55 protein-coding genes (2 of these 55 running past the window's edge) are annotated in these 57,671 nt (G+C 45.9%); 26 read left to right on the top strand and 29 right to left on the bottom strand.

Annotated elements, in window-relative coordinates; genetic code table 11:
* Together GO755_RS31430 and GO755_RS31425 are read left to right on the top strand one after the other, a co-directional pair.
* Positions 1 to 164, top strand: partial view of an NAD(P)H-binding protein gene (locus GO755_RS31430; protein WP_157589398.1) — the end only. It extends 763 nt beyond the left edge of the window; the window shows 164 of its 927 coding nt (coding positions 764-927); its start codon lies beyond the left edge, outside the window; the stop codon is at positions 162 to 164.
* 17 nt (positions 165 to 181) lie between these two features.
* Positions 182 to 1,108: a helix-turn-helix domain-containing protein gene (locus tag GO755_RS31425; protein WP_157589397.1), complete on the top strand. Its 927-nt coding sequence runs from the start codon at positions 182 to 184 to the stop codon at positions 1,106 to 1,108.
* Positions 1,109 to 1,291: 183 nt separating this feature from the next.
* On the opposite strand, the gene GO755_RS31420 is transcribed toward GO755_RS31425, so the two are convergent.
* Positions 1,292 to 1,444, bottom strand: a complete 153-nt coding sequence (locus GO755_RS31420; RefSeq protein WP_157589396.1) for a hypothetical protein — start codon at positions 1,442 to 1,444, stop codon at positions 1,292 to 1,294.
* Between the two features lie 201 nt (positions 1,445 to 1,645).
* On the opposite strand from GO755_RS31420, the gene GO755_RS31415 reads away from it, so the two are divergent.
* The gene (locus GO755_RS31415) at positions 1,646 to 2,344 is read left to right on the top strand and encodes a hypothetical protein (protein ID WP_157589395.1); all 699 of its coding nucleotides are present in this window, start codon (positions 1,646 to 1,648) and stop codon (positions 2,342 to 2,344) included.
* An 86-nt stretch (positions 2,345 to 2,430) separates the two neighbouring features.
* On the opposite strand, the gene GO755_RS31410 is transcribed toward GO755_RS31415, so the two are convergent.
* Positions 2,431 to 2,826 carry a hypothetical protein gene (locus tag GO755_RS31410; protein ID WP_157589394.1) on the bottom strand — a complete coding sequence of 132 codons (396 nt, stop codon included), beginning with the start codon at positions 2,824 to 2,826 and terminating at the stop codon, positions 2,431 to 2,433.
* A 144-nt stretch (positions 2,827 to 2,970) separates the two neighbouring features.
* Positions 2,971 to 3,168, bottom strand: a complete 198-nt coding sequence (locus GO755_RS31405; protein ID WP_157589393.1) for a hypothetical protein — start codon at positions 3,166 to 3,168, stop codon at positions 2,971 to 2,973.
* Between the two features lie 325 nt (positions 3,169 to 3,493).
* Here GO755_RS31405 and GO755_RS31400 point away from each other — a divergent pair, with 325 nt between their 5' ends.
* The 5 genes from GO755_RS31400 to GO755_RS31380 all read left to right on the top strand — a co-directional run bounded on the left by GO755_RS31400 (position 3,494) and on the right by GO755_RS31380 (position 9,202).
* Positions 3,494 to 3,640: a hypothetical protein gene (locus tag GO755_RS31400; RefSeq protein WP_157589392.1), complete on the top strand. Its 147-nt coding sequence runs from the start codon at positions 3,494 to 3,496 to the stop codon at positions 3,638 to 3,640.
* Between the two features lie 444 nt (positions 3,641 to 4,084).
* Positions 4,085 to 5,377 (top strand): sodium:proton antiporter NhaD, encoded by a 1,293-nt coding sequence (nhaD, locus tag GO755_RS31395; protein WP_157589391.1) that lies wholly within the window; start codon positions 4,085 to 4,087, stop codon positions 5,375 to 5,377.
* A 132-nt stretch (positions 5,378 to 5,509) separates the two neighbouring features.
* Positions 5,510 to 6,709, top strand: a complete 1,200-nt coding sequence (locus tag GO755_RS31390; RefSeq protein WP_157589390.1) for a DUF4249 domain-containing protein — start codon at positions 5,510 to 5,512, stop codon at positions 6,707 to 6,709.
* 79 nt (positions 6,710 to 6,788) lie between these two features.
* Entirely contained in the window at positions 6,789 to 7,505 is a 717-nt protein-coding gene (locus GO755_RS31385) for a hypothetical protein (protein WP_157589389.1), read from the top strand.
* Positions 7,506 to 8,047: 542 nt separating this feature from the next.
* Positions 8,048 to 9,202: a glycosyltransferase family 4 protein gene (locus GO755_RS31380; protein WP_157589388.1), complete on the top strand. Its 1,155-nt coding sequence runs from the start codon at positions 8,048 to 8,050 to the stop codon at positions 9,200 to 9,202.
* A gap of 67 nt (positions 9,203 to 9,269) precedes the next feature.
* Here GO755_RS31380 and GO755_RS31375 read toward each other — a convergent pair whose 3' ends face one another.
* A complete protein-coding gene (locus GO755_RS31375) occupies positions 9,270 to 9,920 on the bottom strand; it encodes a hypothetical protein (RefSeq protein WP_157589387.1) in 651 nt (216 codons plus the stop codon).
* 244 nt (positions 9,921 to 10,164) lie between these two features.
* On the opposite strand from GO755_RS31375, the gene GO755_RS31370 reads away from it, so the two are divergent.
* Entirely contained in the window at positions 10,165 to 11,367 is a 1,203-nt protein-coding gene (locus GO755_RS31370) for a glucuronyl esterase domain-containing protein (RefSeq protein WP_157589386.1), read from the top strand.
* 86 nt (positions 11,368 to 11,453) lie between these two features.
* Here the strand turns inward: GO755_RS31370 and GO755_RS31365 are convergent, their stop codons facing one another.
* On the bottom strand, positions 11,454 to 11,798 hold the full coding sequence (locus tag GO755_RS31365; RefSeq protein WP_157589385.1) for a LytTR family DNA-binding domain-containing protein: 345 nt from the start codon (positions 11,796 to 11,798) through the stop codon (positions 11,454 to 11,456).
* A 384-nt stretch (positions 11,799 to 12,182) separates the two neighbouring features.
* Between GO755_RS31365 and GO755_RS31360 the strand changes: the two genes are divergently transcribed.
* Positions 12,183 to 12,422 (top strand): hypothetical protein, encoded by a 240-nt coding sequence (locus GO755_RS31360; RefSeq protein ID WP_157589384.1) that lies wholly within the window; start codon positions 12,183 to 12,185, stop codon positions 12,420 to 12,422.
* A gap of 138 nt (positions 12,423 to 12,560) precedes the next feature.
* On the opposite strand, the gene GO755_RS31355 is transcribed toward GO755_RS31360, so the two are convergent.
* Positions 12,561 to 13,397, bottom strand: coding sequence for a glycosyltransferase family 2 protein (locus GO755_RS31355; protein WP_198174995.1), 837 nt, complete (start codon positions 13,395 to 13,397; stop codon positions 12,561 to 12,563).
* A gap of 1,271 nt (positions 13,398 to 14,668) precedes the next feature.
* On the opposite strand from GO755_RS31355, the gene GO755_RS31350 reads away from it, so the two are divergent.
* The gene (locus tag GO755_RS31350; protein WP_157589382.1) at positions 14,669 to 15,223 is read left to right on the top strand and encodes an RNA polymerase sigma factor; all 555 of its coding nucleotides are present in this window, start codon (positions 14,669 to 14,671) and stop codon (positions 15,221 to 15,223) included.
* 68 nt (positions 15,224 to 15,291) lie between these two features.
* Positions 15,292 to 15,705, top strand: a complete 414-nt coding sequence (locus GO755_RS31345) for a DUF3859 domain-containing protein (RefSeq protein WP_157589381.1) — start codon at positions 15,292 to 15,294, stop codon at positions 15,703 to 15,705.
* Between the two features lie 118 nt (positions 15,706 to 15,823).
* Here the strand turns inward: GO755_RS31345 and GO755_RS31340 are convergent, their stop codons facing one another.
* The 3 genes from GO755_RS31340 to GO755_RS31330 all read right to left on the bottom strand — a co-directional run bounded on the left by GO755_RS31340 (position 15,824) and on the right by GO755_RS31330 (position 17,561).
* On the bottom strand, positions 15,824 to 16,255 hold the full coding sequence (locus GO755_RS31340) for a hypothetical protein (RefSeq protein WP_157589380.1): 432 nt from the start codon (positions 16,253 to 16,255) through the stop codon (positions 15,824 to 15,826).
* Between the two features lie 14 nt (positions 16,256 to 16,269).
* Positions 16,270 to 16,674, bottom strand: coding sequence for a VOC family protein (locus tag GO755_RS31335; protein WP_157589379.1), 405 nt, complete (start codon positions 16,672 to 16,674; stop codon positions 16,270 to 16,272).
* A 146-nt stretch (positions 16,675 to 16,820) separates the two neighbouring features.
* On the bottom strand, positions 16,821 to 17,561 hold the full coding sequence (locus GO755_RS31330; RefSeq protein ID WP_157589378.1) for a metallophosphoesterase family protein: 741 nt from the start codon (positions 17,559 to 17,561) through the stop codon (positions 16,821 to 16,823).
* Between the two features lie 312 nt (positions 17,562 to 17,873).
* On the opposite strand from GO755_RS31330, the gene GO755_RS31325 reads away from it, so the two are divergent.
* Entirely contained in the window at positions 17,874 to 18,659 is a 786-nt protein-coding gene (locus GO755_RS31325; RefSeq protein ID WP_157589377.1) for a glycosyltransferase family 2 protein, read from the top strand.
* A gap of 88 nt (positions 18,660 to 18,747) precedes the next feature.
* Here the strand turns inward: GO755_RS31325 and GO755_RS31320 are convergent, their stop codons facing one another.
* The 9 genes from GO755_RS31320 to GO755_RS31280 form a co-directional block, all read right to left on the bottom strand.
* Positions 18,748 to 19,152: a VOC family protein gene (locus GO755_RS31320; RefSeq protein ID WP_157589376.1), complete on the bottom strand. Its 405-nt coding sequence runs from the start codon at positions 19,150 to 19,152 to the stop codon at positions 18,748 to 18,750.
* A 96-nt stretch (positions 19,153 to 19,248) separates the two neighbouring features.
* Positions 19,249 to 20,100, bottom strand: coding sequence for a sugar phosphate isomerase/epimerase family protein (locus GO755_RS31315; RefSeq protein WP_157589375.1), 852 nt, complete (start codon positions 20,098 to 20,100; stop codon positions 19,249 to 19,251).
* Between the two features lie 144 nt (positions 20,101 to 20,244).
* A complete protein-coding gene (locus GO755_RS31310) occupies positions 20,245 to 22,194 on the bottom strand; it encodes a response regulator (RefSeq protein WP_157589374.1) in 1,950 nt (649 codons plus the stop codon).
* A 189-nt stretch (positions 22,195 to 22,383) separates the two neighbouring features.
* Positions 22,384 to 22,776 carry a T9SS type A sorting domain-containing protein gene (locus GO755_RS31305; RefSeq protein WP_157589373.1) on the bottom strand — a complete coding sequence of 131 codons (393 nt, stop codon included), beginning with the start codon at positions 22,774 to 22,776 and terminating at the stop codon, positions 22,384 to 22,386.
* A gap of 127 nt (positions 22,777 to 22,903) precedes the next feature.
* Entirely contained in the window at positions 22,904 to 23,770 is an 867-nt protein-coding gene (locus tag GO755_RS31300) for an alpha/beta fold hydrolase (protein ID WP_157589372.1), read from the bottom strand.
* Positions 23,771 to 24,077: 307 nt separating this feature from the next.
* Positions 24,078 to 27,503 carry an ATP-binding response regulator gene (locus GO755_RS31295; RefSeq protein WP_157589371.1) on the bottom strand — a complete coding sequence of 1,142 codons (3,426 nt, stop codon included), beginning with the start codon at positions 27,501 to 27,503 and terminating at the stop codon, positions 24,078 to 24,080.
* Positions 27,504 to 28,638: 1,135 nt separating this feature from the next.
* Positions 28,639 to 29,424 carry a hypothetical protein gene (locus GO755_RS31290; protein ID WP_157589370.1) on the bottom strand — a complete coding sequence of 262 codons (786 nt, stop codon included), beginning with the start codon at positions 29,422 to 29,424 and terminating at the stop codon, positions 28,639 to 28,641.
* A 9-nt stretch (positions 29,425 to 29,433) separates the two neighbouring features.
* On the bottom strand, positions 29,434 to 30,060 hold the full coding sequence (locus tag GO755_RS31285) for a recombinase family protein (RefSeq protein WP_157589369.1): 627 nt from the start codon (positions 30,058 to 30,060) through the stop codon (positions 29,434 to 29,436).
* Positions 30,061 to 30,135: 75 nt separating this feature from the next.
* Positions 30,136 to 31,398, bottom strand: coding sequence for an aspartyl protease family protein (locus tag GO755_RS31280; RefSeq protein ID WP_157589368.1), 1,263 nt, complete (start codon positions 31,396 to 31,398; stop codon positions 30,136 to 30,138).
* Between the two features lie 194 nt (positions 31,399 to 31,592).
* Here GO755_RS31280 and GO755_RS31275 point away from each other — a divergent pair, with 194 nt between their 5' ends.
* Positions 31,593 to 32,771 carry a sensor histidine kinase gene (locus GO755_RS31275; protein ID WP_157589367.1) on the top strand — a complete coding sequence of 393 codons (1,179 nt, stop codon included), beginning with the start codon at positions 31,593 to 31,595 and terminating at the stop codon, positions 32,769 to 32,771.
* Positions 32,743 to 33,468: a LytR/AlgR family response regulator transcription factor gene (locus GO755_RS31270; protein ID WP_157589366.1), complete on the top strand. Its 726-nt coding sequence runs from the start codon at positions 32,743 to 32,745 to the stop codon at positions 33,466 to 33,468. Before GO755_RS31275 ends, GO755_RS31270 begins: the two co-directional genes overlap by 29 nt.
* 13 nt (positions 33,469 to 33,481) lie before the next feature.
* On the opposite strand, the gene GO755_RS31265 is transcribed toward GO755_RS31270, so the two are convergent.
* From GO755_RS31265 to GO755_RS31255, 3 genes are all read right to left on the bottom strand, one after another.
* The gene (locus tag GO755_RS31265; RefSeq protein ID WP_157589365.1) at positions 33,482 to 33,883 is read right to left on the bottom strand and encodes a LytR/AlgR family response regulator transcription factor; all 402 of its coding nucleotides are present in this window, start codon (positions 33,881 to 33,883) and stop codon (positions 33,482 to 33,484) included.
* Positions 33,884 to 34,883: 1,000 nt separating this feature from the next.
* On the bottom strand, positions 34,884 to 35,678 hold the full coding sequence (locus GO755_RS31260; protein WP_157589364.1) for a helix-turn-helix domain-containing protein: 795 nt from the start codon (positions 35,676 to 35,678) through the stop codon (positions 34,884 to 34,886).
* Between the two features lie 19 nt (positions 35,679 to 35,697).
* Entirely contained in the window at positions 35,698 to 36,510 is an 813-nt protein-coding gene (locus tag GO755_RS31255; protein ID WP_157589363.1) for an oxidoreductase, read from the bottom strand.
* A 254-nt stretch (positions 36,511 to 36,764) separates the two neighbouring features.
* Here GO755_RS31255 and GO755_RS31250 point away from each other — a divergent pair, with 254 nt between their 5' ends.
* Positions 36,765 to 37,427: a VOC family protein gene (locus GO755_RS31250; RefSeq protein ID WP_198174994.1), complete on the top strand. Its 663-nt coding sequence runs from the start codon at positions 36,765 to 36,767 to the stop codon at positions 37,425 to 37,427.
* Between the two features lie 110 nt (positions 37,428 to 37,537).
* Here GO755_RS31250 and GO755_RS31245 read toward each other — a convergent pair whose 3' ends face one another.
* Positions 37,538 to 38,116: a DUF4142 domain-containing protein gene (locus GO755_RS31245; RefSeq protein ID WP_157589362.1), complete on the bottom strand. Its 579-nt coding sequence runs from the start codon at positions 38,114 to 38,116 to the stop codon at positions 37,538 to 37,540.
* Positions 38,117 to 38,246: 130 nt separating this feature from the next.
* Between GO755_RS31245 and parS the strand changes: the two genes are divergently transcribed.
* From parS to GO755_RS31225, 4 genes are all read left to right on the top strand, one after another.
* On the top strand, positions 38,247 to 38,630 hold the full coding sequence (parS, locus tag GO755_RS31240) for a type II RES/Xre toxin-antitoxin system antitoxin (protein WP_157589361.1): 384 nt from the start codon (positions 38,247 to 38,249) through the stop codon (positions 38,628 to 38,630).
* Between the two features lie 41 nt (positions 38,631 to 38,671).
* Positions 38,672 to 39,121 carry an RES family NAD+ phosphorylase gene (locus tag GO755_RS31235; RefSeq protein ID WP_157589360.1) on the top strand — a complete coding sequence of 150 codons (450 nt, stop codon included), beginning with the start codon at positions 38,672 to 38,674 and terminating at the stop codon, positions 39,119 to 39,121.
* A 297-nt stretch (positions 39,122 to 39,418) separates the two neighbouring features.
* Entirely contained in the window at positions 39,419 to 41,932 is a 2,514-nt protein-coding gene (gene gyrA / locus GO755_RS31230; RefSeq protein ID WP_157589359.1) for a DNA gyrase subunit A, read from the top strand.
* A 143-nt stretch (positions 41,933 to 42,075) separates the two neighbouring features.
* On the top strand, positions 42,076 to 43,521 hold the full coding sequence (locus GO755_RS31225; protein ID WP_157589358.1) for a tetratricopeptide repeat protein: 1,446 nt from the start codon (positions 42,076 to 42,078) through the stop codon (positions 43,519 to 43,521).
* 868 nt (positions 43,522 to 44,389) lie between these two features.
* On the opposite strand, the gene GO755_RS31220 is transcribed toward GO755_RS31225, so the two are convergent.
* The 3 genes from GO755_RS31220 to GO755_RS31210 all read right to left on the bottom strand — a co-directional run bounded on the left by GO755_RS31220 (position 44,390) and on the right by GO755_RS31210 (position 46,624).
* A complete protein-coding gene (locus tag GO755_RS31220) occupies positions 44,390 to 44,992 on the bottom strand; it encodes a TetR/AcrR family transcriptional regulator (RefSeq protein ID WP_157589357.1) in 603 nt (200 codons plus the stop codon).
* A gap of 79 nt (positions 44,993 to 45,071) precedes the next feature.
* A complete protein-coding gene (locus GO755_RS31215; RefSeq protein WP_157589356.1) occupies positions 45,072 to 45,578 on the bottom strand; it encodes a helix-turn-helix transcriptional regulator in 507 nt (168 codons plus the stop codon).
* Between the two features lie 230 nt (positions 45,579 to 45,808).
* Positions 45,809 to 46,624, bottom strand: a complete 816-nt coding sequence (locus GO755_RS31210; RefSeq protein ID WP_157589355.1) for a 2,3,4,5-tetrahydropyridine-2,6-dicarboxylate N-succinyltransferase — start codon at positions 46,622 to 46,624, stop codon at positions 45,809 to 45,811.
* A 1,131-nt stretch (positions 46,625 to 47,755) separates the two neighbouring features.
* On the opposite strand from GO755_RS31210, the gene gap reads away from it, so the two are divergent.
* Positions 47,756 to 48,748, top strand: a complete 993-nt coding sequence (gap, locus tag GO755_RS31205) for a type I glyceraldehyde-3-phosphate dehydrogenase (protein ID WP_157589354.1) — start codon at positions 47,756 to 47,758, stop codon at positions 48,746 to 48,748.
* A gap of 96 nt (positions 48,749 to 48,844) precedes the next feature.
* Here gap and trmB read toward each other — a convergent pair whose 3' ends face one another.
* From trmB to GO755_RS31190, 3 genes are read right to left on the bottom strand one after another with little or no spacing between them, the layout of a single operon-like run.
* Entirely contained in the window at positions 48,845 to 49,507 is a 663-nt protein-coding gene (trmB, locus tag GO755_RS31200) for a tRNA (guanosine(46)-N7)-methyltransferase TrmB (RefSeq protein ID WP_317165994.1), read from the bottom strand.
* Between the two features lie 2 nt (positions 49,508 to 49,509).
* Positions 49,510 to 50,796 (bottom strand): bifunctional folylpolyglutamate synthase/dihydrofolate synthase, encoded by a 1,287-nt coding sequence (locus tag GO755_RS31195; protein WP_157589353.1) that lies wholly within the window; start codon positions 50,794 to 50,796, stop codon positions 49,510 to 49,512.
* Entirely contained in the window at positions 50,796 to 51,740 is a 945-nt protein-coding gene (locus GO755_RS31190) for an energy transducer TonB (RefSeq protein WP_157589352.1), read from the bottom strand. Before GO755_RS31190 ends, GO755_RS31195 begins: the two co-directional genes overlap by 1 nt.
* Positions 51,741 to 51,968: 228 nt before the next feature.
* Between GO755_RS31190 and menD the strand changes: the two genes are divergently transcribed.
* The 3 genes from menD (at position 51,969) to GO755_RS31175 (ending at position 55,971) form a co-directional block, all read left to right on the top strand.
* Positions 51,969 to 53,723, top strand: a complete 1,755-nt coding sequence (menD, locus tag GO755_RS31185) for a 2-succinyl-5-enolpyruvyl-6-hydroxy-3-cyclohexene-1-carboxylic-acid synthase (RefSeq protein ID WP_157589351.1) — start codon at positions 51,969 to 51,971, stop codon at positions 53,721 to 53,723.
* Positions 53,724 to 53,835: 112 nt separating this feature from the next.
* A complete protein-coding gene (locus tag GO755_RS31180; protein WP_157589350.1) occupies positions 53,836 to 55,440 on the top strand; it encodes a serine hydrolase in 1,605 nt (534 codons plus the stop codon).
* Between the two features lie 117 nt (positions 55,441 to 55,557).
* Complete coding sequence (locus GO755_RS31175; RefSeq protein ID WP_157589349.1) at positions 55,558 to 55,971, top strand: hypothetical protein; 414 nt, start codon at positions 55,558 to 55,560, stop codon at positions 55,969 to 55,971.
* Positions 55,972 to 56,056: 85 nt separating this feature from the next.
* Here GO755_RS31175 and GO755_RS31170 read toward each other — a convergent pair whose 3' ends face one another.
* Positions 56,057 to 57,142 carry a tetratricopeptide repeat protein gene (locus GO755_RS31170; RefSeq protein ID WP_394351056.1) on the bottom strand — a complete coding sequence of 362 codons (1,086 nt, stop codon included), beginning with the start codon at positions 57,140 to 57,142 and terminating at the stop codon, positions 56,057 to 56,059.
* A 21-nt stretch (positions 57,143 to 57,163) separates the two neighbouring features.
* Between GO755_RS31170 and GO755_RS31165 the strand changes: the two genes are divergently transcribed.
* Together GO755_RS31165 and GO755_RS31160 are read left to right on the top strand one after the other, a co-directional pair.
* Complete coding sequence (locus tag GO755_RS31165; RefSeq protein WP_317165993.1) at positions 57,164 to 57,412, top strand: hypothetical protein; 249 nt, start codon at positions 57,164 to 57,166, stop codon at positions 57,410 to 57,412.
* Positions 57,413 to 57,505: 93 nt separating this feature from the next.
* On the top strand, positions 57,506 to 57,671 hold the 5' end (the start) of the coding sequence (locus GO755_RS31160) for a TetR/AcrR family transcriptional regulator (protein ID WP_157589348.1). 446 nt of this gene lie beyond the right edge of the window; 166 of the gene's 612 nt are visible here — the first part of the coding sequence; the start codon lies at positions 57,506 to 57,508; the stop codon falls past the right edge of the window.

The following is a 57,671-nucleotide window of genomic DNA, read 5'->3' as shown; positions in this document are numbered from 1 at the left end:
TGGCCAAAGTTCCGGAAAAACTGGCCGAGACTCTGGTAGAAATGCAGGCGGTCATGCATAGTGGTAAAGCCCTGGCGAATTTTCACCGGAACCGGCCCAAAATGGGCAAAGTAAAACTGGCCGATTTCGCCAAAGAATTTGCCAAAGCATACGATGGAAACTAGTTATATTTATCGGGCCTATGAACAACCACCAGCTATTTCGTTTCAGCACGATCACCGAATATCACCGGGCCGCGGGCCTGCCCAAGCCGGCGCACCCGCTGATCAGCGTTGTCCATATGGACGATATTACACTGCCTATCGCCGAAATTCCTTTCAGCCTGATCTATGACTTTTATTCGATTTCTCTGAAAAAGGTGCAGCACGCCAAATTCAAATACGGACAGCAATCTGGTGACTTTGACGAAGGTGTATTATTCTTCATGTCCCCCGGACAACTGTTTGGTATCGATACCCCAATCGATACCAGTGCGGTGCATAGGCCAGAAGGCTGGATGATTCTGATCCACCCCGATTTTCTATGGAACACACCGCTGGCGAAAACCATTAAACACTATGAGTTCTTTAGCTATTCCGTATATGAAGCCTTGTATCTTTCCGATAAGGAAGAGACCATGCTCACCGCAATTGCGAATCAGATAGAACAGGAATACAATTCTACTATTGACCGATTCAGTCAAAGCGTGATCATCGCGCAACTGGAGCTATTTCTGACCTATTCAGAACGATTTTATCAACGCCAGTTCATTACCCGAAAAAGTGCCAGCCATGAGCTGCTAACGAGGCTGGAGGATTTCCTGTCGGGTTATTTCAACAGCGGCATACTGGCCCAACAAGGCCTGCCAAGCGTTACGCATATCGCCGAGGTTTTAAACATCTCACCGGGTTATCTCAGCAGCCTGCTCAAATCCTTAACCGGGCAGAGCACACAGCAGCACCTACACAATAAATTGATTGAACTGGCCAAGGAAAAGCTGTCAACCACTACTCTTTCGGTCAGCGAGATTGCCTATGAGCTGGGGTTTGAACATTTGCAGTCGTTCAGCAAACTCTTTAAGACCAAGACCAACGTTTCGCCACTTGAGTTTCGCCATTCGTTTAATTAGTTACCGGATGATGCCTTTCATCAATAACCAAACCTCTAAAAACATAGCCCTTTCCACCCGGTTGGGGCTTTAAATGTCGTCTTAAGTGACCTTTTAGCACCAAGTTTAGTCATAGTAGCAAGTAAAAAAAATATACGTGAATTTGATCAGCCGTCGTCTACTTAGGTGTCGGCTGATTTCATATCAAAAAATACCGACTCGATCCGGGTCGGTATTTTCTTTTAGCCACTCCCGGCCCCGCGTAGCCAGACTGATGAAGGTTGGCACTCGCGACCGAACGCTTTTGACGCCCCAATAGATGGATGTCTGGTAATCTGAACGTTTTGTACTCGTCAATAGAAATTGAAAATAGTTTGATTGAAACGAATCAATTAGACTTACTTATTCGTGGCATATCAGATATAGAGCGTTATCAAACCTTAACGATTAATGAACTGTCGATTTTTTATCGCTCTTCTAGTAGTAGTAACTAGCGCTTGCAGGAACGATTTACCGGCTCCCAACACAAATCAAAACCAGATAAGTAAGATTATCGAAATGAGATATCTGCCTGATCAGCAGTTCGCTGCCAAATCATCAAAACCACCTATCCTCTATCAGGGCACGTCTTATTATTATGTCGGGAGCCTTGAACGAATCTACCGCTATGACGACCAGGGAAGACTGATTTTGGACAAGAAAACTGCTTCTGATGATCCGTCTGGATATGGTACCGAAAATTATTCCTATATCTATGCAGGCGACAAGGTTTTTAAGGCAGGTACTCAGGGCAACGATACGCTCATCCTTAATCAGTTGGGATACGCTATCCCCAGCTTTTACCTGAACAAAAAGACGATCTATGGCTATGATCAGGCGGGTTATTTACTTCGAAGACAGAATCTTTATACGACACTCGTCCAGGTCATAAAAAACCACAATGTAGAGAAGCAGGTGAATGTTTATGAATCTGGCAGCGACACGACCCAATTTGACTATAATTTAAACTACCCAGCCTTATTCGACCCTCGCGCTTTATTTAATGAAGGAAGAGGATCAACTAACTTGTTGACCAAATCGACGACTCGTTATGTGTATACCTTTTCTCAATCAAACCCTCCAGCCATAGTTTCTACCAGCTATACCTATCTGTTTGACGAACAAAAACGAGTCACTCGTCAGATTTTATTTCAAACTAACACGGTTGAGGGTTATCTACCTGTCTTGACGATTAAAAGCTTCACTTATAATGACTGAGTTGGAGTAAATCAAAAAGTCCAGCTTAGTAAATGAATACTCCCGAAAGATGGCAGACTGGAAACTCCATAAATTGAAGACAAAAGTCAATTAGACTCCTTACTTAGTATATACTCTTCGGGGCCTTTGGCGGACTCAGCCGCTGCGCTTAAAATAAACTCCTGCTCTGACTTTTCGGTAATAACAGGACGCGAAAAATGACCTGCCTGAATAACAAAGTAATAGTGTTTATTGGGCGAAAAATGAAGAAAATAGGGCTTGTTGTCAATGATAAAGCCTAGACTATCACCCGCTGGCTGAATGATGGCCCAAGTCCGTGGCTTGATTCGGATCGGGTTCTTAGGGTCGATGGTCGTTTTTAGTTCGGCATTCAGGCCAATCATTGAGTTCAAGAAGTGAACTTTAGTGGAGGTCGGGACTTGAGCCTGCCCATTAATGCCTAGTAAACAAATACTGATAATAATCCCGATTAATGCCTTCATCTTACTTATGTTGAAAAGTGACCTTATAGTAGGTTGAGAACTTTACCTACTGCGTATAGCCATGAGTTTTATCCTTTAGCTAAATAGAGTCCTTACAAGTAATAACGGCAAAACGCCTTTTCTCTTCGGTTAGGGCTCTATTAGCTACGCCTGGGCTACTAATAAATCCTTGATCAACCGTAATGTTTTAAGGCTAGATTCATTGCCATTTTCCGCTCCGCGCATGGCTAGCGTTATGCAGTTGCGTAGGTTTTTGGAGTTAGTCCAATGGGAAAACTGCGGTGTTGTTTGGGACAGTTGTCGAGTCCCATAGAAGGCAAGTAATTCACCAAGATCATTCATAGTAAGTCGTAGGTAGGTTTTATAAATTATATATAGTAAAACGAGTATTGTTACTGTAAAGTAGATAAGTAATATTACTTAGACTTGAAAAATATAATATGGTAACAAAAATGCATTAATTTTTTTTCCAATACTGATAATCAGGAATATAAAGATGCCAATTCTATTGAGGCTGGCGTTTTGGCATTAAGAGCTAGTTTACTATAAATGCAAACAGTAAGTTCAGCGTATAATCGGCTATTTCTTATCAGGTAATGAGAGGTAAATCAAAAATGAGTTTGGGTAGGGGCAATTATGAGCGGGCGCATGCTCGATTTCATGGCTCATGACACCTAGTTTCATTAAGGAAGACCTTATCTTAGCGAAGCTTTTTGGCTCCTTAGGCGTGCTGGGAACGACCCAGCCTACTTTACCATCGGGAATCTGGTCGTGGTATAAAAACCAACAGCCACTCGATTCCAATTTTTCATGAACGAGTCTGTATGATTCGTAAGTCATCAAGTATTCTAACTACAGCGAGTGGAAAATTAACTGATAGTTGATATACGTCATTTAGCTCTAGTTGGATTGTTGCCGAATAACTTGCTTAAAATCATATGTCTACATAGTGGTGTTTTCTGCCCCTACAAGCACATTAGAGGGTTTAATGTTACCGATAGGTAAATAAATTAACTTATTGCCTCAGTAATCGCTTCACCTTCTGATCGCCTGATTAGGCGGGCTCTTATGGGTTAGATCTAAATGCTGGCGCTAGTAGCGTCAGCATTTTTGAGATCGCAGTCAATATGTTTAATCTATAAGTAATTATAGCAGTCAGTTTTCAGCCTGTATTGTCTGCACAGATTCATATCCGATTAAAACTCAAACGCTTTAAGGGTAGTATTCATAAGCCCTATTCTCTTGCCAGTCGCTCCTCATGATGATTATTCTCGTTTTTATCGTTGGCTACGTTCTAATCACACTAGAGCATCCGATCCGGTTTAATAAGACGGCCACGGCATTAATCACTGGTGTAAGTTGCTGGGCTTTATACATTCTTTCCGTTCAGGAAATAGAGCCGGTATTGGCTGAGTTAAGCCATCACCTAGCGGAGATTGCCCAAATTCTGTTCTTTCTGCTTGGGGCAATGACAATCGTAGAATTGATTGACGTGCATGATGGTTTTACCATTATTACCGATCGTGTTGCAACACGAAACCCGCGAACGTTGATTTGGCTCATTGGCGGACTGACATTCTTCCTTTCTGCTTTGCTGGATAATTTGGCCTCTGCCATTGTCATGGTATCAGTGACGAGAAAACTCATACATGACCCCGAGCAACGTCGATTGATGGCCGGTTTAATCATCATTGCTGCCAACGCGGGCGGAGCCTGGTCACCCATCGGTGACGTAACGACGTCCATGCTTTGGATCGGTGGCCAGATCACTACAGTCACGATCATCAAAGAACTCTTTCTGCCCAGTTTGGTCAATGTGCTGATTCCCATGATTTGGCTAAGCTTCACCATGAAGGCCCAATCGGAACCGGTTATCACCAAAGGTAGTCGTGGGGTTAGTCGGCCTTACGTTACACCCCTGCAGCGTCGCGACCGGCGCATTATGTTTGCGGCTGGTTTAACGGCCATTGTCATGGTCCCCATTATCAAAACACACACACATTTACCTCCCTACATGCTGATTATGCTGGCTTTGGGTATTGTTTGGGGTGTCTCCGAAATTATTCATGCTGACAAAGATGAGCAAGACCGGAAGCGATACACAGCGGCTTATGCGTTAAGCAAAATTGATGTTCCCAGTATCTTATTCTTCTTCGGTATTCTATTAGCTGTGGCTGCTCTAGAATCGACTGGTACGTTGAAAAATGTCGCGGTATGGCTCAATGATACACTTCGCAATCTGGATTTGATTGTACTGATAATAGGTCTAATCTCGGCCATTGTTGACAATGTCCCCATCGTAGCAGCCGCAATGGGCATGTATGATTTGACTACCTATCCAAGTGATAGCAAACTATGGGAGTTTTTAGCCTACAGCGCTGGCACGGGCGGCAGCCTGTTAGTGATTGGTTCAGCAGCGGGGGTAGCCGTGATGGGTATGGAACGGATAGAATTTGGCTGGTATTTACGGCGAATTAGTGGACTAGCTTTGCTGGGATACCTGGGAGGAGCATTAACTTACCTGGCTATTTGTTTACTCGCATATCAATAGCTTTGATCTGTTACTAAAGGAAAGATGGTCAGAAATGGTTATACCCTGCCGGGTGGCCAAATCTTGATAATTGACCAGAAAAAGTAGAACACGCAACTCGCCGTGTTTTACTTTTTCTACACCCTCTAGTTTATGCGTTCTGCTAGTTTATTCCTACTCGTTGGCTTGACGACGCTTCTCTTACCCGTTGCCTGTGTCGATATGCTGGAGATCCCCTTAACGCAACGAGTCAATGTGATTGTCGTTGATGGCACACTGACTAACCTCAATGAGGACCAAAAAATTCGCATCAATCGCTCCAAATCCGACCCGCTGACCGGCCGCTTTGGCAGTTTGCCTATCACCAAAGCCCGCGTTGAGGTCATCGTTGATTCAGCTCAGGTGCTGGTCTTCACCGAGACCGATACCGCCGGAGCCTACCGTTCCCCGGCAGGCTTTATCGCCAAACCAGGCCATGCCTACCAACTGCGTTTCACCCTCTCCGATGGCACGCAGTATCGGTCAACGACCGAAGTGATGGCCCCGGTTCCCCCCATTGACCGCGTTCATACAAAATTCAACCCCACCAGTTTACCCGCTATTATCGGCGATGGCTCCATTAATCAATACCGGGGAGCGCATGAGATAACCATTGATTTTCAGGATCCCGCCGATCAACACAACTATTACCGCTGGGATTGGCTGCTATGGGAGAAACAGGCCTGGTGTCATACTTGTATCAATAACGAGTATTTGATCTCTGTACCAGATTCATACCCACCAATCCTCATCGAAGATTGTTATGGCCAGAAATATGATAATGGGTATTATGTTTCCGATTACCAGTGCCGCACCCAATGCTGGGAAATTTTGCGCAATTATACCACGAATGTGTTCGATGATGTGTATAGCAACGGCGGGCTGATTCTGGGCCGCTCGGTGGCCCAGATTCCGTTTTACCAACAGAATGCCTGTTTGGTGCAGCTTCGCCAATCCTCGCTCACAAAGAGAGCCTACCAGTACTACCGGACGGTGGAGGAACAGACCCAGAATACTGGGGGCGTAGCGACTACTCCCCCCACGGCATTGGTGGGTAACATACGCAACGTGGCCAATGGTCAGGAAAGCGTGATTGGCTATTTTACGGCCTCGGCGGTGTCCACCTCGCTGGACTGGATTGACCGACGCGACGCGACAGGTCGTCCGCCGGGCTTGTTTATCGCCTTGAACAACCGTCCACCTTCGCAACCCTATAACAATGGGGGCTATGGTGGTTCCAAGGACTATCCAACGGCGCTCTGTGTGCCAAGTGATGGCCGTACACCCAACAAACCCATTGGTTGGCGAGATTAATTTCTGTTGTATGAATGGCATCAGGTAGTTATACACAAAGATCTTGGCCTTATTTATGGGAAGGGGAATGGTAATTTTTATGATCACTGTCATTACAGTTATTGCAGCCCACCATGTAATGGTTTTAGCTCATGAGTGGTCTCATAGTATGGTTGGCTGGTTGCTCGGCTATAAAGCACAACCATTCGACATTATTTATGGCGATTGGACCCTTTTTCATGCTGAAGAAGCTATTAACTACGAACCAATATTTCGATCCTCTCCTTGGAAAGCGTCTTTAATTGCAGTTGCCGCTTTAGTAACTAATGTCTTTTTGTATTTGCTTTCACAGGTAGGGCTGCGTAAAGCAGCTACCCAACGAAGACCGCTTTTAACCCAAGCCTTGTTCTGGTTTGCCGTTTTTAATCTGGCTGAATTGTACAGTTACATGCCTTTGAGAGCCTTTTCGCCTAACGGAGACGTCGGCCATTTTGAAACTGGTTTGAGCATTCCAGCTTGGATTGGCTTCGTATTGGGTACACCATTGGTTGCCTGGCAACTGTTTATATTGCTAACTAAAAGTTTGCCTATCGCTTATAACTCTTTAGAAATCAGAAGTACAGTAGCAAAGATTGCTTACAGTTTTCTAACAGCTTCAATTGTGTTTGGTCTTTACGGTAGTGCTCCTATTTTCTATTACAGCTTGGCAGCCCCTCAAGCTAGGTGGTCGATTTTTTCAGCGATAGTTTGGGCTTTTGTACTTTTCCTATTGACCCGTAGTATACTCAAAAAGCAGTCAATTGCTAGTATCCACTAACATTAACGTGAGTTAGTCGACGAGTCGCCCAATCTAATTGGTATTTAAAATATCCTCCGTAACAGGAAGTTCGAGAGTGATTTCTAACTGACTAGGTAGGCTATAATTTATGACCACAATCAACTTACCCATCGTGGGTACAACAGTCTCATACCAGGTGAAGTAGCTGGTAAATCAGTCGCTGAGGTGTACTCCTGTAATTTTAAAATTTGAATAATCGGCAGCAGTCGTAGGGCTCGAACTATCAGCGTAAAATCTTCAAAAAGACAGACCAGGAAATCCAACGCCTAATTCGCTTTTTGGGTCTTGAGGATCACACACCTCCTTACAACCAGAATGAAACCATTAGCTGACTATTACCCCTCTCACTCAGCCTTCCAATCAGCTTTAGGCGAAGCGATTACTTATTTTATTGGCTTATCCAGCTTCCGCTGAAGCCGTTACCCAAAATGCTGCACTACCAGTATGGCCTGGTGAGGTCCGCCCTAACGGGCTTCGCCGGATCGCCAGTAAACACTTAGATTCATAAACGTCCACCCAAAATGAAAATATTGTACGATCACCAAACCTTTACGGCCAATAAATTTGGCGGAGTGTCCCGCTATTTTTACCACCTCATTACTGTCCTTCGCCGACAAGGCATTGAGGCCAAAGTAGCGATCCGATTTTCCAATAATGAGTATTTAAACCAAAATTCCTGGTCACGCACCCCATCCTTTCCCTATTTTCTGGGCTATAGGCTCACGAACAGGCTCTTTTCGCTGATTAATCGGTTGTGGAGTTCAGGGCAAGTACGACGCCGACAATATGATCTATTCCATCCCACGTTTTTCCACCCTTATTTTCTAAAATACATTGGCCATAAACCCTTTGTCTTAACCTATCACGATGCCATCAAAGATAAGTTCGGTGCCAAATACGGACACGTTGATAATGCCTCGAAAGCCCAAAAACAGCTCTTATTCAACCGGGCAGCCCATATCATTGCCGTCTCCGAAAACACCAAGAATGATTTGATTGAGCTGTTCCAGCTACAAGCCGATAAAATTACGGTGATCCATCACGCGACTCATTTCCGAAGTATGGAGGTGCCCGATACGGTTCAAATTCAGACCCCCAGTTCCTATCTGCTCTATGTGGGTAGCCGGGAGAGTTACAAAAACTTTGGTCCCTTTCTTCAGGCGCTTGCTCCCCTGCTTAAGAAATACCCATCGCTGCACTTAGTTTGTGGCGGGGGAGGGGCGTTTACGGTCGATGAAAATCGACTCATTGATCAGTTGGGGATAAGTGATCAGGTAGTTCAGTATATGGTTAACGACCTGATCCTGTATCGGTTATATCAACAGGCGCTGGCATTTATTTATCCCTCGCTCTATGAAGGATTTGGGATTCCGATTCTGGAGGCTTTTGCCACTGGTTGCCCCGTTGTAGTCAGTCATACCTCCTGTTTTCCAGAGGTAGCTCAGGATGCGGCCCTTTATTTTGATCCTGAATCGGCTCACTCCATTCGTCAACAGGTTGAAGTTGTTCTTTTCGATGCTGAGTTGCGTCAGTCCTTGCGGCAGAAAGGGTATCGTCGGCAGGAAGCGTTCTCCTCGGAGCAAATGGTTCATCAAACCCTGGAGGTTTATCATCGGGTACTCGCTCTCAATGCCACAACCGATGTAAAAGCATTCTCCCCCGAATCGGTTCAGTAAGTGGAAAATTGGTTGGAAAAAATCAAGCTACCTTTTTTGCTTTCTACTGCACGTATACAACTAATCTTTATGCCATTTCCCGATTCGCATCTACCCAGTAGCCTAAAGCCACTATCAGCCATAGTACCTGACTGCTCCAGGCCAAGGCCGGTACACTGACAGGGGCCGGGCCGAGTTCGCTGCCCAGATAGACGAGTACTAAAAAAACTACCAGACCCCAAAGGGCGAATTGACCAGTGCGGTTACGTGGTCGCGTGTGACGCAGGTATACCCATAGGCCGGCCGCCAGAAAACCTAATTCGATGGCGAGCGTAGCGGGCAGGCTGTGCCAAAGACCAAGCCCTTCTTTAGGGGAAGCCCCAAAGTAGAGGGGCAGATCAGGACGGTGCATGATTAGGTCGAGCAGCCAGTGACTGGGCACCAGCAGGCCCACTAGCAGTGCTCCGCGCCAGTTACGCTGTAACAGGCCGTAGGTGAGGCCCAGTACCAGACCTAGTACAACTTGCGCCAACAGGCTGTGTGAGAAAGGATAATACACGAAGTCGAAGGGCGAGGCAGCCAATAAGCCAGGTCTGATTTCGACTCGCTCTACGCCTACTAACAAAAGTGTGGGCCACAGAAGATCGGCCAGTTGTGTGGCCAGAAATAGTGTGCCCAGAGATACGCGAGGTTGCAGGGGCTTGGTCGCCAACCCGACTCCAAAATGACCTAGAAACATGGCAGTGGCCCAGTGGGCATTTGTATACTACAAAGTTCTGGTGCTCCTGTGCTTATTTTACTGACAGATCACGAAAATCGGAGTGACTTTTCGCGCAAGACGTTTAAAAGGTACAAAAAAATGTCAGGCTGAAGCACAATAGTAAAACCACAAGCTTACTAGCCTTTGGCCCTTGTATCATACAAGTAATCAACGTCTAAGCGGACAAAAGAGCCTTACTATTTTTTACTATTGATCCATCCTCATGCAGTATCTACGACGGTTTGCTTTATCCTGTCTGTTTTTAGTTATACTCATTCAGCTACAGGCCCAAAACTCAGAAGTGGCAAATTATGATGAAGCGAACGTGCCAGCCTATAGTTTACCTGACTTGTTGAAAACAACCACGAATCAGGAGGTTCGTACTAAGACAGCCTGGGAGAAGATAAGACGTCCTGAAATCATTAAGCTATTTGAAGAAAATGTATACGGCCAAATGCCTAAAACCGTTGACCGTCTTACCTACTCGATAAAAAGTGGAGATACTCAGGCAATGGCAGGCAAAGCAACCTTAAAAGAGGTAGTGATCGAGGTTGTCCAGCACAATCGGTCGGTGAAGATAAACCTGGTTCTTTTTGTGCCTACGAAGATAAACAAACCTGCACCCGTTTTTTTGCTGATTAACAACCGGAGCAAAGATAATACTGACCCCACCCGAACCCACAAAAGCGATTTCTGGCCCGCTGAAATGGTCATCGATAGTGGGTATGCTATCGCTGCTTTTCATGTCAGTGATCTGGCACCTGATGATACGGTTAAGTATGTCGACGGCGTGCTTCAGCTCTATCCAGAGCAATTAACTGCCAACGATGGCATGCGAGCCATTGGTGCCTGGGCCTGGGGTGCCAGCCGAGTATTGGATTATTTGGAAAAAGATCCCGTGATAGATGCCAAAAGAGTGGCGATTGTTGGGCACTCTCGAGGGGGTAAAGCGTCCTTATGGGCCGCTGCCGAGGACCAACGATTTGCGCTGTGTTTTTCGAATTGTTCGGGTAACACGGGGGCGGCATTATCCCGTAGGCGATTTGGCGAGACGGTCAGCCGAATCAATACCGTTTTTCCGCATTGGTTTGCAAAAAATTATAAAAAATTCAATCATAACGAAGATTCCTTGCCGGTGGATCAGCACATGTTATTAGCGGCCATTGCCCCAAGAGGATTATATGTGACTAATGCATCGAAGGATCTTTGGGCTGACCCTACCGGAACCTATTTAGCGTTAAAAAATGCCCAGCGTGTTTATGCTTTATATGGAATGGAGGCTCATTTGCCTGACCATCCGCCTGCTATCAACCAACCTATTCTTAACTCGCCATTAGGTTATCATATTCGGGAGGGCGAACATAATTTAACGGCCTACGATTGGAGCAATTTCATAAAATTTGCAAACGCTCACTTAAAAAAGTAAGAAGCAAGGTAATTGTAGTGTTTGCAGGTCTTAACACAACTTGTAATGACAAAGTAGAAGGCTACCAGGCCCAGTTTAAAACGCTTTCACGCATTATTACCAAGTCCATTTACCTGCTTTCCTACTAAAAATAAAGTCTGTTCAACCTGTTCCAGCACATTTAGCATCCTCCGTCGGGCTATGACTAACTGCTGACCATTCTGCATGGTCAGGCTGGCCAAAAGACGACTGGTTTTTTGCCAACTGACCACATAGGTTGGGTTAATGAGTGCTCCTTTATTAATCCGGATGAAATCAGGGTATTTGCCCTGATACCACTTGAGGGTATGGCTCATCAACAAGTGCCGGCCACCCACTTGATGTACAATACTATAATTACCAGCGCCAATAATGTACAGGATTTGATTGGTGTGCAAGTTGTTTTTTCGCATGTGGGCAATCGCTTTCCTGAACGGTTTGTAGTGAGTTGGATAACTAGCATTGGGTTGCTATCGCCGGTAAACTAAGCAGAAAGCCAGCCCAACCAGGAAAATCTCTAGTAAACGGACCAACATTCTACAAACGTGTCTCCAACCAGCAGCAGGAGTTTGGCGATGGATGAACTCCCCAGACTTAGCCGTTTGGCACATTAATGATGCTTTTTGGCACACCAGTGTAGGGAAGTAGCGGTTTCTTTGGGTGTTGTTTTTTGCTCACCCATTAGCGGTAAGCCTCCAAAATCAAGCCTACGAAACACTGGAGCCATACCTTCACCCTAAAAATAGCCTCTGTGTTCAAGAAAGCTACTTTTGGAGGCTCCGTAACTTCCTCTTAGTATGAACTTGTTAACCTTATTTGCCGTCGGTTGTATCACCTTTATGGCCTGGCTGACTTATCTCTTTGGAGCGATTCGGTTTGAGAAGAGATGCCCAACCTGTGGAAATCCCCACCCCGACCGCATCGCTCGATCGGGGCTCATGAAGCTCTTTACCAGCAAAGCGTATCATTGCGCAGCTTGTGGCAAACGATTCTATCAATTAGAAAAAATAGGCGCCCCAAGCCGTCAGCATCGCTGACAAGAATGCTTATTTATCGAGTTCGTCAAAATTCTCGTCAGCGATGCTGGCGGGAATTTTTGTTGAGGTGATTTTACTGTCCGAAGTGGGCCGTATAGCGAGAAGGGAGTTTAACGTTTTACTTTGAGCTGCGAGTAGCTACCTGCTGATGGTATCGGGTAGATACTTGGCTAACCCAGATTGGCAGTAGATGACATGGGCATCTCGGTTGGCCAGCGCCCGCTGCCGATTCGACTCCTGATCCCTTCGAGAGGAAGGTGGATGGTAAAGATGATACTGAATGGCCCCAAAGCGAATGAACCGAAGGCGACGGCCCAGATTCATAAGCCGAAAGGTAAGATCGGTATCTTCCCAGCCCCAACCTGTAAAGCTTTCATCGTAGCCATTAACGGCCAGCAGATCTTCTCGCCAGAAAGCCATGTTGCAACCCGATACATACAGGTAATGGTCTTTCCAATGATAGAGCCGGGCTGTCGGCTTCTGTAAGAAAGGTACCCACATACGATGCCAGGTTAGCCTACTTTGTTTCAGAATCAAGGGAAGGCTGGCCAGGGAACCGGTTAAAAGTTGTTGGGTCTCTTGTTGAGTAAGGTGAAACTGGTTGCCGGAGTAAAAAACGCCTGGCTTCGCTATGTTCAACTGGTCGCGTACAAAGTGCCGGTGCAAAATCACGTCGCCATCAATTTGAATCAGATAACTACTAGTGGCCATGGCGATGCCCTTGTTGCGTATCTGAGCCAGTTTGAATCCCTCGTCAGCTTGCCAGACATGAATCAATGGTACTGGACTTTCGGTCTGTAGTTGTTGAATAGCCTGGCGGGTTTCCGGGCCAGATCCGTCGTCGCATACAATAATTTGGTCCGGTAAACGACTTTGTCGAAACAAACTTTTCAGGCAACGTTTTAACACGTCGGGGCGATTGTAAGTGGCAACTAAGACACTACAGGTCACGGCGGGCAGATGTTTTCGACTCACGGCTGAGAGATCAATTATGATAGATTTAGTTACGATGAAGCCTAAGGTAACAGAAATCATATCATAATCATATGGCCCTTAAGTAAAAAAGCCCGGCTGCAAATTGCGTTCCGGGCTTTAAACTAGGCGTCAAACCTATTTGATTCTATTGAACAGAGAAAGTCACAGACATATCAAGCTCAATTCAAACGCCTTATAGCAGTAATCGACTCCACCGGAAAGGCTACCGCTTACGGCTGTGAGTACTACTAAAACCTCTAGTTAGGAGACTGGTCAACAAGCAGCAAGAAGGCCAGCTGATTTAATTGGGTGAGACATCGGGTATGAGTGGCAAGCTTTCTATGGAATCGCTGCTCATTGTCAGTAGATAGGAACTCAAGACCATCTATATCCTGGAAAAGGAGTTGCAGCTCTGCCTGCATTCTTATCAGCAGTGACACAAGCGTCTCTTGACCAAAGCAACTGACAGATCGGGGTTGGCCGAATCCTGGCTTGTATTTATTTTCTTGAAGGCAGGCCTTCACTTTATTATAGTATTCATGAAATGTAGCGAGTGATTCTGCCCAATCGGCTACGATCGTTCGGCTTGTCAAGGGCTTCGATGGGAGTCGTTGGCTCCTCCAGGATTTACTATCCATCAATAGAACAGGTAATTAGTAAAAGGTGGCACCTTAAAAGGCAACTGAGTGAGTGCTTTCTCATGAAAAGCAGTGGGTAAATGCTAACCTCGAATCCAGTAATAGCTGTAGAAGGCTTCGTTAGCGGAGAAATTGTCACAAATAGGTAGAACTCCTTAGGCTTCGACTACTGGTAATCTCTTTATTGATCTGAGCCAAAATGCAACTGGTGCCAATGTGATCTTCGTTCTTTGGGTAATAATAGGGGATTGTCAAAAAGAGGAAGGGATAGAAACAATCGGTCGAGATGAACCGGCTGTTTTTTGGATTACACATCATATAGAAGCATGCGAATTGATCTATCCTTAAGACTTAAGCTTTTTCTGAAAGTTACATGGCGACAAAAAAAACACTGATTTTCGACGAGTTAGCCTAGCCTTTTCAATAGGCAGGCTAAACCGACCAGCTAGCGGAAATTGAGTTGAGTATATTTACTCGCTAGACTAAAAACTATAAGAAAGGCTACTATAAATTTGTCTACCGTCTAGTAGATTAATTGTGTCTTTAGTGATCGATTTTAATCTAAAGTACATAATAAGCGCCTTTTTATTTAATCATACATGATAGTTTAAACTTGTAACGTTTCCTTTATTCATGTACGTAGCTCTATCCGACGAAGAAACCATTCGTCAATTATTGCCCAGTCAACCCAATCAGTGTTTTGAAACCCTTTATAGTCGATACGTTAATAAGGTGTATCAGCGGTGCCTTTCGATGACCAAAGATGCCGATCAGGCTCAGGATTTTACGCAAGACATATTTCTAAAAGTATTCAACAAACTGGATGCCTTTCAGGAACGATCCAGTTTCTCGACCTGGCTCTATTCGATTTCCTATAACTATTGCGCTGATCAACTCCGCATAGCCAAACGGTTGCCTACCACGAGTTGGGAGGAAGAAGGCATGGGTCACAATATGGCTGATGTAGAGGAAAACCAGTTACATGAAGAAACCCTCCAGGTCGTTCAGCAGGCCATGACCACGCTGTCGGTTGAGGAGCGAACGTTACTGCGGTTGAAGTACGAGGATGGTATGAGTATCGAAGAACTCGCCCAGTTGTACGATCTGAAGCCAAGCGCAGTCAAGATGCGCCTGAAGCGAAGTCGGGAGAAAGTAAAGAGTCTCTGCGTTCAACAGTGTTTATCTTGACCAAACAGTTCCAGCTCTTCTTTTCAACAGCAGAGTGCCTGAACTAATCGTTATAGCTAATTCATACTATGGGTGCTCATGCTCGTTTGATCAATTATGGGATTTGCAAACCTATTATGGAGTCTGTTAATGAGTCCCCTGTTAGTCCTACGGGCTATTATTTTGGCGCGGACGACTTGATTTTTATTGAAAAAGTTGACAGAGTGAAGTTGAGAAAGGGCTTGGTTTTTGGTATTGCCTACAGCCTGGAGAGTAGCCAGGATGCCTTTTTATGCCGTGTTATACACCCCACGCTGGTAAATCCTGGTGAGGAAAAGGCATACAAAGAAACGATTGAGGAAAAGTATAATTCTGCTAATGGACTAAACTTTGATTATTACCGAATCGAACATGCATGGGAGATGATAGACGGAAAGTGGGTCTTTCAACTTGAGCAATCCGGTAAAGTCCTGCTTGAAAAATCGTTTGAACTTTATAATTAATTACCGTCTCGGTCAACCTATTCGTAGTATATAATCGCTCCAGGTTGACTACAATTGACTGATCATCAGTCAAATTTTACCCTTTTTAGGTTGATGCTGCATCCGCCAATTAGTTAAGTTATTTTAGCTCAATCAAAAGCATCTGATCGCCCTTTCCTTTAAGTACATAGCCGCCCGGTGCTTTTACAGTAAAATACTTCATTGGCTCACGGTCAATGGTTTGCATTTTTCCTTCTGCCTGTATTGTAATTGGACTATTCTGTATATAGAGTGAGTCTCCTACAAATTGCCAACTAAGTGGATTCTCCTTAGTGATCGTATTTCCTCTTTTTGCACGAAACGTGGCACTACCATCTTTGTGAAAGATGAGATAAAGATTTAAATCATTTCCGGTCTTACTGGCCTCTCCCTCTTCTCCAATAATAAATGTCTTATCGGATAGGCTGATTGCTCTGGACATCAATCCTGAGTTGGTCACTTTTTGGCCCAATGTTAAAAAAGGGGTAAAAACCAGCAGAACGAATAGGTAAACGGTTTGATCGATATACATCAGGAATAAAATCTCTACTCTGCTACTTTATTCTCCTCCCAATCATCATTGGGTTCCCAAAGCTCAATAATGTTGCCTTCTGGGTCAAGCACATGCACGAATTTTCCATAGTCATACTCCGCTATTTCATCAACAACGGTCACATTGCTTCTTTTCAATTCATCAACCAGCGCAGCAATATTTTCTACCCGGTAATTGATCATAAAAGGCTTTGTCGACGGATTGAAATAGTTCGTCGCATCGGGGAACGTACACCAGGCCGTAGATCCCTTTTTCGACGGATCATCAACCTGCCGCCATTCAAAGGTCGTCCCGTATTCGCCGGTAGTCAATCCCAGGTTTTGGGCATACCAGTCGTTCATGGCTTGCGGGTTATTGCATTTAAAAAATATGCCACCCAGTCCTGTTACTTTTTTCATAGTCGTCAATTCTAGTTAGTACTCATACAGATGAAGAGACAAAGGAATGACCCTCAGAACGTAACCTTTTTACGTTGAGAAGAATTAATGACGCTTTACCAGCCATTTAATTAAGCTGAATTGCCCGCGTGTTACAGGCGATTTCCTCATGGCGTTACACTATATTTCTGTACTAAGAAATCAGCGTAAAAATCTGGAATGGAACTAGCATAGATTTCCCCGGCAACGTAATCGACAGGGTAATCCACTTTAATGAGTTCGGGCTGGATGCCAGCTTCGCTGATCGTTATCACACAATAGGTGGCTTTACGGTCAGGCTCTTTACTTCGACCAACCGATCCGCAATTGACAAAAAGCACTTCCGACTGCTTTATGTAGGATTGATGGGTATGACCCATCAGGAGAGCATCTATCTTCCTGTCACCCAGCATCTCCAATAAAGCAGCCGCCGAGTACGATTCATGGATGTATTCATCATTGTTTCTCGGGCTGGCATGCACTAACAATATTCTTTTCAGGTGTCCACCCAATTTAAAGGCCAGTTCTAGCTGGAAGGGTAACTGAGCTAACCACTGCTTATTTTCGGGGGTTATAACGCGTTTAGAATAGTCGATGGCCAATATCCTGTTGGCGGTTTCAAGTTCGTCATGATGGGGTAAGGGGTAGATCGGGTAATCGAAGGCAATACGCTCATCATGGTTGCCCAGCAGACAAGGAATCTGTTTTTCCTTAAATAGCTCAATCACTTCATTGCCCCACGGAGCAAAATCGACCAAATCCCCAAGACAATAGCATAGATTAATATGTCGCTTTTCAATATCGCCTAGCACCGCTCTCAACGCGGGTAGGTTAGCATGGATATCACTAAAAACAGCTATTCTGATCATACTTCATTAACTAGGTCAACCATAAACTCTAGCCAAATCACGCAAATTTTCCTCATTCTTTTAATTCGTTGCTGGCTGGGATTCATGATCGATGGCAACGAATCTGAGTCAGACCCGCCTGAAGTTTTTGAGAATACGACCCGGAAGGGTAGGTAAAATGAGTAACGGTGATCTTGTCGCAAACTGCCCTGGCAAGGTGCTAGTTTTGAGCCACAACTAGTATCTTTATCGGTTCTTCAATTAGTATCTTTTTTGTCTGAAAAAGACTGGGTTTATACCGTATCCAAGTATTATACTGCCAATCTCGTCTATATGAATCTGTTTTTCAAAACTAAACAGTCCTCCGTTACCGTTATTCTAACCGTTTACAAACGCAACAACCTGAATGAACAGCTGAATGCCTTGCTAAATCAGACCCAACCGCCTGAAGCCATCTGGGTTCTGCATTACGAAAATTGGTTTCCTATCCACAAAAGAAGTGATAAAAAGACGAGTATTCGCTACTTTGATTGTGATGTTAATTTGAAATACTTCGGACGTTTTAGCCTGGCAATACACGCTACGACTACCTATGTCTGGGTCCTTGATGACGACATTATTCCATCCGCTACCTGGATTGAAACGTGCCTCCAGGCCAGTGAGCAACACCACTCTATTGTGTGCAGCAACGGTCGAATTATTCCTCCTCAAGATTACCAGCCAGAAAAACCCAAAGGAAACGATTACCTGGAACGGTATTTTATTGGCGATATTCGTTCGTCAGCTACGTCCATCAATAGCTGTGTGGCGGATACACGGGTTGATTTCGGATGTTGCAGCTATTTTTTCAAAACCGAATGGGCCCGGCACTTCTGGGCAATCTGGCCCAAAACGTTCGCTACTGGAGAAGACATGCACTTGGCAGCGACCTGTAAACTACTGGGCGATGTGAATGTTGTCGTTCCCCGGCAAACGTCTTTGGCGAATAGCGGAAATATTAAACCTGATTATGGGGTGGATGAGGAAGCGTCCTGGAGAAAAAAGGATTTCATATCCAGTCGGGAAGAAGTGCTCCGATTTCTGATTAAGGATAAAAAATGGAAACCCATGCATTGGTAACGAATAAGTAGTAACGCAATAGCCCTCTTCACGAACCATGCCTGGCTACTCAATAGGTAGCATGGTCCGTGAAGAGGCTATAAGCAAGCTACTCATCAAACTTTTTAAGCGCTTCTGGCGTAACCGGCGTGAAGAAGTTAACCAAATTGCCGTCTGGGTCCCGGAACAGCAGCGAACGATTACCCCAGGGCATGGTAGTCGGCTTCTGAACAATGCTGTCACCCAGAACATCGGCTAGCCTTTGATAATCAGCGTCAACATCATCAACGCGGAATTCGATAATGGCCGATTGGTTAGCGGCTGGCCTGGCTACATGATCTCCTCCAAACAGTTGCAAGGTGCGTGTGCTGCCAATGGCTAAGGTAGCTGAGGGAGTGTGCAGTTCAGCGAAATCATCTGTATACTGCGTAACTGGCATGGCCGTAATTTGCTCGTAAAACCGAATAAGCGGTTGGATATCTGAGGTAATAATCCGAACGGAGGCAAAATTCATAGGGTATCTGAGTTTATTTTTGACTGACACAAAATAAAGCGCGCCCACTGACAGCCCTATGGCAGTAGCCATCTTACTTTTCTCCAACTATATGCATCAAACGTTCAGTTTTTTTACATTTTGAAAGCTAACGGCAATGGCTTCCAGCGGGGGTATTTTGCAAATATCCTGTTCGACGTAATAATGTTCGATACCCGCAATCTTATGGGCATCCATAATCCGTTGAAAATCGATTGAACCGGTACCCACTGGAGCGAATGAGCGCTCGGCAGTTTTTTCCATGTCCTTCAAGTGGACAATTGGGAAACGGCCAGGGTTTTGTTTGAACAGAGCTACCGGATCTTGCCCGGCTTTCGTGGCCCAGTATATATCTAATTCCAGTTTCACTAGTTTAGGGTCGGTTCCTTTTAGAAGTAGATCATACGGAATCTGGCCATCCAGCGGCTGAAATTCAAAATCGTGGTTGTGGTAGATAAATCGAAGTCCGGCTTTCTGGCAAACTTCTGCCGACCGATTAAATAGCTCGGTCAGCTTTTTATAATCATCGATGGTTTTACGTTCATCGGGCGCTAAATAGGCACAGCCTATGAACGATTGTCCGGCTTCTGCAGCCTGGTCGACGGCTTTTTGCCAGCCGGTCTTCATGCTGCTCGTCATGGCCAGCAGACTTGGTGCGCTCAGGCCCATTCCGCTCAGAAACGCTTTAAACTCTTTCGGGGTTTTGCCGTAATAGCTGCCCGTTTCTATTTCGGTGTAGCCAATGGCGGCCACTTTTTTCAGTGTGCCCTCAAGATCTTTCTCAATCTCATTCCGGACGGTGTAGAGTTCCAGACCGACATTTTTCAGCGGTTTGGCCGTGGCATCCAGTTTGCTCAGGAGCGGCAGCGTAAGCGCAAGAGCGCTCGTTTTCAGGAACTCGTTGCGAGAAATAGTATGTGGAAAAGACATAGAAGCAGGGTAGGATTAAGGGTTATAAAAGCCTGCTAACAAGAGCAGTTGTATCATACAAAAAAAATAATCCTACATTCTACTGGCTTGACCCACTGGAATGTAGCATTATTTTTAACACAGAAAGATTGACCCCCTGATTCATTACCCTTTGATAAACGCCGAAGGGGTTTGCTGATAAAACTCCCGAAAGACTTTGGTGAAGTAGGACGGCGAGTCGAAACCGACCAGGTAGGCTGTTTCGGAAGCACCGTGACCCGCCCGCAACAGATCAATGGCCTTGCGCAGCCGATACTGACGGATCAGCTCGATGGGCGACAACTGAGTCAGACTTTGTATCTTCAGGTACAGTGCTTTGCGACTTAAGGCAAGTTCTTCCGCCAACCACTCTACACTCAGCGTCGAGTCGTCCAGCCGTTGGTCGATCAGTCCATAGAACCGACGCAGGAACTGGTCGCCCACTGCCTGGAGCGAAGTAGAATCAGTAGGCTGGGCCAACTGGTGACGGTAATGATCCCGCAACCGCTGTTGACGATCTAACAGGTTTCGCAGTCGAAGCCTTAACTCCCCCAGGTGGAAAGGTTTGGTCAGGTACTCATCAGCCCCCACCGCCAGGCCTTTGAGTCGACTCGCTTCATCGGCGCTTGCCGTCAGAAGCACCGTGGGAATGTGGTCGGTGACAGGGTCGGCTTTGAGCCGCTCGATCAGTTCATAGCCATTCAACCGAGCCATCATCAAATCGGTAATAACAAGATCGGGCAATTCTTCTTTAGCCACCACCCAGCCCTGATAGCCGTTGGATGCCGTTCGTACTCGGTATAGGGTGGTTAGCTCCGCTACCATGTACTCCCGTAGCTCGGTATTTTCTTCCACAACCAGAATCAGCGGGGGAACATCTGGCCCCACCTCTACCGAATGACCGGATGGAAGCTGGGGCAAGGCAGGAGACTCGACCACCAGTGAGGGAGTCGCCTGCACCTGGGCCGGTTGACTGTCACCGATCCGATGGAGTGGCAGCTCGACACTAAACTCGGTACCCACCTCGACCTGACTTGAGACCTGTATGTGCCCACCCATCCGCTGCGTTAAGGCCTGGACAAGGGCAAGGCTGAGGCCCGTTGGGTCATTGGCCCGGATACGCTGATTATCACCCTGATAGTAGGGGTCAAATACATGGGGAAGCTTATGAGCCGTGATGCCAATACCCGTATCCTGCACGACCAGGCGAACGCCCTGGGTTGACTCGTACAGGGTTACAGTAACTGACCCGACTGACGTGAAGCGGATGGCATTGGTCAGCAGGTTATAGAGAATGGTTTCCCACTTTCCCGCATCAAATCGATAGTTGCCGGTCGGCAGGTCGGTGTGATAGCTCAAGATTAACCGTTTGATCTCTGCCGATGGGCGAAACAGATCGACGATCTGACCCAGAAAGTCCGGCAAGTCGCCCACCTCATGGACGTCCTCCAGGGGCTGGTCTTCGAGCTGATGGAGGTCCATCAACTGATTGATGAGCCGCAGTAATTGCTGGGCATTCCGGCGAATACTCAGTAGTCGCTCCTGTTGGGATGGAGGCAATGCTGCTTGTTCCAGGAGTTGGTCAACAGGGGTGAGGATCAACGATAAAGGCGCGCGCAGTTCGTGAGTCATATTGACAAAGAACCGTGTTTTCATGGCATTCAACGTTTTTAGCGCCTGGGCCTGTCGCAGCTGCTGGGCGTAGCGTTGGGCCTTGTCGATCGTGGCCTGAAGGTCAGCGAAATCGATTGGTTTGGTGATGAAGTCAAAGGCCCCCCGGTTCATAGCGGCCCGAATGATGCTCATATCGCCATAAGCGGTGACCATCACCGTAGGCACTTGAGGATGGCTGGTGGTAATGTGTTCCAGCAGGGTAAGCCCATCCATTCCGGGCATGTTGATGTCGGCCAGCACCAGGTCAATTTCGGGTTGCTCCTGTAGTAAACTCAGCGCTTGCGGGCCATTTTGTGCCACGACAACCTGATAAGTACCCGTCACGATCAGTTGTCGGAAGCGTTGCCGGAATAGTGCTTCCCAATCGGCTTCATCATCTACAAGAAGTATTTTCGTCGTCATCAAGCAGCAGGAGGTATCCTTTACTCCCGGTATAAGCGGTTCTGGGGCTAAGTTACGAACGAAGGGCTGATGAGTCTAGGGAATAGGGTACTTCGAAGCTCGCCCTAAACCAATAACCGATCAAAGTGGCTACCTGATCGGTTATTGGTTTAGGGCGAGCCTATCGGGAACTGTTGGAGCAAACGGCCTTTAGTTGATGGCCACCTGTCTATTGGTATCCACAGGTTTCTGGGTTTCCAGCGTTACCGTGTGTTGGGCGATATCCTTGCCATCGGTGATGGTCAATTGATAAGCACCGTCGGGCAAATCACTCACATCGAGTCGTAAGCGAACAGAGGTTTGTTGCTTGCCTACCCGTTGGACAAAGAACATGCGCCCCTCGGTATTGGTCAGGCGAACGTACAGAGTATGGCCAGCTTGTTTATCGAGGGCAATCTGAAGTTTTCCGGCTTGGTTGGTATAGATACCGCTCTGGAAGGCAGCAGTGGGCTGAGGGTCGCTGGCCGAGTGCGCCAGGGAAGCGTATCCAGTAGTGAGCATCAGGGCAATAGCAACGAACAGAGGTTTGATGAGCGTTTTCATGGGACTTTAGCGTTTGTTTGAGTTTTCCGTTTTGGATAGGTCAAAGGTCGGCTGAGTGAAGAAAACGCATTAGCTCAAATGAGTCAATTACTAGCACTTTTGAGATTTAGTAGCTAATCGGTCGTAGTTAGTGAGCCGTTAAAAATTTGACAATTGCGTCATCTGCTTTTTGGGATGAGTTTTGAAGCAGAAAATGCGTGCCATATTCCTTTTCTGAGAAGCGAATCCAGGTACTGTTTTTTATGGTACGTTTCATCCATTCATTGCTTTCTACGGTCGTTGCATGCGATATGTCTCCGCTAAGCATGAGTACTGGAACCGTGATACGGGGAAACACATCGCGCCAATCCTGATTAATATGATCCCGTAAAAGGGGGACTAAAAACGCATAGTGTTTTGGGGGTTCCGGAATTCCAGCCAGTTGTTTACTGACTGCCTCGTTCGCAATAAATTTCCCACGAGTGAAATACGTCCCGAACTTACTTCCTTTTCCCCCGTTGTCCGTAAAGGAATTGACCAAATCCCAAACGTCCATCGGATTGCCAGCATAGGTCAATATTTCCTCTTTAGAGTCTCTGGGATTGGCTAATAATGCCGGAGCTTCGTCAACGAAAATCAGTTTTTCAACCGTGTTTTCGCCAAACAGTTCTAAGTAATCCCAGAGTACGCTGCTGCCCATTGAAAATCCCATAAAATTGGCTTTTTTGATACTCAGTGCAGTAACAAATTCATGTACATCGGCAGACAAACGGGAAATCCTTGCCCCGTATGTAGGGGCGTCTGAATACCCATGACCGCGCAACTCCAGAATATAGACCGAAAAATGTTCGCTTAAAGGCAACGCGTTCATAGCAAAATCTTTGGCTGTTCCGCTCCAACCATGAATCATGATAAGCGGCTGGCCCGTGCCTTTATGAATATAATGCAGTTTTACGCCATCCGCTGTGACAAAATAATGACTACTAAATCCGGCGAAATGGGAATTTTTTACCATTTCATTGGCTGGGTCATTTGCCTCTGTTGTTATTGCACTTTTTTTAATTCTCGATGCAGTTGAACACGAGGTTAGGGAGTTTATTACGAAGAGCCCTACGACAAAAAAAGTAACTGTTAATTTTATTATCACATTCATCTGTTCAGTTGGTTTCAAGAATTTGGCCAATGACAAAGGTGAGTAGTTTGGTGTACTATTGTCAAGTAGGCTCTGTTATTTCAGTAAATAACTGCACCGCCTTCTCCATGACCCCTTCAGCATGCATCCAGTCTACCATATAATTAATCCAGGGTGTTGGTCCACTATCCTATACTGGTAAGTATACGCTGAAGGTGGCGCCTTGACCTGGCTGACTACTGGCTGTAATAGCTCCACCATGATTAGCGACCACCTTTTCGCAAATGGCCAGACCGACTCCCGTGCCAGCATATTCGCTTTTCCCATGCAGACGCTGAAATACCTGAAAGATGCGATCCAGGTATTTTTCGTCAAATCCAACGCCGTTATCCGATACATCGATGCGGTAATACTGGTTGGCCAGGCGAGCGGGTTTTAGGGAAAGGGGCATATCGAGAACGTCGATCAGAGATGCCCGCAACCTAATGATGGGAGCACTACCCATTCGGCGAAATTTCAGGGCATTACTCAGTAGATTATCAAACAGTTGACTTAACTGGCTCGCATTCCCCATCACGGTTGGCAATGGCTCAACCTGAATTAGAGCATCCGTTTCACGAACAGAATCGGCCAGATCGGACAAAACCGTTTGGACAAGTTTTGACAGGGAAACGGGTGCTGCGGTTTCCTGACGGGTAGAAATGCGTGAATAGGCCAGGAGATCCCGGATCAGGGTGGACATTCGGCTGGCCGCCGTCTGCATCCGTTCCAGATGCTCAATCCCTTCGCCCAGCGGCTCGGCGTAGCGGTTTTTTAACAGATCACCAAACGACTGAATTTTACGCAGGGGCTCCTGTAAATCGTGTGAGGCAATGTAAGCGAACTGCTGCAGATTCTCATTAGAGCGCTGTAAATCATGAATCGAGAGTTGCAGTTGCTGCGTACGTTGTTGTACCTGCTCATCGAGCTCCTCTGACAGGTGTCGGTACCGTGCTTCGCTGGCGGTCAGGGCCTGGCTGGCCTTAACCAGTTCGGTGACTTCGGTACATACTTCCAGCACACCAACCAACTTAGTGCCCTCATAATAAGGGGTCAGGGCAATATTAAAGTAGCCCGTTTCCAACTGACCACCCCGTTGCAGGGGAACAGGAACCGACCAGCCCTGATCGGCAAGACCCGTTCGATAGACCTGCTCACATCGCTCGATAAAGGCTTGCCCCTGTAGTTCAGGCATAGCCTCCAGCAACGGTTTACCCAGTACATCTGCTTCTCGCTGAATCAGGTCCAGCATCGTTTGATTAATTAAGTCGATAACCAGGTTCTCGCCTTTAACCAGCAGCATAGCCACTGGCGCCTGCTGAACCAGATTGCGAAGGCGTAGCTCTTCCAGTCGGCGCGATTGGTTGAGGCTAATCTGGGTCCGGACTTTAGAGAGGAGTTCAGGCCCTGAAAAAGGCTTGACCAGGTAATCATCGGCGCCAGCTTCCAGTCCATCGATTCGAGCCTCCTGACCAGCGCGGGCCGAGAGGAAAATAAACGGAATCGACGCGGTCACCGGGCTTTGTTTGAGTCGCTGGAGCAATTGGTTGCCATCCATGCCGGGCATCATGATATCGCTCAGAATTAACTGGGGCGGATCGGTGGTTATCTGTCGGATCGCATCGGCTCCATTTAAGGCAGTTTGTACGTTAAAGTAAGGCGTTAGCAAGCGGCTCAGATAGTCCCGCATGTCGGCATTATCATCCACCACCAAAATGCGCCCGGTTGGCGCTAACATTTCCTCTAGTGCGCGCTCGTCAGCCCGGTCTGCCGGTTTTTCCACGGCAAGCATCGTATGAGCTTCCTTCAGGAAGGAATCGGTTAAGCGACTTACTGTCCGCTCATGATCCTCTTCCCCGATTTGACTGGCAGGCAGGTGAGCTTTCCCAATCGGTATACTCACCTTAAAGGTGCTGCCTTCGCCTTCAACACTACTCACCGAAATCGTCCCTCCATGCAGTCGTACCAGCTCGGCCACTAAGGAAAGGCCAATGCCACTGCCTTCATAGGTCCGTCCGCCCGCATTTTCCACCCGGTGAAACCGTTCAAACATATGGGGTAGTTCCCGCTCGGGTATACCAATGCCTGTATCTGAAACGCGCAGTACGGCCTGACCTCCCTCATCCCTTAAATCGACCTGAATCGATCCGTGCAGGGTGTACTTAAACGCATTGGATAACAGATTCAGTACAATCTTTTCCCACATTTCCGTGTCAACATATACCTCAGAGGGTAGCACCTGACAGGTTACGGTAAAGGTTAAACCCGCTCGCTCGATCAGCGAACGGAAACTGCTGGCCAGATCGGTCGTTAAGTCTACCAGTTCAACCGGTCGGTAGCGAGCCTGTACACGACCCGCTTCGATCCGACTGAAATCAAGGAGATTATTAACCAGCTTTAATAACCGTAAGGCATTGCGATGGGTAGCTTCCAGGGGCTCTTTATGAACAGGGGTCTGTAGGTCGGCATCCTGCAGAAGCTCTTCCAGCGGACCAAGCATCAATGTCAGCGGTGTGCGGAATTCATGGCTGATATTGCTAAAAAAAGCCGTTTTCGTGCGATCAATGGCTGCCAGTGCTTCGGCCCGCTGTTGCTCCTGCTGGTAGGCATACACATTCGAGAACGCAGTATTAATCGAATTGGCGAGTAAGGCGTAGAAGTTTAGATAGTCCTGGTCGAGTTCCCGGTACGGACTTACTCCTGCCAGCAGGAAACCGATAGGCTGCTCATTATTGGAACGTAAAATGGGTATTCGCACAGCCGTGTGGGGCGGCTCTGGATAAGGCCCGCTCCCTATCGAACCAAGGCGTTGATCAAGCTGGTCAATAGTCTGAATATCAGAAATGTTAGCTAGCCACTCTGTATTCGCTACATCCAGATTGTGCAGCTCCGTTGGTACAACCGCATCAGCCCATAAGCCCGCACTCTCCACTAGCCTGGCCTGTGACTGTTCGTCCAGTTCATAAAATAGTAAAAAGGGTAAATCAAGGGTGAAATCAGCCTGAGCCTGGACCAGACTTGTATAGATATCGGCATTGGTTTTGGCCTGACTGGTTAGGGCAGCTACATCGCGCAGAACCTGGGTTCGCCGGGCACTCAGCATCTTATCTGTTGTTTCGGTAATGGGGTGGAAGATGCCTCCAACCTGACCCGATTCATCCCGGATAGGTGCAAACGAGAAGGTCATAAAAGCCTCTTCCAGGTAGCCATATCGATCCAGAAACATGCGCTGGTCTTTAATATAGGTTCCTTCTCCCTGCTGACCCCGCGTGAATGCATCACCCACGACGGATAAGGCGGTTTCCCAGCAGATACGGAAATTTTGACCCATTGACTCCGGATGTTTCGCCCCGCAGATGGGCCGGTAACTATCATTATAAATCTGAATAGTTTCTGGACCCCAGGCAATCAAAATCGGAAATGTAGAAGACAAACACAAGCTAACAGAAGTACGAAGGCTCTGAGGCCAGTCCGCAATTGGTCCCAAAGCCGTCTTCGACCAGTCCATGGACCGAATGAGCGCCCCCATTTCTCCTCCTCCCGCTAAAAATTGCTCCGACGATTCGGACTTACTCATGGTTAATTGTGTAAATGAATAGGTTTTAAAACTACGCCTTTAAACTTAATCGCCCGTTGCATTTTCCGCTCACATGAGCAAATATACACCAAACTCGGCCTCGAGGGGAACAACTGATCGGCTACCAGACTATGGGGCGCTGGTAGAATTAAGGGGGGTAACCGGATGGTCGGAAAGGGGGCTTGCCTCCACCTGGGCGTTGGTTTCGGCAATGGCCAGGTGGAGGGAGCTATAAGAGGAATCTCCTAAAGTTGTCTGCCGAGATTGAACCCCGGTAGCCAACGAAACGATGTTCAGGCCAATAAGCCTGCGTATGGAATTTAAGAGCGGGCAATTATAGTAACAGCATCAACAGGCCATACCCATAAAGCAGGCAAATAATGACCACAAATAACCAGGTTAAGAAGTTTACTGGATCGAACGAAGTTGAACGTTGTAAGCGATTCATGGTTAGTTAAGGAGGGAATAGTAACAAATAAATCCATGAAAACAAGAACAGAACACTTTCTACTCACCTGGGTCAGACCGTAAACGTGCCTCAGTCTAAAAATTGTCTATCTGGTTGTAAATCACGCTGGGTGGCCGGCTACGACTCGACTACTCATAAAATCAATGCCCGGCTGAATAACCTGACAGGCAGTAGGGGAGAGTCTGGGTCGTCGACGAGTAGGCTCGATAAGTGAAAACGAACAGGCACGGTAGTGCCAACCACCAAACCCCGACCAAAGTGATCCGGTTGCACTAACTGGTAGAGTATAACAGTAACGCCCAGGGCCAAATCTGAAAATTTTAGGAACGAACCTCATGGATGTATGGGCTTACGGATGGAACAGCAGGGACACGACCCCCATAAAGAAAACAAGGCTAATGCCAAATACAACTGACCAGGTAAGCGTCCTGACAGGATCAAGCGAACTGAGGTAAATACGATTCATAACCACGTAATGAATGAGGAAAAACTAGTTAAGCATGGGTATGGATCAGGTTCACACAGGAGTACGATCTGTCGTGTTTTCTGATATAAGACAAAAAAAAGATTAAAAAGTCACATTTTATATAAAAAAGAAAAATATATTATACTTTATGGAAAAGAATTTATGGAATTGGTTTACAAAAAAATCGATAGCCTACTGCGCTAGAGTTGATTGGTAAACAGTCGGTTAAAAACGGGGCTGACTGGAAGGGAAAACGAAATGCCACCCATTGCCAGGGCAATGAACGCGCTAGTCCATTCTGTTTCTGTATGCAAATGGCCCACAACTCGGGGAGCGTGTAGCAGAACGACCCACAGGATAAACATGACACCCAGAAGCATAGCTACCAGCGAAACCTGTTTTTTCAACAGGATACTGACCGCTGCGGCTAAAAAGGCAAACCCGACAAAATACGCCCAAAACAGGTGAGCCGGAATCCAGGAGGGAATCAGCGTAGCCACATAAGGGCCATATAGCCAATGTTGAATCCCAAAGATCAGGAGCGATACCGCATACAGCAGGCAGCCGTACCAGATTAATCTATTAGGGGCGATACGGCTCCGATTTGTATCTATAGCGTCAGTCCAAAAATTACCGGCAAGTAGAAAGGCTCCTCCCGCCAGTGCAACAAGTTCGGTAAAAACAGTCCACTCGCCCCCGTTATATGGGTTCGCTATCAGTTTGGGCAGATGAACAGTCGCGTCGAGCAACAGAACTAATGACCCTGCCAGTAGGGCAGCCCAGCCAGGCTTTTTCTGGAAGATAATGCATAGTCCAGTCGCACTCAAAATAGCTCCCACACTATACACCAGAATTATCCGACCGGGTGTACCAACAGCGATGGGTAGTAAGGCAGTGGGGAAATTGCCCGTAACGAAGTGCTCAACTCCTAGAGCAAGAATAGCGATACCGTACAGAAACGGCCCTGATCTGAATAGTGTATACATAGTGGTTGATTAATAAAGTTGCCTAAACAAACAATCGTTGACTTTACGAACCGTGTTGATCGACACATGACACAAGCGAGCTGTTTTGCGTAGGCTAATCCCTGCTCTGAGATTAAGTACCACGGCGGGATACTTCGTTAAATAGGCAGGGCTTACTGGTTGTTGATCAGCGTCATGTTCGGTCGAGGACGGGCGATCTCGTTTTTTACAAATTGACAGGCGTTCACGGAGTTTAGAGAGTTCCATGTGGGTCAGTTCGTCCAGAACCATCACCAGTAATCTGGCCGCTGGTGAAAACTGCCCATTCACCAATGTGTCGATACGTAGATTATGGATGTAGATATTAACCCCCAGCGTCGTTAGTTCCGTAATTATGGATCGAATTTCGTCCGTTGAGCGTCCCAGCCGGGTTACTTCCCAGACTAGTACCTGTTGTACAGTCTGTTCACGAGACAATCGTAGTAATTGATTGAGTCCGTCTGATTCCCGAAGTGGATGGAGTTGACCGATCTTCTCCACGATTTCTGTCGTTATTTGAAGAGCCTGCCTTCGGGCCAGCATCCGTAGGTCATTCAGCTGCCGTGGGTAATCCCATTCCCTTTTGTAATACCGAACCAATATGACTCCCTGCTGCATACCTAACGTTTATGGGTCGTCATTCATCGGCATGGGCAGCCATTGGCAAGGAATGACGACTGAATGACAACGTATTTAAATGAGCCGTTTGAGCGTAAAGCGAACGGTTACCAACTGGCGGTTTCGTTGAACGATCAACCCAATCGACTTACCCTCGCCAGCCTGAAGTATTCGATAAATATCACTGATACTCAGGCTAATCACCGGTTTGTTGTCCACTACCAGTAATTCGTCTCCAGGCTGCAGTCCAGCTTGTTCTGCCGGAGAGCTCCGACTAACTTTATCGATAAAAAAGTTGTGTAGCTCTGCCCCCTTGGCCCGTAGCTCCAGACCACTCATGTCATGTTCGAAACCTTCCCGCATGAGTCGCTTAATGGGCTTGAAAACAATGTACCGATCGGGGTAATTGATTGTCACGAGAAATCGACGGAGTAACTCACACCCTATATTGCCCTGTCGGTCAGGCATTCCGGCTAGTTTTTTTCCGAAATCTGAACTGTCTGGAAAGGAGACGAGCATATTCGATAGCTGATAGCACCCGACATTGACCTTCTGAAACCGACCGATAGAGCCGGTTATAAGCCCGTTGAATCCAGAACCCAGGGGCACCCGTACGACTTTGGCGGGGAGTGGTAGCGTCATGCCCTGTTGAAACCGATTGAGTAGCAAGGCCTGGCCTGCTCCGGTGTCCAGCACCACCCGAAGAGGCTGAAACTGATTGCCATCAGAAATCGACAGCGCATCCAGGTACGCTTTCCGCTCCAGAATCATAAGCGGATAGCGGCCGCCTTTTCTTGGTCGGTAGTGGTACTGTTGAGGCTTCATCAGAATAAGCTCCCGACGCTGAAAATCAATGGTTACCACCAGGTCGGCAAATAACTCATAGCCGATCAGGCCATGGACGGATACGCCGGCATACTCCGATAACTTTAACAGGTCGTTGTCCAGAATAACCAGGTTATGATGTTCGGCCCGCAGGCAGCCTATACTCAGCGTATTGTTGATGGAAACCGACGCCGTTGCCGTGCTGCCTTCTCCCATACCCTTGAGCTTAATCTGACGGGTTAACGTAAGAGGGCGTTTTTCGAATACCGTACGATCGGTAATGATTGTATGGCCAACGCCGGTATCGACAATCAATCGTAAAGAGTCGGCACCATTCACACAGACTGATACGATGATCAAATTTGACTGAAACAGAAAAGGTATACGCGTCTGGACGCGTTTTCGGGTAAAGAAGAAACCATAGGTATCATCCTTGACTTTACGGGATAAATTGTCGGCCTGAACAGGCAGGCCAATACCCAGCAAAACCAGTAACACGATCAGGGTCTTCATCTTTATCGTACGATGACAGTAGTCGGGGCCGTATAGGTAGCCGATTCCCGAATCATCCGTTAAATCTTCGGGAATCGGCTGTGAAAACCAAGCGGATGCGATAGAGAGCAGACCTGTGTCGATGAACGCCCGTTTGGTCGCTACAGACGCCGTTAGTCGCTCTCCGGCCTATTTTTGTCCAGGCTGATCAACCGTTGGACATTACAGCCGGAGAGAAGAGCGTATTCGCCCGTCAGCTGTCAGATTTTTCGGTAATTTTGCTCGTTAACGCCAGGAAGATGCCTCATTTTCAGCCACTCAACTATCGGGAAGTTGCGATCCATGTGGTAGCCTGGCTAGGATATATTAACCTGCAGGTGCTGGCTGTTGATCAGTTCGAGCATCAATATATCGATCACCTGCTGATTGCCCTGTCTGAACTGCCCGCTCAATTACTATTCACCTATACCACGCTTTACTGGTTAATTCCAGCCTATCTGTTAACCCTACAGTATGGTAAATTCTGGCTGCTGACTGTACTGTTGCTGGCCGTTTGTGGGGTACTGTACTGGCAGGGGTATTATTATTTATTCCTGGCGCTGTTCGATCCGGGGCAACTTGATCAGGAAAATCCCTGGGATCTCCATCGCCTGATTCTTTCTGCTTTTTATATGCTCTGTACCAGTGGTTTATTAATTGCCTTCCATATGATCCGGTATGGATTCAGGCAACAACAACTGAATCAGCAGCTCGTGATTGCCAATCAGGCGGTTGAACTTAAGTCACTGAAAGACCAGATTAATCCGCATTTTTTGTTTAACACGCTCAACAACCTGTATGGACTGACCAGCAGTAATCCTGAAAAAGCGGGCGAGGTAGTTGTACGATTAGCGCAACTTATGCAGTACATGCTCTATGAAGGGAGTCTGGCAAAAGTGCCGCTTCGCAAAGAGATTGACTATTTGCAGAACTACCTGGCTTTAGAGCGAATCCGTTACGGGGAGGGGCTACAACTATCGTTTCAAATCAGTGGCGTAACTGACCAGCTCCTGATTGCGCCCCTGCTGTTGTTGCCGTTTGTCGAAAACGCGTTTAAGCATGGATTGAGCCGTCAACTGGGTGATGCGTGGCTTCAGATTCAGTTGACCGTAACCCATACGGAGTTGATCTTTAAAGTTGAAAATAGTAAGCCCGAATTCACTGGCCCGGCAACATCCCCAGGAATCGGTCTGCCAAACGTCGCCAAACGCCTGCAACTAATGTACCCCGATCGTCATCGGCTCCGGCAGTTAAATGGAGTGGATTCGTTTTTAAGTACGCTCACCATTGGGCTAACTCCTGCCGATTATTATCCAATAAAAGACCATGAAAATCAAGTGTTTACTAGTCGATGACGAGCCCATTGCGCTGGATATACTAGCGACCTATGTGCAGAAAATAGACGTATTGGAATTGGTGGGTCGATGTAGTTCTGCGGTGGAGGCTTTTACAATTTTGCAAAGCAAGCCGGTCGATCTGCTATTTCTGGATATTCAGATGCCCCAGCTCTCCGGGCTGGAGTTGCTCCGAACCCTGCCGAACCCTCCCAAAACCATCATTACATCCGCCCACCGCGAATATGCCCTGGAGGGTTATGAATTTGATGTGTTGGATTACCTGATTAAACCAATTCCTTTCGATCGGTTTATCAAGTCGGTGGGGAAGCTGCTGACCCACCGACTTGCCGTTCATTCTCCTACGGTACCATCTGAAGAAGAGCCGTTCATCTTTGTGCGGGAAGATCGAAAACTAGTGCGCATCGACCTGCGTGACATTATATCGCTGGAAAGCTTACGTGACTATGTGAAAATCAGGACAACTACGCAGGAGATTGTCACCCGCCAGTCGATCAGTTATTATGAAGAGCTCCTTCCTGCCGAACAGTTTATTCGGATTCACCGGTCGTTCCTGGTTGCTGTATCTAAAATCAAGGTAATTGCCGAAAGTCGCCTTGAAGTGCCTGGACAAACACTCCCAATTGGGCGAAATTATAAGTATCAGGTATTTGAGCAGTTACAAGTGAAACACCTTCTTCGCCCTCCTCAAGCCTAACTAACCAGACCAATCAGGCTACTTTAGGTTGGGCTAATAAATAGGTACTCCATTCGGGTTTAATCTGGTAAGAACCCGTATAGGCGTTCTTCGGTAAATCGATGCCTAATAGATCGACAACCGCGCTGATTCGTCGTCGGCCTATAGGAAGACGAGCCCCATTTCGCATGATTAAGTGCGCTACAATTGACGAAACCACAATACAACTATGAATATGCTGAGGATTGATAAGGTTGGCCTTGTGAATACGAATGAAATGAGGCCACCGATCATTGTACCATTTTAACGTTCGGCTGGATAAAATGGTCTTTCCATTGAGTAGGTGAACTGAGCAGTAATTAACATCCCCGGTTAAATAGAGGACTTGGGATGGGTCGAACTTATGCTGAAGTTGAGCGGCAGCTAATCGCTTCATAACATAAATGGCTAAAGTGGAGGATAAAATTTTTACAAAGGAATTTACAGAAAATTAAAGTGGACAACGTGTATAACGTATGAGCGTAAGTAAATAGAATGTTAGTATGGTAACTTATAAGACAAGTCTTTGATAATTAAGTTACCGTATACATAATATGGTAAATACCCGGATTGTATTGCGAATATAACTAACATTGGCGAATGACAAAGGTTTATTAATAAAAAATGAAACCCTTTATCGATTATATATACATACAGTTGTAATCTAAAGCGCACAAAGAGTTCAAAAAAATACTTAAAAATTTATATATAAATCTTTGTAGTTAACGAAAATAGCAATTTGGATTATAAAACTATACTGCTACAAAAGTTGGCAGGGTAAGCGTGTAGGCTTTTTTTGTCAGAACAACCAGTGCCAGATGATGAATAGTATGCGAGCCGCTACTAAAATTATTAATAGGGCACTATTGATCATAGCGAGTAATACAAGCCTTAGAAACACATGCAGCAGCGTTGTTCTTTTTAAGACCATAGTTCAGTAATAGGCTAATTGAACCCCAGTACGCACTAACTAGTAGTTTGGTTGCCTGGAAAGAAAAGTAACATGGTTCTATTACCTGAATGACACCCTCAGAAGGAATACAATGACCTTGAATCGAAACTGGCTGGTCATTAAGGGTATTAAGAGAAGAGTTGGTAAAACTTCTGTTTGCACGACTTACAGGCATACAATTTTACAGGCATGCTTTTAAGCCATTCAGGACGATGTAATTTAGAGAGATGAATATCTCCGCAGTTAGGACAACGTCGTTTAAGTGCAAACTTTTTACGTAAAGATAAGGTCAGTATAATTACAAGGATTACACTACTAATTACTATTTCCATTCGTCCCAACATATGCATCGGCTGGAATATAGACTAAAAAACAGTGCAAAAGTTATATTTTAATGGATGTGCGTGAATAATCTAGTATATGGTTCAGTTGGCCACTAGCTGAATTACAAACTCGACGGATTATAACCGAACTGTTGCTTAAACGCAGCCGAAAAATGCGATAAGTTTTCGAACCCAACTTCCAGATACACAGCCGAAGGGCGCTGACTTCGTTCGGCAATAAGGAAGTGAGCTTGTTCTAATCGCTTTTGCTGGAGCCATCGTTGGGGTGAAGTGCTAAATAACCGCTGAAAATCCCGTTTAAACGTAGCCAGACTACGACCGGTAAGTCGTGCAAACTGATTAATCGGTACGTTATAGCTATAATTCTGGATCATGAACGCTTCGAGGTCGATTTTATGGGGCTCACTGAAATCAAACAGAAAATCCTTCAGGGTAAAGTCAAACCGTAAGAGCAACTCGATTGCTTCTTTGGTTTTAAGTTCAGTCAGCGCGGGACTGAGTTGTTCTGGATGATCGAAATAGGGCAGGAGTGAATCAAAATAGCCTTTAAGGAATGGGTCCAGGTGTAAATCAAGCAGAGAGTCGCCTATATAAGGTCCGGAAGCTTCTAGTTGATGGCTGGCACTATAGCGACGTAGTGTCTCCTGATCCAGGATAATATTAATGGCTTTGAACCCACCTCCGGGCGGAGGCACTTTAATGGTTTTAACCAGCTGGTTCCTTTTGACCAATCCGATTGCACCCGCTTCAACAACCTGTGTGCCACCGTTGGTTAAAAAATGGCTTTCTCCAGCTACTAGATAGCCCAGCGCGTGTTCGGGGACAAACTGTTCGTTGCCTCGTTTCTGCTTATCAACGCAGACGTATAGAATGTTAGGCTGCGATTGAGTCGCCATCCGTGCTTGATTTTACCGATTAGTTAATCTGGCTCATGATCACTTTATCCAGTAGGCGATCTGATACTAGTTTTTTCATGAAAAGCGCCGGACGAGCCATATAACCAGCAGCATATCGGGCTTTGGGTTTCCGGGCTTCAATTGCCTTCTGAATCAACTTCGCAATGAGGATAGGTTCTGCATTTTTGCTTTCTGTTGCCTCAAACGCATTGGCAAATTTAGTGGCCATCGATTTATAAGCGGTGTGGCCAGATACTTTCGTTAAACTATCAAACGCGCTACTACCCCATTCCGATTTTACACCACCGGGCTCAATCACAATCACATCGATCCCAAAGGGTTTCACTTCATTGCGTAGACTATCGCTCAATCCCTCCAGGGCAAATTTACTGGCGTGGTACCAACCACCAAAGGGTGTGGCCATCTTACCGCCGATTGAGGAAATATTAATGATCTTTCCCCAATGGTTTTGACGCATATAAGGGAGTACTAGTTGGCATAAGCGAGCGGCACCGAACAGGTTGACCTCCAACTGGTATTTCGCATCGGTAATAGGTACGTCTTCTATGGCTCCATACGAACCGAAACCAGCATTATTGATCAATATGTCAAGTTTCCCTTCATTAGCAATGATTTGCTGTACACCCTTTACCATGGACGAATCGCCGGTTACGTCCATCTCAATCGTTTTGATTCCCAATGGAGTAAGTTCTTTCATCCGGTCTGTCCGACGGGCGGCTCCATAAACAGTATATCCTTGCTGAGCTAACAATTTGGCAGTTTCTTTTCCCATCCCGGCCGAAGCACCGGTAATTAAAACGACTTTGTTCATGATTGTCTGGTCTGTCCGTATGGTTGAGGATGATCAACGGTAACGGCTTTGTTTATGGGACAAAGGTCGTTTGGGGAACCGGGCTGCTGTTTTGGCGAGAAGCTCAAATTTGTTTGGTCAGCAGCTCAATCGCCTACAGTTAACGGTTAGCTACTTCCGTTTCAACCAGCTTATTTCACAATTGATGAATGCTAGGCCTGACCCGCCAGAGAAAATACCCCACTTTTACAGCGTTGACAAAACTACTGAACAGCATGATCATTACTCATCTTGAACTGGAAACCAACCAACTGGTGTCTCTACACCAGTTTTATACCCACCAACTAGGTTTAGCCATACTACAGCAGACCGCAACTCAGATTACGTTTCAGCTTGGCTGGAGTAAGCTGACCTTTCGACAGACCAATCAGCCTGTGGCGCCTTATCATTTTGCGATCAATATTCCCCTTTATTCGCTGGAACAATATGAGCTTTGGTACGATGTTCCCTACATTGATACCGTATCCCCCGGCTGTCGTATTGCCAACTTCCCCGACTGGAAGGCTCGGGCCAGTTACTTCCGTGACCCTGCGGGTAATCTGGTCGAGTTTATTGAGCGGAAGGATGCGGGGTATACGAAGGGATATTTTCAGGGTATTAGTGAAATAGGACTAGTAGCCGATGATGTGACGACCTTAGCCGCCAGCTTACTGGACGACTATCCAGTATCGCTTTTTGCGAAAAGTCAGCCACGAACCGATTTCACTGTGCTGGGCGATGACTACGGTTTGTTTATTCTGGCTCAGACAAATCGCCCGTGGTTATTTACCAATATCCCCGCTAGCTCTGGGTACTGCCGGGTAGAGTTCACGGATCAATATGGTTTATGGCGGTCGAGTTATACAAACCAGGCTACCCAGCTAGAAGTAGTACACTGAGCTTTACGTTCACTGGATTGCAAACGGCCTTTTTGTAAGAACGGATAAACCGTATTCCTACAAAAAGGCCGTTTGATACCTATACTCATCAAGAGCGAATGCTGCCCCGATTACTTCATACTCTTGTCGATTGCGTTAATCGCATCCATATGTTTTTGCAACGTAGGGAGCGTCTTGGTGGCAAAGTCTTTGACGGCTGGATTCGTTTTTTCGTCTTCAGCAGCCTTTTTAAATTCGTCGATGTCTTCTTTATGATCATCGACCATCATACTAACGTACTTCTTATCGAAGTCAGCGCCTGATAATTTCGCCAGCTCGTTAACATGCTTCTGCTCATCCTCGCCGAGTGTTGCTGGCAGGGTTATGTTTTGCGTGGCAGCTATCGTCTTTAATTCTTCGTTGGCTTTGGAATGGTCTTTCACCATCATCGCCCCGAATTCTTTCACATCTTTACTGGCTGCTTTTTCTTCAGCCAGTCTGCCCAGTTCTACTTCAAGCATGCCTCCGTTGGCGGCTTTTACCGCAAATTCATTGGTATCCTCGGTCTGGCCGGTACCTGCATCTTCTTTGGCATCATTGGACTTCTCGGCGTTTTCAACGCTGTCTGTACCTTCTGTCTTTTTGCTACTGCAAGCCTGAAAACTCAGTGTGCTTACGGCCAGCAATAGAATTAAACTTACCTTTTTCATAACGTGATTAATTAATTGGTTACTGATAGCTTAAACTAGTGATCGATAGTTAGGTTTTGTGAAAAATGATAATTTTTGAATTTGTAGACAAAATTCTGTGTTCACAGGACAAAATTCCTATATTTGTACTATGGTAATTTCTGATCGCACGGCACTTGTTTTCTCGGCTCTTAAAGGAGTTCCAGCCACCCGGTTCTTCGAGATCGTTGACCTGACGGGCTACAAACGCGAACAACTTGCGGAGGTGTTCGATACCTCGCTTAAAACATTCCAGCGGTATGAGCGGGAACAAAAGAAACTCAATCCACAGGATAGCGAGAAAGTCCTTAAAATCATGGCTCTTTTTCAGACTGGGGAATCCGTTTTTGGCTCATCCAATGCCTTTCGGCGATGGATGGATAAGCCGGCTTATGGTTTAGGAGATCAGATTCCCTTCGAATTGCTCCATACGTCAGGCGGTATTGATTTAGTAATGGATGAAGTTATCCGGATTGAATACGGTGATTTAGCTTAATCTAACGTTATCCTACTGGTCGATTTGGCGCTGCTTACCTGATGCTCGTTTACCGAATTACAAAAGTTACTTATGCTGACCGATTAGTGGCTTCGGGCGGGGCTGCCCGCTGGAATAGTCGCGGACAGTTTGTTATTTATACGGCAGCAACCCGTGCATTAGCTTGCCTCGAAAATGTCGTTCACCGGAGTGGAGAAGGGCTTTTAGATAACTTCCGGGTTATGATTATCGACGTCCCCGATATACTGACTATTGAAACCATTTTACCCGAAACTCTGCCGATCAATTGGTTTGATTTTCAGCAATATGATGCCTGTCAGCGAATAGGAGAGGAGTGGCTCCGGAATGGCAGATCGGCTATCCTGAAAGTACCTTCGGCCATTATTCCCAGCGAGTGGAATTTTCTGCTCAATCCCGCTCACCCTGATTTTACTCGGATAACCCTGCTACAAACCGAAGCCTTTGCATTTGATCCGAGGATTAAAGGATAAGACGAATTAGGTTAAACAGAGTGATTTCAGCGCGTTATCAAATAGAGAAACAATCGCTAAAAATTGACTAGGTTTTAGTTGAAATACAATTGTATTTCACTTAGCTGATGTTGCTTTCAGATTGCGGGCTAAATTGACTTTGGGAACGCTTATTTTAACCCTTCTTTGGTGCATTTAGGCGCGTTTTTACGGGTTTATTTCTGTTTTCTCCCGAAAATTTTGTATATTTGTCTATAACGTGGTTTGCAGAGTTTATGTAAGCCGGAATAGTAATTTTCTTCGAAACTCCTTTAAGAAATGGCGGACGAAAATCCCGACCTCGAAGCTCCCAGTAACATCATTCCCATTAACATTGAGGACGAAATGCGTGGTGCCTACATTGACTATTCAATGTCGGTTATCATTTCGCGTGCTCTTCCCGACGTTCGCGACGGTTTGAAGCCGGTACACCGTCGGGTGTTGTTCGGGATGGCTGAACTGGGCGTTAGTTACAATAAACCCCATAAAAAATCGGCTCGTATCGTTGGGGAAGTGCTTGGTAAATATCACCCCCATGGTGACTCGTCGGTGTATGATACCATGGTGCGTATGGCCCAGGATTGGTCGCTGCGTTATCCGCTGGTCGATGGACAGGGAAACTTTGGTTCTATTGACGGTGATTCGCCAGCTGCGATGCGGTATACGGAAGCCCGGCTGAAGCGAATTGCAGAGGAAGTACTGAACGACATCTATAAAGAAACGGTTGATTTCCAGCCAAACTTTGATGACTCGCTCGAGGAGCCAACCGTTATGCCGGGTAAATTACCCAACCTGTTACTCAACGGGTCGTCGGGGATTGCCGTCGGAATGGCAACGAATATGGCTCCGCATAACCTGACCGAAGTTGTAGATGGCATTGTGGCCTATCTGGACAACAATGATATTACGGTAGAGGAATTGATGCAGTATGTGAAAGCGCCCGATTTTCCAACGGGAGCTACCATCTACGGCATGGAGGGGGTTAAATCAGCTTTCAAGACAGGTCGTGGACGCGTTGTTATGCGGGCTCACGCGACCATCGAAGAAAACAAAGGCAAAACCCAGATTATTGTAACGGACGTACCGTACATGGTCAATAAAGCGGTGATGCTGGAGAAAACGGCTGAATTGATCAATGAGAAAAAAATCGAAGGCATCGCTGCCTTCCGGGATGAATCGGACCGTGATGGTCTTCGAGTTGTCTATGACCTACGGAAAGATGCGATTCCGAACGTTGTCCTAAATAACCTGTATAAGCATACCGCGCTGCAATCGTCGTTCAGTATCAATAACGTCGCGCTCGTAAAAGGGCGTCCGATGTTGCTGAATCTGAAGGATATGATGAAATATTACGTCGAGCATCGGTTCGAAGTAGTAACACGTCGTACCCAGTACGAACTCCGTGAAGCTGAAAAGCGGGCTCATATCTTAGAGGGTTTGCTGATTGCGCTCGATAATATCGACGCGGTGATTAGCCTGATTCGCTCTTCACGGGATACAGAAATAGCCCGGTTGGGTCTGATGGAGCAGTTTTCGCTAAGCGACCTTCAGGCGAAAGCGATTCTGGAAATGCGTCTGCAACGCCTGACGGGTCTGGAGCGGGATAAGCTGCAAGCGGAATATGACGAGTTGATGGTCGAAATCAACGACCTGAGAGCAATTCTCGCCAGTGAAGAACGCAAACGAGCGGTAATTAAAGAGGAGCTGATCGACATCCGTGCTCGTTATGGTGACGAACGCCGGACCGAGATCAATCCGCTTGGCGATGGGAACATCAGTGATCTGTCGTTAATTGCCGATGAGGATATGGTTATTACCATTTCGCACGAAGGCTATATCAAACGGACACCTACTACTGAATATCGTTCGCAGGGCCGGGGTGGCGTAGGAGCAAAGGCAGCGGCTACCAAAGAAGAGGACTTTACGGAGCATCTGTTTACGGCTACTATGCACAATACCTTATTGGCGTTTACTCAGAAAGGGCGCTTGTACTGGTTGCCGGTCTATGAACTGCCCGAAGGCTCACGAACCTCGAAAGGTCGGCCATTGGCTAACTTTATTAATATCGAGTCTGATGATAAAGTCCGGGCGGTTATTAATGTGACTGATCTGAAAAACGAGGATTACATCAACAATAATTACATTGTGATGTGTACTCGTCAGGGCACGATTAAGAAAACAATGCTGGAAGCGTACTCTCGTCCCCGTCAGAATGGGATTATTGCCATCACGATTGATGAAGATGATCAATTGATTGGGGTGTGTATGACCAATGGGGATAATGAGATTGTCATTGCATCCAGTGTAGGGAAAGCGGTTCGTTTCCATGAAAGTCGTGTTCGTCCAATGGGACGCACGGCTGCCGGGGTTCGGGGAATCTCTCTTGACGAGGAAGATTCAACAGATCACGTTGTAGGAATGGTTTGTCTATCGTCGCCGGAAACCCAGTTACTGGTTATTTCCCGGAATGGATACGGGAAGCGATCTGATATTGATGAATACCGCATTACGAACCGGGGCGCCAAAGGTGTAGGCACCTTAAAGGTTACCGAAAAAGTAGGCCGTCTGGTAGGAGTACTGGATGTTACGGATACCGATGACTTGATGATTATCAATAAATCGGGGATTGCCATTCGAACTCCGGTTAGCGAAATCAGTGTGATTGGTCGGAATACACAGGGTGTACGGCTTATCAGCCTGCGCGATGGCGATGAGATCTCATCGGTTACTAAAATTAAACAAGAAGAAGGGGAGGAGGCAAGCCCCCTTGAACCAGAAGGTGTTGCCGAATAAAAAGATCGACCTGTTTTAATTTTGAGCCGTCTGGATTGATTGATAATCAGTCCGACGGCTCAAACAATTTAGAACAGGTCATGCTTATACAGACAGATTCCGTAATTTCGTTTCTGAAATAATAACACAACCCCGATTTACACATGAAACAAGTTTTTGTAATTCTCGTCGCGTGTTGCCTGGCAGTAGGTGCACGCGCACAGCAAGGTGCATCTGCCGCAGATGCTGCCGCTACGGATGCTATTAAGAAGGAAAAGGAAAAAAGCGATAAGGATATTACAGATGCGAAAGCATCTGCCAAGGCTAGTACCTGGATGGATCGGGCCAAAACGTATCAGGGAATTGCAAGTAGTGGCAATGTGAAAATTGACTCTGCCGCAGCAACCACCGCTTATGAAGCCTATAAGAAAGTGATCGAACTGGATAAGGATAAGAAAGGCGGTCCTGGTAAATTAGCAAAAGAAGCTGAAGAAGCCTTAAAGAGCCCAGGTTTGTATAGTGCATTTATGCAGCAGGGCGTAGCTAAGTTCCAGGCTAAAAGTTATGCCGATGCCATAAAGTCGTTGTCTATGGCCGGGGACATTAACCCTAAAGATACGTTAGCACCACTTTATTCAGCCATTGCTGCCCAGCAGGTAAAAGATAATGCAACAGCTAAAGTGCAGCTAGAGAAATATATTGCTGGTGGTGGGAAAGATGTGGCCATTTATGGTTCATTGGCGATGCTCTATCGGGGTGATAATGAAGTTGATAAAGCGTTGGCAACATTGGACAAAGGTATTGCGCTGGCTCCAGCCAACAAAGATCTGGCGAATGAGAAGATCAACATTATGTTATCATCTAACCGGATGGATGAAGCCATTTCGGGAATGAAGCAAATGGTTGAAAAAGATCCGAACAATGTTCAGAATCTGGTGAACCTGTCTATCGTTTATAACAACATTGCTCATAAAGGCGATGAAGAGGTTCGTAAACTGGAAGGTGATACGAAAAAAGGGGGCAATACCGCTAAGCAACTTGCCGATTCAAAGAGTATAATCGATGCCTACAATAGCGAAATAGCCCGCTTAAGTGCTTCTATCAAAAAGACGCCTAAGAATGCGGAGTTGAAACGCCAGCTAGCAGATGTGCAGAAAAGACTAACGGAGCAAAAAGGAGAAATGGCTACGTTAGAAGCAGCTGCTAAAGAAGCGGCAGCGAATGCATCTGTAGCAGCTGCGAATGAGAAGAAGTTAGCAGACATCAAGCAGATGCAGACGGAGAATTATAATTTAGAGAAACAGTATCTGGACAAAGCTTTGGCTGTTGATCCGAATAACTTCGATGCCAACTTTAACATGGCGGTCTGGATATTCAACCGTGCAGTAGAGATGAAGCGTGCGGTGGATAAGATGGACATGACTGAGTACAATAAGAATGGTAAAGAACTGGATGGTAAAGTTTGTGGTAAATTCAAGCAGTCGCTACCATACTTCCAGAAAGCAAAATCGATTAAAGACGAAGCTGAGGTGACAGAAAATTTGACGAATACGGAAAATATTCTGAAGCAGTACGAAGAGAAGAAGATCGTTTGTATCGAGAGTAAATAATAAGGATAGGGTCGGCGTTTACCATGCCGACCCTATTTAATAAAAACTTTACTTAACATAATATAAATTATACAACAAAAGAATAGGTCTAATCCACAGGCTTATCAACATGTTATCCACGTGGAACACTAAAGTATTGCTTTACAGGGAGTTAGGTTAGTTTCAGTCCTAAAATGGCCTTTTTAAGCTCAAAAAGGCCATTTTAGGGTGTATAAAAACTATTCATAGGCTAATCGTAGTCAAAAAACCTGGAAGATTTAGCCTGCGAGAGTTGATCTGCATCCGAAGATCTTAATCAAGTTCAGTAAGAAGATTATACAGTCAATCCAACTAGTTTTTTGCAAAAGAGGTCTTTGTCAGTGAAAAGCTAAAAAGACATGGTAAGGCAGACTTGGCATGGTTCTGTTAACGAGTTGTCCTAATCCAAAAGTTGATAATGGAATGGCAGCTATGACCTATTTCCTGTTTAGACAAAATCGAATCGGTATCTGGCAGTGGGTAAAAACGGTTACTCCCACTCAAACGCTGACACCACAAGGAACAGGCTACACACAAACTTTGAGAATAAGTAAATCTGAGGCAGACACACTTACCTTCTATCAAGATCATAAAGTAAAGAATCGCCTATTTTTCGACTGGGCTAACGGTGTCAATGATATAGAGATCGAATCAAAGACTATGCTGACAAGCTACCTGGACAGTACTAAATTCCACCGGTCTATATAAAGTATTTTTTCGAGGTTGGCCAAGATGCAACTACAATGCAAACGAGTGGGCCTTTAGTTTATCTCAATCCGGAGTATGATACGATCCGAATCTATTACCAAAAGCAGTAGGCAAAGCAAGCATTAAGTATGTATCCAAGCAATTAGATTGCTTCAGGTTGGGTAAACATTGCCCAGGTTAACTCAATGATTTTGTCAATTACTTCATCTTGTTTGTCATCCGGAAAGTTAGTGTTGATTAGATACTCATAAGTACCAACCAGTTGGCTCATACAAAGTGAGGTTATTAGTTCAATGGGTAAGGGTTTGAAAATATTGGTTTGCAGAGCCTCAGTATATAGTGCCCTATGTAAGTAAGATTGCTGGCCCATCTCTTCTGCTTCTGTACCTAATTGTTTAAAATGCGGTGAGAAATGGAATTGTTGAGTGAAGTAAAATTCATTTTTATACTGTAATGACCATTGTACTGAATAATAAAAAAGGTTTTTGAAGCGATCCTTAATACTCGTGGCGGGTGTTGCATTTTCAGACAAATAAGCACGAAAGTTAGCGTTTATGGAATTATAGAGGGTAATGACCAATTCGTCTTTCGTTTTAAAATAATGAAATAAGGTGCCATGAGCAACTCCCGCTTCACTGGCAATTTTGCTAGTGGGCGTTCCATGAAAGCCATATTCTACAAATAATCTTAATGCAGCTGATAAGATGGCTTCTTGTTTGTCGAAGGGTGTCGATTGAGTAATCACTCAATAAAGATAGTAAAAAAAAATCTTCTTCCAATTGAAAGAAGATCAGAAAAACAGAGGCATGTTGAACAACCGATCGTTAAGCCGTTGGTGTATATTCTCTAAATGACCCATCGGTATAAAATATAAGAATACGCTCGACTTTCTTTTCGGTTGATGGAGATAGATTGGAGGCTGGCTCAGTGAAATTTGGTTCGGCGATTGGGATTTGGCTGAGTGTGCTGGCTGGAGGAATTTCGTTCCGTTGACTACGAATGCCCGATTGCTGAGATGGATAGGTCGGGTTTGATGATTGAACGGGATTAAAACGATCTGTACGGTCAAGAGCTGGGCGCCCCACTCCTCGGTTATAACCTGACGAAGGTACAGATTGCCCAGCAGATTGACTGTCTTCTTCCATAATCCATTCGTAGCCTAGTTCAGGAAAACGCCGGATAATTTTCTGAATAATGTCAAAACTAGGGCGATTTCGTCCTGATAAAATATGTGAAATGCTAGATCGTTGTACACCAATTTCATCGGCAAAGTAAGAAGGTGTCAGATTCTTATCGATAAGAATCTGTTTAATTTTGTCATTTATCGTCATGGCTAGTATATAGGAATTTAATTACGGAAATAAACTGACCTATAATAATATTACAAATATATATGTAAAGCAGGTTACTGTTTTATATTGATAATGTAATTTACAAAAAAAATCCGTACAAAATTAATTTATACGGATTTGTAAATTTAATAATATAATTACTGGAAACTGTAAATTAACAATATTAACATCACTCTATTTACACTACACCAATATACAATAGTGAATAGTTAAACTGATACGTTGTTTTCGCGTAGCGCATCATTCAACGATGTTTTTAAATCTGTAGACGGTTTACGCTGGCCAATAATAATAGCACAAGGTACGTGGAATTCGCCTGCTGGAAATTGTTTAGCATAACTTCCTGGAATCACAACCGAGTTAGCAGGCACATACCCTTTATACTCGACGGGTTTAGCACCCGTTACGTCGATGATCTTCGACGAACCCGTAATAGTAACGCCCGCTCCTAACACAGCACGTTTACCAATGTGCGCTCCTTCTACTACAATACACCGTGATCCAATAAAGGCCCCATCTTCAATAATAACGGGGGCAGCTTGTGGTGGTTCGAGAACTCCGCCAATACCTACTCCCCCACTTAGGTGAACATCTTTACCAATCTGGGCGCAGCTTCCTACTGTTGCCCAGGTATCCACCATTGTACGCTCATCTACGTACGCACCAATGTTAACATAAGAAGGCATCAGTATAACGCCAGGTGCTTGATAGGAACCATATCGTGCTACGGCTGGTGGAACGGCTCTGACTTTAGCTTCAGCAAAATTAGATTTTAGCGGAATCTTGTCGTTGAATGTAAAGATGCCTACTTCTTCTGCCTTCATTTGTTGGCTGACGAAATAGAGAAGAATTGCTTTTTTGACCCATTCATTTACTGTCCATTCGCCATCTTCAGTAGCAGGTGGAGTAGCTACCCGGAGTTCCCCCTTATCTAATTTATTAATTACCTCTTTTATAATCTGAGTAGACTCATCGTTGGCCAATAACTCACGGTTGGCCCAAATTTCCTCAATTTTGTTAGTCATGAAAGTAAAGTAAAGATTTATATATAGTCCTATAACTTGCTGAATAGTAGATATTTATATATTAGTGCCAAATTTTATATTGTTGTACATCAATATTATAGTTGTATTGTTTTCTAGTTTTTCAAAGGTAATAATAAGACATGTATACTTGTAATATAAGCGCCGAAATTATTTATGTTCTAAGTCTGTAGCCCGTGTAAAAGCATGTTTTTTGATCTGAAAGAGTAAGTTAGCTTTGAGTTAGTCACATTGGAGATTGTAAGGTTGTTACGTTATATACTCCTTGAATTCGCTGAATAAATCTGGTAGTCGAAGTTAAAAAACATCGTGTGATTTTGGGATTAGAGATATAGCCTATATCGGATCTGTAATAAAGCAACCCATTCCGTAGAGATTCAAGCCGCGTCGCTGGAGTGGGTAGTGTTAAGCATATAGATTAAGCAGTATGCTGTTAGGTATATAATGAGTGTACCTAACAGCACGCTCGCAAAATGATGTAGATGCTGCGCTGTTGAGCAATGATATCATCCTTACAATGTGCTATTAGTTATCTATAGTGTTGTATGCTTGATACTGAAACCTTGCTAGTTTTAAGACGTTCTTTGGTAAGTAAAATTGTTTATGCTAGTCCTCCCCGTAATAGAAGCGTGCGCATTAATAACATTATCTTAGGGCATTATATTTACTAATAACAGCTAATGAATAAATAGGTAGAATATTCATGGATAAAGGGGGTAAATAGATAAAGGAAAATAACTAAGCTATGCGTTGTTATAGATAGATTGAATTTGTTAAGTATTGGTTAGTTTATTCAGCAAAGAAATAGATTACTAAACATTGGAAATTATAGAGCTATGCTTCCCTCCTATTGTTATAGAAAAAACATTTAGTAAACCATCTTGGTTTTTTAGCAACAGTAATATAATTACCTTATTTTTAGCATAAATATTAGTAAATACTAAAACAAATTAGTAGAATGCCAATATATTACTAATATTTATGCTAAAAAATACTACTTTACTAAAATAGGAATTCCTAAATACTAAATTTTTATAGCTAATACCCTCTTATACGGATACGCATATTTAATTAGTATATTTGACCCCGAAAACAAACCAATTTTCACTGTACATGGAAAAAATACGCGTTGCTATTAATGGCTTCGGTCGTATCGGACGATTATCGTTCAGACGGCTTCTGGAAAAAGAAAACATCGAAATAGTCGCAATCAATGACCTAACGGACAATGCGACACTCGCCCATTTGCTAAAATATGATTCTGTTCACGGAAAATTTCCCGGCAGCGTTTCCTCCGATAGCGAAAGCTTAACAGTAAACGGAGCCCGGATCAATGCTTATGCTGAACGTGATCCAAAAAATCTTCCCTGGAAAGAACTACAGGTCGACGTTGTTCTGGAATCAACCGGTCGTTTCGTTGACGAGGCTGGCGCAGGTCAGCACTTAACAGCTGGTGCCAAGAAAGTAATCATCTCTGCTCCTGCTAAAGGAAATATTCCAACAGTTGTTCTGGGTGTTAATGACGATACATTAACCGGCGACGAAACGATCATCTCGAATGCTTCCTGCACAACCAATTGCCTAGCCCCAATGGCGAAAGTACTGGACGATGTATTCGGCATCGAAAAAGGCTACATGACAACCATCCATGCTTACACAGCCGATCAGAACCTTCAGGATGCTCCTCACTCCGATCTACGCCGGGCACGGGCAGCCGCTTTATCAATTGTTCCGACATCGACGGGTGCTGCTAAAGCTGTAGGTCTGGTTCTTCCTCAGTTAAAAGGGAAACTGGACGGAAACGCATTGCGCGTACCAACTCCAGATGGCTCTCTCACTGATTTAACTGTTGTTCTGAAAAAGGCAGCAACCGTTCAGGAAATCAACGACGCCATTAAACAGGCTTCTGAAACGACGTTGAAAGGCTATTTAGAGTACACAACAGATGAAATCGTTTCGATTGACATCGTTGGCAACCCCCACTCCTGCATTTTCGATTCGAAATTAACAGCTGTAAACGGGACGCTGGCCAAAGTTGTTGGCTGGTACGATAATGAGTATGGCTATTCTAGCCGAGTTGCCGACTTAATTGCCAAGTTGTTTTAAGTATGTAAATAGAGGGCTTATATTTAATACTGTAAACTCAGTAATAGGTATAGGGTGAATGTAAATTGAGAATAATTGTAAATGGGTGTGATTATGTTAAATCACACCCATTTTGCATTGTAAATAGTTAATTGTAAACCCCTTGTCAAAAAACAATTGTTCGTATTTTGTCTTTATACCGATGTGAATTCCATTTAACGGTGAGTTATATAAATCAGTTGTATATTGTAAATCAGTACAGCCCATCTCCTGAACCTGCTCCAGGCTATACGCAAACAATTCTGGATTATCTGTCTTCAAATGCAGGGTTCCCCCGGGGACAAACAGGTCCTTATAAATCGCTAAAAACCGGGGGTGCGTCAATCGATGTTTTTCCTGACGGGGACGCGGTTGCGGGTCAGGAAATGTAATCCAGATTTCATTCACCTCCTGCTTCGCAAAAAACTCGTGTAGGAAATTAATATCGGTCCGTAAGAAGGCGACATTTGTCAACCCAAGTTCCTGTGCTACTTTTGAGCCGCGGGCAATCCGATCGCCTTTAATGTCAACACCAATAAAGTTTTTGTCGGGAAACGCCTGTGCCAGCCCCACTGTATATTCACCCTTTCCACAAGCTAGTTCAAGAACAATAGGGTTATCATTTCCGAAATAATCACTCCGCCAATGCCCACGAATAGTTTTGTACAGCGGCTTACCAACTTCAATAACATTTTGACTTTCAGCATTTTGCAGAAAGCGATGGGTTTTTCTTCGCGTCACGTTTATAAATTTGTTAATTCGGCAATTGTGTAGTTACTCCCCGTTATCAGGATCAAATCGGCAGTTGAAGCTTGTGAAAGTGCAGCCGATAAAGCTTCGTTCACATCGGTAAACACCTCGCCTATCCGACCTAGTTGTGCCGCTTCAGCCTGTAAATCGCTAGCGGATAATGAACGGGGCGTGTGAGCCTGACAGAAATAATAAATGGCTGTTTGAGGCAGCATAGTAAGCACTTTCGAGCGGTCTTTATCGGCTACCAATCCAATCACAATACGCAACGTCTGGTAGGGTATCGTTTCAATCGTTTCAAATAAAGAAGCTAAACCAGGCTGATTATGGGCCGTATCAGCAATTACTCGGGGCTGATCCTGTAAGGTCTGAAAACGACCTTTTAATCCTGTTAATGCAGTAACGTTGGCTACACCTTTCTGTACGGCATCAGACGAGACTGGCCAAACAGACTGAAGGACCTCAACTATGGCCAGCACACCAGCCAGGTTGTGAAGCTGGTACGTTCCCAGCAAATCCAGTACTAACGAGTAAAGCGCGGCCCCATCTTGAAGCACCTCAACTTGCCGCTTTCCAGCGACTATCCCATCATCCTGAATCATGTAGCGCTGATCAGCAAATAGAATTGGGGCAGCTAGCTCGCCAGCTTTTTTGCTAAAGACAACCTGTGTTTCTGAATGGGTTTCGCCAATAATAACCGGTACACCTGCTTTAATAATACCAGCTTTTTCTCCGGCTATTTCAGGTAGGGTTTCGCCCAGAATATCGGTATGGTCGTACCCGATATTTGTGATCAACGAGGCTTCAGGGGTAATCACATTCGTTGAATCGAGACGGCCACCCAGGCCCACTTCAATAATAGCCAGATCGACTTTCTGTCTGGCAAAATAATCGAACGCCATTGCAACCGTTACCTCAAAAAAAGATGGTTCAATGGATTCGATTAATGCCTGATGTTGCTCGACAAACTGGGCCACATCGGCCTCAGATATAGGCTGACCATTCAGCCGAAAACGTTCGGTAAACGATTGAAGATGGGGAGAGGTATACAATCCCACCCGGTAACCCGCCGACTGATAGATAGCCGCCAGCATATGTGAGCTGCTCCCTTTGCCGTTCGTACCGGCTACATGGATGCTACGAAACTGATGCTGTGGATTGCCGAGGGCTTCACACAAAGCGAGGGTATTACCTAAACCGGGTTTAAGTGCTTTTGCACCAATCCGGTGAAAAACGGGGAGCCGACTATATAGATAGTCGAGTGCTTCCGGGTACTGCATTAATCTTTGGACTTTATGATAAATGTAATAGTGCCAGTTGCCGTGGGCGGTGTAGCCCCCCCTTTAGGCTTTAGACGAAGTTTTTGAACAGCCTTACGGTACACCTCACTGACTGAAGGGCTGACTGTACTTTGCAGTTGACGAACATTGATAATTTCGCCACTCTCATCCACTTTTATCTGGAAGACAATTTTACCCGTCTCATCGGAATCATCATTAATACTTGGCCGGCTAGCCATTGCCCAACCTGATACATCAAACGCTACACCCGATGACGCCCCACCCGGTGTTCCGTAAAACTCTTTCGCATTGATCTTCCCATTCGGATTGCCCTTATCCCCCACACCACTCGCATCGTCACCGTTATTATTTCCTCCGATACCCGTTGCTTTACCTACCGTGCCGTTGGAACCACCTCCACCCGACGATTTTTTAAAGAGGGCATCGTTATTTACCGTTTCTACTTTTTTGGGTGGCGTAACGGGCGCAGGCCGTTCTGCCGGAGCCGTTGCTTTGGGCGATTCAACACGCTTGGGTTCTGGACGCTCAGGTGTGGTTACCGGGCTTTCTGCCTTACTAACAATAAGCGGTTTTTCGGTGGCGGTTTTAGCCGGTTTCGCATCCTCCACTTTTGGAGCGGGCGTTGCCCGGGTCTTTTCAATACGTGGGGTTGTATTTATTTTTGGATTGAGACGCTTCTCGGCAGCTTTAACCTCTTCCCGATTGGGGGAATCGGAGGCTTTATTTCGCGTCTGAATATGGCCACTACCCCGCGCTTCTGTCCCGAAGTTGACCTCCACGAACTGAATTGGGGGTGGGTTCGGAACCGTTTGCGATAGCTTAACCAGCAAGAGGATGGCTATCAGAAGCACGTTAATAACAATGGTTCCGGCTAAGGATTTAACCCGAATCTCGTCTTCGTTCTCGTAGGCAATGCGATTCATAACTTATTGTCAGTGATTGTCAAGGGTGGTCAGGTAGTATGAGCCAGGTGTAATTTACGTTTAGTCAATAACGTCAAAAACGAACGCATCGTTTATCGTTCCTGCGATTGATCGGGTTGCTCTAAGCAAAGTAACAGAAAATCTATGAGAGAAAGCCCGGCAGTACTTGTCGTTTCGGACTATGTTTGTATTCTTTCCGTCCGATTTATCGCTTTCACTCGTTAAACTATGCCCGTTCTTCAGCCTATTGTCAATATTGCTGAACTCCTCTATCAAAAAGGAATTACCGATGTGGTGGTTTCTCCCGGTTCACGATCGGCTCCCCTGACACTGGCAGTCGTACGGCATCCGCACTTACGGGTGCGCGTAATGGCCGACGAACGATCGGCCGGTTTTGTCGCCCTGGGAATCGCACAGCAACGTCAGAATCCGGTAGCGATTATCTGCACCTCGGGAAGTGCTGTCTATAACCTGGCCCCGGCCGTTGCCGAAGCTTATTTTCAACAGATACCGCTCCTGCTCCTGACTGCCGACCGCCCCCATGAATGGCTGCACCAACAGGATGGCCAGACAATAGATCAGGTACATGTATTCGGTAATCAGGTAAAACGCAGTTATGATCTCCCAGCCGACTATACCCACCCTGACTCCCGCTGGTTCATTGAACGATCGGTGAACGAAGCCATCTCACTTAGTCGGCTGTATCCGGCAGGCCCCGTTCATATAAACGTCCCGCTACGCGAACCGTTTTATCCTGCCGCCAATGAATCCTTTCAGGCAGAACGAGTCCGGCTGATTCATACGCTACCAGGCAGTCCTACCCTTTCGCCCGAAACCTGGCATATGTTATTAAGGGACTGGGATACCAGCGAACGGAAACTGATTGCCGTTGGGCAGTTACCGCGAAATCAGGCACTGCTGGATGTGCTTACCAAAATCAGTAATGAACTAGGGGTTCCAATTATCGGCGAAATTGTTAGTAATCTCCCCGTCAACGATCGATTCATTACGCATACCGATACGTTTCTATCGGGAATAAGTGAACAACAGGCTGCATCCCTCTGCCCGGATTTACTGATAACCCTGGGCAATTCGCTGCTGACACGAAACCTGAAAACGTTTTTCCGACAGTATCCAGCCGCTCGCCATTGGCACATTCAACCTGTGGTGGATCGCATCACCGATTCGTTCCAGAGTTTGACGACCCTCATTCCATCGGAACCGCTGGCGTTTTTAGAAAAGCTGTTCGCCGATATCGACTACCAGCTTTTCTTACAGGGCGATGAAGACGACGACTCGCATGAGTTTCTGAATCGCTGGCAACAGGCCGACCGGAAAGCAGCCCGACTAGTTGAGCAGACACTTTCACTGGCCAATCAATCCCAATATCTTACCGACTGGTCGGCGGTTCAACTAGTGCTCGAGCAAGTTCCTGATCGGTCCATCCTCCACCTGGCCAACAGCATGCCTGTTCGCTACGCGAATCTCTGCGGACTCACCGAACAACAGGCGGTGAGTGTATCAGCCAATCGGGGGGTTAGTGGTATAGATGGTTGCCTGAGTACAGCCGTTGGGGCTGCACTCGCTACGGATCAGCTCGTAACGTTAGTCATTGGGGATGTCGCGTTTTTCTACGACCGGAATGCACTCTGGTCGGCCCCTGTGCCGCCTAATCTTCGGATTATCCTGCTAAATAATGATGGTGGCCACATCTTTCGAATGATTGATGGCTCCAGCCGGCAACCCGAACTGGAAACCTATTTTGAAACACCCCACGGCTACACAGCCCGAAATACGGCCGCAGATGCCCGGATTCAGTATCAGATAGCGGCAAAACCAGAAACATTACGAGCCCTCCTCCCCGACTTCTTTCGCCCCGGAAGCCAGGCAAAACTACTGGAAATAAAAACCGATAAACGAATCAATCAGGAACAGTTTCTGGCGTATAAAACGCAGATAAAAAACCTATATCCAGACAACTAAAACTGTAGTTATAGTTTATCGAACTACTTCCTACTTCTTCTTACGAGTTTATCGGTATCTGAGTAAATATGCTTTCTTTGTTAACCAATCCTCTCTTACGAATCATCAGCTCATGAACCAACGTCTCCGCCTGTCAATCGTCTGCTTTATTCTCGTTTTTCAACTCAGTCATTACCCCTTCGCTTGGGCACAGGGTATTCCCTCTCCTCAAATCGACGCCCTGGTACAGAAAACCCTAACGACTTTCGATGTGCCAGGGATTGCCGTGGCGGTTATTAAAGATGGGAAGGTTATTCATAGTAAAGGCTATGGCGTTCGTTCCCTGAAAACGGGGGACAAGGTCGACGAAAATACCTTGTTTGGGGTTGCCTCCAACAGCAAAGCCTTTACCTCTGCCGCCTTAGCGATATTGATGGACGAAGGTAAATTGAGCTGGGACGATAAAGTAATTGATTTTATCCCCGAATTTCGGATGTATGATCCTTACGTCACCGATGCCTTTACCATTCGGGATTTGCTAACGCACCGGAGCGGACTTGGTCTGGGTGCCGGGGATCTTATGTTCTGGCCGGATTCCAGTAATTTTACCATGAAGGATATCATTCATAATCTCCGCTATCTGAAACCGGTTTCGGGTTTTCGGACGAAGTATGATTATGACAACCTGCTTTACATGGTAGCGGGCGAAGTGGTTGAGCGGGTAAGTGGAAAAAGCTGGGAAGCCTTTGTCGAAGAACGCATCATGAAACCCTTAGGGATGAACCGAAGTGCGGGTAGCTACAGCCGCCTGGCCGATAAAGTCAATGTTATTGATGCACATGCTCCCGTTAACGGGAAAGTACAGGTTATCAGCCGGGATATGTTCCGCTTTGGTTATTCGGCAGGTGGCATAAACTCAAGCGTGGCCGATATGAGCAAGTGGGTCATTATGCAACTGAATAAAGGGAAGTACGGTGAGAAGCTCGATAAACAGGTATTCAGCGAGAAGCGGCAGGCCGATATGTGGGGAGCTCAAACCATTCTTCCGGTAAACCCTACCCCTACTCCTCCCTATAACACCCACTTCGCGGCCTATGGACTGGGTTGGGGATTGAGTGATGTGAAAGGCTACAAACAGGTGACACATACGGGTGGACTAGCGGGCATGGTTACGCAGGTAACCTTACTCCCCGAACTTCAGTTGGGCATTATCGTCTTTACCAATCAGCAATCCGGCGCGGCTTTTAGCTCAATCACCAACACGATCAAGGACAGTTATCTGGGTGTGCCGCCTACGGATTGGATAAAGGTCTACAGTGATCGGGTGAAAAAGGGTCAGGACGAAGCCGATGCCATTACGAAGGGGATCTGGGAAGCCATCGAGAAGGAACAGAAAGCCAATACCACCCCAGTGAATTTAGCTGCTTATACGGGCACCTATCACGATTCCTGGTTTGGGGATGTCCTGATTAGTATGAAAAATGGTAAGCCATGGTTTCAATCGCTACGGGCGCCCAAGCTTACAGGGGAATTATTCTTTTATAAAAACAACACCTTCATTGTGAAATGGACCAATCGTAGTTTCGATGCCGATGCCTACGTGACTTTCCAAACCGACGAGAATCAGAAACCATCATCGATCAAAATGAAGCCCATTTCGCCCCTTACCGATTTTAGTTTCGATTTTCAGGATCTGGACTTGAAGCGGGTACCGGCTGAGTCAGGTACTAAACAGTAACAGAACATCCTAACTGTATTTTAACCATAGTGTCACAAAGAACACAGCGTTGTTTTATTCTTTTTACTCTGTGTTCTCTGTGGCTTTGTGTTCATTCATTTTTATTTACTTGCTAGTATGAAACCCCTCCTTCTTGCCATTTCAATTCTGTTTGCCTCCTCAACCAGTCTGGTAGCTCAAAAACCAGCGGTTAATCAATCGGTTGAAAACGAAAAGTTTGCACTTCTCAATAACGGAGCAACGCTCGGCATGATTATTAAATCCGTTATAAAGGCCGATAAGCAACGACTGAAATTAACGGATCAACAACTGCCTAAAGCCAAAGAAATTATTACTAAAGCGGTTGTAAACTTTAACGATGGGATAAAAAAGTTGAAAGCTTCAGGAATGAATCAGAAAAAGTTACGCGTGCTGGCGGTTGGCGTCGAAGATGAAAAGGTGCTGGCGTATAAAGCCATATTGACTCCTGAACAATATAAGATACTCGTTACGCAGCATAAGAAAGTGTACCCCGAGAGCAAGGTTAGCTAACAATCCCGTTTAGTACAAAACGCCTTACCAATCAAGGCGTTCCCATGTCATTTACTTAGGAGCTACCCGTCCGGTGAGTCTACTTTTATCGACAATGACTGGCCCGTTCACGCCGGGACGCATCATCGCCAATCGACTCACCACGTTGCCAGGCTTCACAGGCTGCTGTTTTATTACCCGTTGCGAACTCGGCAGTACCGATGTAATAATAAAGCTGATCGACTGAGGCATCCAGTTTTTCGGCGGTTCGGAATTCGGGAAGGGCTTTAGCGGGTTGCTGCTGACTAAGCCAATACAAACCCAGGGTGTGGTGTGCCCAGGCATTCTGGCCGTCTCGTTGAAGGGATTCCTCTACCAACGGCAGGGCTTCTGTCGAACGGTTCAGTTTCAGGAGTAAGTACGCCTTGTTATTCAGGTAGTAAGGCTGGCGGGATTGTCTGGCTAATGCCCGTTCAACATACGTCAGAGCCGCCGTATACTTCCCGGCATGTGCCAGTAATAAGCTCTGGTTATTCAGAGCCGCATCCTGATTGGGATTGAGTGCCAGGGCCTGTTTTATGTCCGCTTCGGCAGATTTGTAGTCTTTCTGACTATAATAGAGAGCACCTCGATTGGTTAAGGCTTCCACATTATCGGGCTTGAGTTGCAGGGCACGATCGTAAGCCGTTTGCGCCTTTGACAGATTGGTAAGCCGTACAAACGTATCACCCAGGCGGGTCTGGTAAAAAGTAGAATCCTCATATTGTTTGCCAATCCGTTCGAGGTCAGCTAAACTACCCGACGCATCACCGGTTTCCAGTCGAACCTCCGCCCGATTAAAATAAGCGGTGCCAAAGTCCGGATCGGCATCAATGGCCCGTGTATAATCGGCGAGTGCCCCCTCCCGATCATCGTTTCTGAATTTGGCCAGGCCTCGGTTGTTATAGGCATCGGCAAAGTCCGGCTTTTTGGCGATCGCTTCCGAATAATACCGAATCGCTTCTTTATACTCTCGCTTCTGAAGCTGCACATTCCCCTTCAGAAAAAACTGAGCCGCTTCATCGGTGTCGTTGACGCAACCAATAATGAGGAATGAGGAATAATGAATGAGGACTAGCCAGACGAATAGACGCCGACTTAAGTTGCTTACCTTTGTTAAACCCAATCTGAGTACCCCAAAATCATTCATCATTTATCATTTATAATTCCCAACGTGCGTTTCGTTCAGGATATACCCCACCCGCAATTCCGCATTGGCCTCTACGCCTGGAATGGCAAATATATTGTCAAAATTGAAGCAGGCCCCTATGAGCAGACGTATAAGATCAGCGAAATGGACATCAGTGACTCCGAAGCGGTTCCCACTATGCTCGATGCGCCTTTTTTGAGCCGTGTTGCCCAGCGGTTTCAGGAGATGGATACCGACTGGCAGGAAACAGGCGAGCGAAATGACGTATTTTGAGTAGCGCAGAATCAGTTCTACGTCTTTTTAGGGAAAAACTTGCACAGGAGCTTTTCAGTCTATTATCTTTACATACCAAACGGTCGGTTTTTAATGAATGACTCCAGAGACCATATTTTAACTACTTCCCTGAAGCTGTTTTTACAGAAGAGCTTCAAGGAAGTAACCATGAAAGAGATTGTCGAGCATACCGGACTTTCCAAGGGCGCTTTCTATCATTATTTTACGAGCAAGGAGCAGGTATTCATGGAGGTCATTA

This window comes from Spirosoma arboris (genome assembly GCF_009754945.1).
In the GTDB taxonomy this organism is placed as follows: domain Bacteria; phylum Bacteroidota; class Bacteroidia; order Cytophagales; family Spirosomataceae; genus Spirosoma; species Spirosoma arboris.
The sequence above is the reverse complement of the archived record's forward strand: the minus strand, read 5'-3'. Positions and strand labels throughout refer to the sequence as shown.

Coding starts and splice junctions, on each gene's coding strand:
- GO755_RS31425 (WP_157589397.1), top strand. CDS start 182: ATGAACAACCACCAGCTATTTCGTTTCAGCACGATCACCGAATATCAC.
- GO755_RS31415 (WP_157589395.1), top strand. CDS start 1,646: ATGAGATATCTGCCTGATCAGCAGTTCGCTGCCAAATCATCAAAACCA.
- GO755_RS31410 (WP_157589394.1), bottom strand. CDS start 2,826: ATGAAGGCATTAATCGGGATTATTATCAGTATTTGTTTACTAGGCATT.
- GO755_RS31405 (WP_157589393.1), bottom strand. CDS start 3,168: ATGAATGATCTTGGTGAATTACTTGCCTTCTATGGGACTCGACAACTG.
- GO755_RS31400 (WP_157589392.1), top strand. CDS start 3,494: ATGACACCTAGTTTCATTAAGGAAGACCTTATCTTAGCGAAGCTTTTT.
- nhaD (WP_157589391.1), top strand. CDS start 4,085: ATGATGATTATTCTCGTTTTTATCGTTGGCTACGTTCTAATCACACTA.
- GO755_RS31390 (WP_157589390.1), top strand. CDS start 5,510: ATGCGTTCTGCTAGTTTATTCCTACTCGTTGGCTTGACGACGCTTCTC.
- GO755_RS31385 (WP_157589389.1), top strand. CDS start 6,789: ATGATCACTGTCATTACAGTTATTGCAGCCCACCATGTAATGGTTTTA.
- GO755_RS31380 (WP_157589388.1), top strand. CDS start 8,048: ATGAAAATATTGTACGATCACCAAACCTTTACGGCCAATAAATTTGGC.
- GO755_RS31375 (WP_157589387.1), bottom strand. CDS start 9,920: ATGTTTCTAGGTCATTTTGGAGTCGGGTTGGCGACCAAGCCCCTGCAA.
- GO755_RS31370 (WP_157589386.1), top strand. CDS start 10,165: ATGCAGTATCTACGACGGTTTGCTTTATCCTGTCTGTTTTTAGTTATA.
- GO755_RS31365 (WP_157589385.1), bottom strand. CDS start 11,798: ATGCGAAAAAACAACTTGCACACCAATCAAATCCTGTACATTATTGGC.
- GO755_RS31360 (WP_157589384.1), top strand. CDS start 12,183: ATGAACTTGTTAACCTTATTTGCCGTCGGTTGTATCACCTTTATGGCC.
- GO755_RS31350 (WP_157589382.1), top strand. CDS start 14,669: ATGTACGTAGCTCTATCCGACGAAGAAACCATTCGTCAATTATTGCCC.
- GO755_RS31345 (WP_157589381.1), top strand. CDS start 15,292: ATGGGTGCTCATGCTCGTTTGATCAATTATGGGATTTGCAAACCTATT.
- GO755_RS31340 (WP_157589380.1), bottom strand. CDS start 16,255: ATGTATATCGATCAAACCGTTTACCTATTCGTTCTGCTGGTTTTTACC.
- GO755_RS31335 (WP_157589379.1), bottom strand. CDS start 16,674: ATGAAAAAAGTAACAGGACTGGGTGGCATATTTTTTAAATGCAATAAC.
- GO755_RS31330 (WP_157589378.1), bottom strand. CDS start 17,561: ATGATCAGAATAGCTGTTTTTAGTGATATCCATGCTAACCTACCCGCG.
- GO755_RS31325 (WP_157589377.1), top strand. CDS start 17,874: ATGAATCTGTTTTTCAAAACTAAACAGTCCTCCGTTACCGTTATTCTA.
- GO755_RS31320 (WP_157589376.1), bottom strand. CDS start 19,152: ATGAATTTTGCCTCCGTTCGGATTATTACCTCAGATATCCAACCGCTT.
- GO755_RS31315 (WP_157589375.1), bottom strand. CDS start 20,100: ATGTCTTTTCCACATACTATTTCTCGCAACGAGTTCCTGAAAACGAGC.
- GO755_RS31310 (WP_157589374.1), bottom strand. CDS start 22,194: ATGACGACGAAAATACTTCTTGTAGATGATGAAGCCGATTGGGAAGCA.
- GO755_RS31305 (WP_157589373.1), bottom strand. CDS start 22,776: ATGAAAACGCTCATCAAACCTCTGTTCGTTGCTATTGCCCTGATGCTC.
- GO755_RS31300 (WP_157589372.1), bottom strand. CDS start 23,770: ATGGTAAAAAATTCCCATTTCGCCGGATTTAGTAGTCATTATTTTGTC.
- GO755_RS31295 (WP_157589371.1), bottom strand. CDS start 27,503: ATGAGTAAGTCCGAATCGTCGGAGCAATTTTTAGCGGGAGGAGGAGAA.
- GO755_RS31290 (WP_157589370.1), bottom strand. CDS start 29,424: ATGTATACACTATTCAGATCAGGGCCGTTTCTGTACGGTATCGCTATT.
- GO755_RS31285 (WP_157589369.1), bottom strand. CDS start 30,060: ATGCAGCAGGGAGTCATATTGGTTCGGTATTACAAAAGGGAATGGGAT.
- GO755_RS31280 (WP_157589368.1), bottom strand. CDS start 31,398: ATGAAGACCCTGATCGTGTTACTGGTTTTGCTGGGTATTGGCCTGCCT.
- GO755_RS31270 (WP_157589366.1), top strand. CDS start 32,743: ATGAAAATCAAGTGTTTACTAGTCGATGACGAGCCCATTGCGCTGGAT.
- GO755_RS31265 (WP_157589365.1), bottom strand. CDS start 33,883: ATGAAGCGATTAGCTGCCGCTCAACTTCAGCATAAGTTCGACCCATCC.
- GO755_RS31260 (WP_157589364.1), bottom strand. CDS start 35,678: ATGGCGACTCAATCGCAGCCTAACATTCTATACGTCTGCGTTGATAAG.
- GO755_RS31255 (WP_157589363.1), bottom strand. CDS start 36,510: ATGAACAAAGTCGTTTTAATTACCGGTGCTTCGGCCGGGATGGGAAAA.
- GO755_RS31250 (WP_198174994.1), top strand. CDS start 36,765: ATGATCATTACTCATCTTGAACTGGAAACCAACCAACTGGTGTCTCTA.
- GO755_RS31245 (WP_157589362.1), bottom strand. CDS start 38,116: ATGAAAAAGGTAAGTTTAATTCTATTGCTGGCCGTAAGCACACTGAGT.
- parS (WP_157589361.1), top strand. CDS start 38,247: ATGGTAATTTCTGATCGCACGGCACTTGTTTTCTCGGCTCTTAAAGGA.
- GO755_RS31235 (WP_157589360.1), top strand. CDS start 38,672: ATGCTCGTTTACCGAATTACAAAAGTTACTTATGCTGACCGATTAGTG.
- gyrA (WP_157589359.1), top strand. CDS start 39,419: ATGGCGGACGAAAATCCCGACCTCGAAGCTCCCAGTAACATCATTCCC.
- GO755_RS31225 (WP_157589358.1), top strand. CDS start 42,076: ATGAAACAAGTTTTTGTAATTCTCGTCGCGTGTTGCCTGGCAGTAGGT.
- GO755_RS31215 (WP_157589356.1), bottom strand. CDS start 45,578: ATGACGATAAATGACAAAATTAAACAGATTCTTATCGATAAGAATCTG.
- GO755_RS31210 (WP_157589355.1), bottom strand. CDS start 46,624: ATGACTAACAAAATTGAGGAAATTTGGGCCAACCGTGAGTTATTGGCC.
- gap (WP_157589354.1), top strand. CDS start 47,756: ATGGAAAAAATACGCGTTGCTATTAATGGCTTCGGTCGTATCGGACGA.
- GO755_RS31195 (WP_157589353.1), bottom strand. CDS start 50,796: ATGCAGTACCCGGAAGCACTCGACTATCTATATAGTCGGCTCCCCGTT.
- GO755_RS31190 (WP_157589352.1), bottom strand. CDS start 51,740: ATGAATCGCATTGCCTACGAGAACGAAGACGAGATTCGGGTTAAATCC.
- menD (WP_157589351.1), top strand. CDS start 51,969: ATGCCCGTTCTTCAGCCTATTGTCAATATTGCTGAACTCCTCTATCAA.
- GO755_RS31180 (WP_157589350.1), top strand. CDS start 53,836: ATGAACCAACGTCTCCGCCTGTCAATCGTCTGCTTTATTCTCGTTTTT.
- GO755_RS31175 (WP_157589349.1), top strand. CDS start 55,558: ATGAAACCCCTCCTTCTTGCCATTTCAATTCTGTTTGCCTCCTCAACC.
- GO755_RS31170 (WP_394351056.1), bottom strand. CDS start 57,142: ATGATGAATGATTTTGGGGTACTCAGATTGGGTTTAACAAAGGTAAGC.